The organism is Pseudomonas sp. Irchel 3H3, assembly GCF_900187635.1.
In the GTDB taxonomy this organism is placed as follows: Bacteria; Pseudomonadota; Gammaproteobacteria; order Pseudomonadales; family Pseudomonadaceae; genus Aquipseudomonas.
Genome location: NZ_FYEC01000006.1, coordinates 57,672 through 114,567, shown reverse-complemented (window position 1 = coordinate 114,567; position 56,896 = coordinate 57,672). Strand labels below are relative to the sequence as shown.

The 56,896-nt window shown below is 60.7% G+C and carries 50 protein-coding genes and 3 pseudogenes (2 of these 53 only partly in view); 27 read left to right on the top strand and 26 right to left on the bottom strand.

The genetic code is table 11. The features are described 5' to 3' along the window. From CKW24_RS09400 to CKW24_RS09375, 6 genes are all read left to right on the top strand, one after another. Positions 1-573 carry the 3' end of a glucan biosynthesis protein gene (locus CKW24_RS09400; protein ID WP_371917581.1) on the top strand. The gene continues 1,200 nt to the left of window position 1, outside the view, so 573 of the gene's 1,773 nt are visible here — the last part of the coding sequence; its start codon lies off the left edge, out of view; its stop codon occupies positions 571-573. After that, a complete protein-coding gene (mdoH, locus tag CKW24_RS09395; protein WP_095167309.1) occupies positions 566-3,136 on the top strand; it encodes a glucans biosynthesis glucosyltransferase MdoH in 2,571 nt (856 codons plus the stop codon). The genes CKW24_RS09400 and mdoH overlap by 8 nt, the downstream gene beginning before the upstream one ends. A 192-nt stretch (positions 3,137-3,328) precedes the next feature. After that, positions 3,329-4,126: a transporter substrate-binding domain-containing protein gene (locus tag CKW24_RS09390; RefSeq protein WP_095167516.1), complete on the top strand. Its 798-nt coding sequence runs from the start codon at positions 3,329-3,331 to the stop codon at positions 4,124-4,126. 155 nt (positions 4,127-4,281) lie between these two features. Next, on the top strand, positions 4,282-5,241 hold the full coding sequence (locus CKW24_RS09385) for an amino acid ABC transporter permease (protein WP_095167307.1): 960 nt from the start codon (positions 4,282-4,284) through the stop codon (positions 5,239-5,241). Continuing rightward, positions 5,234-5,968 carry an amino acid ABC transporter ATP-binding protein gene (locus tag CKW24_RS09380; RefSeq protein WP_095167305.1) on the top strand — a complete coding sequence of 245 codons (735 nt, stop codon included), beginning with the start codon at positions 5,234-5,236 and terminating at the stop codon, positions 5,966-5,968. Before CKW24_RS09385 ends, CKW24_RS09380 begins: the two co-directional genes overlap by 8 nt. Before the next feature lie 66 nt (positions 5,969-6,034). After that, positions 6,035-6,505 carry an HIT family protein gene (locus tag CKW24_RS09375; protein ID WP_095167303.1) on the top strand — a complete coding sequence of 157 codons (471 nt, stop codon included), beginning with the start codon at positions 6,035-6,037 and terminating at the stop codon, positions 6,503-6,505. A 37-nt stretch (positions 6,506-6,542) separates the two neighbouring features. On the opposite strand, the gene CKW24_RS28615 is transcribed toward CKW24_RS09375, so the two are convergent. From CKW24_RS28615 to ubiE, 11 genes and pseudogenes are all read right to left on the bottom strand, one after another. Next, positions 6,543-7,256 carry a methyl-accepting chemotaxis protein gene (locus tag CKW24_RS28615; RefSeq protein WP_371917580.1) on the bottom strand — a complete coding sequence of 238 codons (714 nt, stop codon included), beginning with the start codon at positions 7,254-7,256 and terminating at the stop codon, positions 6,543-6,545. Between the two features lie 144 nt (positions 7,257-7,400). Then, positions 7,401-8,342 (bottom strand): annotated as a pseudogene (locus tag CKW24_RS28610) (methyl-accepting chemotaxis protein); the annotation flags it as partial. Between the two features lie 202 nt (positions 8,343-8,544). Continuing rightward, entirely contained in the window at positions 8,545-9,252 is a 708-nt protein-coding gene (locus CKW24_RS09365) for a 16S rRNA (uracil(1498)-N(3))-methyltransferase (RefSeq protein ID WP_095167300.1), read from the bottom strand. Further along, positions 9,249-10,043, bottom strand: a complete 795-nt coding sequence (gene tatC, locus CKW24_RS09360; protein WP_095167298.1) for a twin-arginine translocase subunit TatC — start codon at positions 10,041-10,043, stop codon at positions 9,249-9,251. Before tatC ends, CKW24_RS09365 begins: the two co-directional genes overlap by 4 nt. Then, a complete protein-coding gene (tatB, locus tag CKW24_RS09355; protein ID WP_095167297.1) occupies positions 10,040-10,459 on the bottom strand; it encodes a Sec-independent protein translocase protein TatB in 420 nt (139 codons plus the stop codon). The genes tatC and tatB overlap by 4 nt, the downstream gene beginning before the upstream one ends. Before the next feature lie 10 nt (positions 10,460-10,469). Next, positions 10,470-10,748: a twin-arginine translocase TatA/TatE family subunit gene (locus CKW24_RS09350; protein ID WP_095167295.1), complete on the bottom strand. Its 279-nt coding sequence runs from the start codon at positions 10,746-10,748 to the stop codon at positions 10,470-10,472. 25 nt (positions 10,749-10,773) lie between these two features. Continuing rightward, complete coding sequence (locus CKW24_RS09345; RefSeq protein WP_095167293.1) at positions 10,774-11,106, bottom strand: phosphoribosyl-ATP diphosphatase; 333 nt, start codon at positions 11,104-11,106, stop codon at positions 10,774-10,776. Continuing rightward, positions 11,099-11,500 carry a phosphoribosyl-AMP cyclohydrolase gene (hisI, locus tag CKW24_RS09340; protein ID WP_095167291.1) on the bottom strand — a complete coding sequence of 134 codons (402 nt, stop codon included), beginning with the start codon at positions 11,498-11,500 and terminating at the stop codon, positions 11,099-11,101. Before hisI ends, CKW24_RS09345 begins: the two co-directional genes overlap by 8 nt. Positions 11,501-11,674: 174 nt before the next feature. Further along, a complete protein-coding gene (gene ubiB / locus CKW24_RS09335) occupies positions 11,675-13,279 on the bottom strand; it encodes a ubiquinone biosynthesis regulatory protein kinase UbiB (protein WP_095167289.1) in 1,605 nt (534 codons plus the stop codon). Further along, the gene (locus CKW24_RS09330) at positions 13,276-13,899 is read right to left on the bottom strand and encodes an SCP2 domain-containing protein (RefSeq protein WP_095167287.1); all 624 of its coding nucleotides are present in this window, start codon (positions 13,897-13,899) and stop codon (positions 13,276-13,278) included. Before CKW24_RS09330 ends, ubiB begins: the two co-directional genes overlap by 4 nt. After that, entirely contained in the window at positions 13,899-14,669 is a 771-nt protein-coding gene (gene ubiE, locus CKW24_RS09325; RefSeq protein ID WP_095167285.1) for a bifunctional demethylmenaquinone methyltransferase/2-methoxy-6-polyprenyl-1,4-benzoquinol methylase UbiE, read from the bottom strand. The genes CKW24_RS09330 and ubiE overlap by 1 nt, the downstream gene beginning before the upstream one ends. 155 nt (positions 14,670-14,824) lie before the next feature. On the opposite strand from ubiE, the gene CKW24_RS09320 reads away from it, so the two are divergent. From CKW24_RS09320 to CKW24_RS09310, 3 genes are all read left to right on the top strand, one after another. Then, a complete protein-coding gene (locus tag CKW24_RS09320; RefSeq protein WP_095167283.1) occupies positions 14,825-15,100 on the top strand; it encodes a polyhydroxyalkanoic acid system family protein in 276 nt (91 codons plus the stop codon). Between the two features lie 746 nt (positions 15,101-15,846). Beyond that, the gene (locus tag CKW24_RS09315) at positions 15,847-16,269 is read left to right on the top strand and encodes a phasin family protein (protein ID WP_095167281.1); all 423 of its coding nucleotides are present in this window, start codon (positions 15,847-15,849) and stop codon (positions 16,267-16,269) included. A 10-nt stretch (positions 16,270-16,279) separates the two neighbouring features. Beyond that, positions 16,280-17,131, top strand: coding sequence for a phasin family protein (locus CKW24_RS09310; RefSeq protein WP_095167279.1), 852 nt, complete (start codon positions 16,280-16,282; stop codon positions 17,129-17,131). 75 nt (positions 17,132-17,206) lie between these two features. On the opposite strand, the gene CKW24_RS09305 is transcribed toward CKW24_RS09310, so the two are convergent. From CKW24_RS09305 to CKW24_RS09260, 10 genes are all read right to left on the bottom strand, one after another. Then, a complete protein-coding gene (locus tag CKW24_RS09305) occupies positions 17,207-17,827 on the bottom strand; it encodes a TetR/AcrR family transcriptional regulator (protein WP_095167277.1) in 621 nt (206 codons plus the stop codon). Positions 17,828-17,892: 65 nt separating this feature from the next. After that, the gene (phaC, locus tag CKW24_RS09300) at positions 17,893-19,575 is read right to left on the bottom strand and encodes a class II poly(R)-hydroxyalkanoic acid synthase (RefSeq protein WP_095167275.1); all 1,683 of its coding nucleotides are present in this window, start codon (positions 19,573-19,575) and stop codon (positions 17,893-17,895) included. 56 nt (positions 19,576-19,631) lie between these two features. Next, positions 19,632-20,489, bottom strand: coding sequence for a poly(3-hydroxyalkanoate) depolymerase (phaZ, locus tag CKW24_RS09295; RefSeq protein WP_095167273.1), 858 nt, complete (start codon positions 20,487-20,489; stop codon positions 19,632-19,634). 155 nt (positions 20,490-20,644) lie between these two features. Continuing rightward, positions 20,645-22,324 (bottom strand): class II poly(R)-hydroxyalkanoic acid synthase, encoded by a 1,680-nt coding sequence (gene phaC, locus CKW24_RS09290; protein ID WP_095167271.1) that lies wholly within the window; start codon positions 22,322-22,324, stop codon positions 20,645-20,647. 259 nt (positions 22,325-22,583) lie between these two features. Next, positions 22,584-22,961, bottom strand: a complete 378-nt coding sequence (locus CKW24_RS09285; RefSeq protein WP_095167269.1) for a gamma-butyrobetaine hydroxylase-like domain-containing protein — start codon at positions 22,959-22,961, stop codon at positions 22,584-22,586. A 72-nt stretch (positions 22,962-23,033) separates the two neighbouring features. Further along, positions 23,034-24,371 carry an HslU--HslV peptidase ATPase subunit gene (hslU, locus tag CKW24_RS09280; protein ID WP_095167267.1) on the bottom strand — a complete coding sequence of 446 codons (1,338 nt, stop codon included), beginning with the start codon at positions 24,369-24,371 and terminating at the stop codon, positions 23,034-23,036. Between the two features lie 53 nt (positions 24,372-24,424). Beyond that, positions 24,425-24,955 carry an ATP-dependent protease subunit HslV gene (gene hslV / locus CKW24_RS09275; RefSeq protein WP_093425160.1) on the bottom strand — a complete coding sequence of 177 codons (531 nt, stop codon included), beginning with the start codon at positions 24,953-24,955 and terminating at the stop codon, positions 24,425-24,427. A gap of 247 nt (positions 24,956-25,202) precedes the next feature. Further along, positions 25,203-25,901, bottom strand: a complete 699-nt coding sequence (locus tag CKW24_RS09270) for an SPOR domain-containing protein (RefSeq protein WP_095167265.1) — start codon at positions 25,899-25,901, stop codon at positions 25,203-25,205. Between the two features lies 1 nt (position 25,902). Next, positions 25,903-27,639, bottom strand: a complete 1,737-nt coding sequence (gene argS / locus CKW24_RS09265) for an arginine--tRNA ligase (RefSeq protein ID WP_095167263.1) — start codon at positions 27,637-27,639, stop codon at positions 25,903-25,905. Positions 27,640-27,797: 158 nt separating this feature from the next. Continuing rightward, positions 27,798-30,017, bottom strand: a complete 2,220-nt coding sequence (locus tag CKW24_RS09260) for a primosomal protein N' (protein ID WP_095167260.1) — start codon at positions 30,015-30,017, stop codon at positions 27,798-27,800. A 169-nt stretch (positions 30,018-30,186) separates the two neighbouring features. Here CKW24_RS09260 and rpmE point away from each other — a divergent pair, with 169 nt between their 5' ends. Both rpmE and CKW24_RS09250 read left to right on the top strand, forming a co-directional pair. Further along, positions 30,187-30,405: a 50S ribosomal protein L31 gene (rpmE, locus tag CKW24_RS09255; protein WP_095167258.1), complete on the top strand. Its 219-nt coding sequence runs from the start codon at positions 30,187-30,189 to the stop codon at positions 30,403-30,405. A 332-nt stretch (positions 30,406-30,737) separates the two neighbouring features. Continuing rightward, the gene (locus CKW24_RS09250) at positions 30,738-32,006 is read left to right on the top strand and encodes a malic enzyme-like NAD(P)-binding protein (protein WP_095167256.1); all 1,269 of its coding nucleotides are present in this window, start codon (positions 30,738-30,740) and stop codon (positions 32,004-32,006) included. A 202-nt stretch (positions 32,007-32,208) separates the two neighbouring features. On the opposite strand, the gene CKW24_RS09245 is transcribed toward CKW24_RS09250, so the two are convergent. Then, entirely contained in the window at positions 32,209-34,647 is a 2,439-nt protein-coding gene (locus tag CKW24_RS09245) for a penicillin-binding protein 1A (protein ID WP_371917579.1), read from the bottom strand. 217 nt (positions 34,648-34,864) lie between these two features. Between CKW24_RS09245 and pilM the strand changes: the two genes are divergently transcribed. The 12 genes and pseudogenes from pilM (at position 34,865) to CKW24_RS09180 (ending at position 50,369) form a co-directional block, all read left to right on the top strand. Continuing rightward, positions 34,865-35,908: a type IV pilus assembly protein PilM gene (gene pilM / locus CKW24_RS09240; RefSeq protein WP_095167252.1), complete on the top strand. Its 1,044-nt coding sequence runs from the start codon at positions 34,865-34,867 to the stop codon at positions 35,906-35,908. Further along, positions 35,908-36,465: a PilN domain-containing protein gene (locus tag CKW24_RS09235; RefSeq protein WP_095167250.1), complete on the top strand. Its 558-nt coding sequence runs from the start codon at positions 35,908-35,910 to the stop codon at positions 36,463-36,465. The genes pilM and CKW24_RS09235 overlap by 1 nt, the downstream gene beginning before the upstream one ends. Continuing rightward, positions 36,462-37,067: a type 4a pilus biogenesis protein PilO gene (locus CKW24_RS09230; RefSeq protein ID WP_095167249.1), complete on the top strand. Its 606-nt coding sequence runs from the start codon at positions 36,462-36,464 to the stop codon at positions 37,065-37,067. Before CKW24_RS09235 ends, CKW24_RS09230 begins: the two co-directional genes overlap by 4 nt. Beyond that, a complete protein-coding gene (locus CKW24_RS09225; RefSeq protein WP_095167247.1) occupies positions 37,064-37,591 on the top strand; it encodes a pilus assembly protein PilP in 528 nt (175 codons plus the stop codon). Before CKW24_RS09230 ends, CKW24_RS09225 begins: the two co-directional genes overlap by 4 nt. Before the next feature lie 139 nt (positions 37,592-37,730). Next, a pseudogene (locus tag CKW24_RS09220) lies at positions 37,731-38,975 on the top strand (type IV pilus secretin PilQ); the annotation flags it as partial. Positions 38,976-38,979: 4 nt separating this feature from the next. Next, complete coding sequence (aroK, locus tag CKW24_RS09215; protein ID WP_095167243.1) at positions 38,980-39,498, top strand: shikimate kinase AroK; 519 nt, start codon at positions 38,980-38,982, stop codon at positions 39,496-39,498. A 147-nt stretch (positions 39,499-39,645) separates the two neighbouring features. Continuing rightward, positions 39,646-40,746, top strand: coding sequence for a 3-dehydroquinate synthase (gene aroB / locus CKW24_RS09210; RefSeq protein WP_095167241.1), 1,101 nt, complete (start codon positions 39,646-39,648; stop codon positions 40,744-40,746). Positions 40,747-40,756: 10 nt separating this feature from the next. Continuing rightward, positions 40,757-42,343, top strand: a complete 1,587-nt coding sequence (locus tag CKW24_RS09205; RefSeq protein ID WP_095167239.1) for an SPOR domain-containing protein — start codon at positions 40,757-40,759, stop codon at positions 42,341-42,343. A 348-nt stretch (positions 42,344-42,691) separates the two neighbouring features. Beyond that, a complete protein-coding gene (gene gltB, locus CKW24_RS09195) occupies positions 42,692-47,137 on the top strand; it encodes a glutamate synthase large subunit (RefSeq protein WP_095167237.1) in 4,446 nt (1,481 codons plus the stop codon). A 32-nt stretch (positions 47,138-47,169) separates the two neighbouring features. Next, complete coding sequence (locus CKW24_RS09190) at positions 47,170-48,588, top strand: FAD-dependent oxidoreductase (RefSeq protein ID WP_095167235.1); 1,419 nt, start codon at positions 47,170-47,172, stop codon at positions 48,586-48,588. A gap of 246 nt (positions 48,589-48,834) precedes the next feature. Further along, positions 48,835-49,902 carry a uroporphyrinogen decarboxylase gene (gene hemE, locus CKW24_RS09185; RefSeq protein ID WP_095167233.1) on the top strand — a complete coding sequence of 356 codons (1,068 nt, stop codon included), beginning with the start codon at positions 48,835-48,837 and terminating at the stop codon, positions 49,900-49,902. A 119-nt stretch (positions 49,903-50,021) separates the two neighbouring features. Beyond that, entirely contained in the window at positions 50,022-50,369 is a 348-nt protein-coding gene (locus CKW24_RS09180; RefSeq protein WP_095167231.1) for a YgiW/YdeI family stress tolerance OB fold protein, read from the top strand. Positions 50,370-50,413: 44 nt separating this feature from the next. Here the strand turns inward: CKW24_RS09180 and CKW24_RS09175 are convergent, their stop codons facing one another. Further along, complete coding sequence (locus tag CKW24_RS09175) at positions 50,414-51,691, bottom strand: MFS transporter (RefSeq protein WP_095167229.1); 1,278 nt, start codon at positions 51,689-51,691, stop codon at positions 50,414-50,416. 119 nt (positions 51,692-51,810) lie between these two features. Between CKW24_RS09175 and CKW24_RS09170 the strand changes: the two genes are divergently transcribed. Beyond that, positions 51,811-52,707 carry a LysR family transcriptional regulator gene (locus tag CKW24_RS09170; RefSeq protein WP_095167227.1) on the top strand — a complete coding sequence of 299 codons (897 nt, stop codon included), beginning with the start codon at positions 51,811-51,813 and terminating at the stop codon, positions 52,705-52,707. 110 nt (positions 52,708-52,817) lie between these two features. On the opposite strand, the gene CKW24_RS09165 is transcribed toward CKW24_RS09170, so the two are convergent. Together CKW24_RS09165 and CKW24_RS09160 are read right to left on the bottom strand one after the other, a co-directional pair. Next, the gene (locus tag CKW24_RS09165; RefSeq protein ID WP_095167225.1) at positions 52,818-53,072 is read right to left on the bottom strand and encodes a hypothetical protein; all 255 of its coding nucleotides are present in this window, start codon (positions 53,070-53,072) and stop codon (positions 52,818-52,820) included. Positions 53,073-53,102: 30 nt separating this feature from the next. Beyond that, a complete protein-coding gene (locus CKW24_RS09160) occupies positions 53,103-53,492 on the bottom strand; it encodes a DUF6124 family protein (RefSeq protein WP_095167223.1) in 390 nt (129 codons plus the stop codon). Between the two features lie 466 nt (positions 53,493-53,958). On the opposite strand from CKW24_RS09160, the gene CKW24_RS09155 reads away from it, so the two are divergent. Then, on the top strand, positions 53,959-54,555 hold the full coding sequence (locus CKW24_RS09155; protein ID WP_095167221.1) for a helix-turn-helix transcriptional regulator: 597 nt from the start codon (positions 53,959-53,961) through the stop codon (positions 54,553-54,555). Continuing rightward, entirely contained in the window at positions 54,548-55,420 is an 873-nt protein-coding gene (locus CKW24_RS09150; protein WP_095167220.1) for a queuosine precursor transporter, read from the top strand. Before CKW24_RS09155 ends, CKW24_RS09150 begins: the two co-directional genes overlap by 8 nt. Before the next feature lie 41 nt (positions 55,421-55,461). Here CKW24_RS09150 and queC read toward each other — a convergent pair. Continuing rightward, positions 55,462-55,899: pseudogene (queC, locus tag CKW24_RS09145) on the bottom strand (7-cyano-7-deazaguanine synthase QueC); the annotation flags it as partial. A 755-nt stretch (positions 55,900-56,654) separates the two neighbouring features. Between queC and CKW24_RS09140 the strand changes: the two are divergent. After that, positions 56,655-56,896: the beginning of an Hcp family type VI secretion system effector gene (locus CKW24_RS09140; RefSeq protein WP_095167216.1), read on the top strand. The gene runs 259 nt beyond the window's last position; only the first 242 of its 501 coding nucleotides appear in the window; it begins with the start codon at positions 56,655-56,657; its stop codon lies off the right edge, out of view.

Here is a 56,896-nt window from a genome sequence, read left to right as displayed (position 1 = left end):
ACCCTGCGTTCCACCGGCGACGTCAAGCAATCCAACCTGATTCGTCAGCCAGATGGCAGTGTTGCCTACCTGGTGGATTTCGAAGGTCCATCCCTGGCAGCCCTGCCGCCGGAGGCCGACGTTCGTAGCCAGGTCAGCGTGGGTGACAATGCCGAGCTGGTCGAGAACAGCGTGCGCTACAACCCTGAAACCAAGGGCTGGCGCCTGACCCTGCGGATGAAGATCAAGGACCCGAGCAAGTCGACCGAGATGCGTGCGGCCCTGGTGCAGCCCATCGTGCCGGCGGACCTGACCAAGACTTCGCTGCCAAGCTCCAATTCCTCGGTGGCCAAGGCCGACAAAGTGGCCGCCAAGCAGCAAGAGAAAGCGGACAAGGAAGCCAAGCAGGCAGAAGCCAAGCAAGCGGACGCCAAACAGGCTGACGCCAAGCCCGCTGCCGAGAGCAAGACCAAGGACAACAAAGACGCCAAGCAGCCAGTTGCTGCCGAAGCGGCCCCAGCCACACCGGAATCGGCGCCGACTGAAGAAGTCTTGACCGAGACCTGGAGCTATCAGTTGCCTGCCGATGAGTAATTCCCAAGCACAGCCAGAGTCGCTCAGCGAGTATCTGGCGCATTTGCCGATGACCGATGAGCAGCGCGCCGAGTTGGCGGGCTGCAAATCCTTCAGCGAACTGCATGAACGCCTGTCCTCGTCGACCTTCGACGCACCGAGCGAGGCCGCACAGGCCTCGGTCGGCCGTCGCCTGACCCTCAACTCCGCCGAGGAGCTGGAAGAGGCCGAGATGCTGGTGCTCGACGCCAGCGGCCGGGTGTGCCTGAAAGCCACCCCGCCGATCCGTCGGACCAAGGTCGTGCCCGAGCCGTGGCGTACCAATATCCTGGTGCGCGGCTGGCGTCGGCTGACCGGTCGCACCAATCCGCCGGCACCGCCCAAGGATGAACGTGTGCTGCCGGCCGCGCGCTGGCGCACCGTCGGTTCGATTCGCCGCTACATCCTGCTGGTGCTGATGCTCGGGCAGACCATCGTTGCCGGCTGGTACATGAAAGGCATCATGCCGTACCAGGGCTGGTCGTTCGTCGACCTGAACGAAGTCCTGCATCAACCGCTGATGCAGACCGCCACGCAAGTGCTGCCATACGCCTTGCAGACCAGCATCCTGATTCTGTTCGGGATTCTGTTCTGCTGGGTCTCGGCCGGTTTCTGGACCGCGCTGATGGGCTTTCTCGAGCTGCTGACCGGTCACGATAAATACCGCATCTCCGGTAAAAGTGCCGGCAACGAGCCGATTCCCAAAGACGCCCGCACCGCCTTGGTGATGCCGATCTGCAACGAAGACGTGCCCCGGGTATTTGCCGGTTTGCGCGCCACGTTCGAATCGGTGGCCGCCACTGGCGATCTCGATCGTTTCGATTTCTTCGTCCTCAGTGACAGTAACGACTCCGATATCTGTGTCGCCGAGCAACAAGCCTGGCTGGATGTCTGCCGCGAAGCCAAGGGCTTTGGCAAGATCTTCTATCGCCGCCGTCGCCGTCGGGTCAAACGCAAGAGCGGTAACCTCGACGACTTCTGCCGTCGCTGGGGGGGTGACTACAAGTACATGGTGGTCCTCGACGCCGACAGCGTGATGAGCGGTGAATGCCTGACCAGCCTGGTGCGCTTGATGGAAGCCACGCCGGACGCCGGGATCATCCAGACCGCGCCACGGGCGTCGGGCATGGACACCCTGTATGCGCGCATGCAGCAATTCGCCACCCGGGTCTACGGCCCGCTGTTCACCGCCGGCCTGCACTTCTGGCAGTTGGGCGAATCCCACTACTGGGGGCACAACGCGATCATCCGCATGAAGCCGTTCATCGAGCACTGCGCCTTGGCGCCGTTGCCCGGTAAAGGCGCGTTTGCCGGTGCCATTCTGTCCCACGACTTCGTTGAAGCCGCGCTGATGCGCCGTGCCGGCTGGGGCGTGTGGATTGCCTACGACCTGCCGGGCAGCTACGAAGAACTGCCGCCCAACCTGCTGGACGAACTCAAGCGTGACCGTCGCTGGTGCCACGGTAACCTGATGAACTTCCGCCTGTTCCTGGTCAAGGGCATGCACCCGGTGCACCGTGCGGTGTTCCTGACGGGCGTGATGTCCTACCTGTCGGCGCCGCTGTGGTTCTTCTTCCTGGTGCTGTCGACGGCGCTGCTGGCGGTCAACACGCTGATGGAGCCGCAGTACTTCCTGGAACCGCGCCAGTTGTATCCGCTGTGGCCACAATGGCACCCGGACAAGGCCATCGCGCTGTTCTCGACCACCATCGTGCTGCTGTTCCTGCCGAAGTTGTTGAGCATCATCCTGATCTGGGCCAAGGGCGCGAAAGAGTTCGGCGGCAAGTTCAAGGTCACCCTGTCGATGCTCCTGGAGATGCTGTTCTCCATGTTGCTGGCGCCGGTGCGGATGATTTTCCACACCCGGTTTGTGCTCGCCGCGTTCCTCGGCTGGGCCGCGACCTGGAACTCGCCACAGCGTGACGATGACTCCACGCCCTGGAGCGAGGCAGTCAAGCGTCACGGTCCGCAGACCCTGCTGGGCTTCTTCTGGGCCTTGCTGGTGATCTGGCTGAACCCGAGCTTCCTGTGGTGGCTGGTGCCGATCGTCGGTTCGTTGATGCTGTCGATCCCGGTGTCGGTGATCTCCAGCCGTGTGGGCCTGGGCCTGAAGTCCCGTGACGAGAGCCTGTTCCTGATTCCTGAGGAATACAATCCGCCACAGGCCTTGCTGGCGACCGACCAGTACACCCACGAGAACCGTTGGCACGCCCTGAACGACGGCTTCATCCGCGCCGTGGTCGACCCGCAGCAGAACGCCCTGGCGTGTGCGCTGGCGACTTCGCGTCACGGTCAGGCCGAGCCGATCGAGTGGTTGCGCACCGAGCGGGTACGCCATGCGTTGAAAGTCGGCCCGGCCGGCTTGAACAACCATGAGCGCCTGCAGTTGCTCAGCGACCCGGTAGCCCTGGCTCGCCTGCATGAGCAGGTCTGGAGCGAAGGCCACGCCGACTGGCTGGACGCCTGGCGGGCTTCGGTGAAAGCCGACCCCCATGCGCCGCTGTTGCCGCTCAAGCCCTTGAGCTTGCAGGCACAACCGGCCTGATGAAAAAGCCCCGCCGATCCGCGGGGCTTTTTTTTGCCTGAAACTTCGTAACCACTTGTGCAAACGGCCGAGTGCGTTAGCATCGCTCCCTTCTTTGGTGTGCCCGGACAACCTTTGTGTCCGTATCGGCCGTTTTCCACAAAAAAGCGTTCGATTGCGCGCCTTACTACAAAAAGATTGGGGACTTTGATGATGAAGAAGTATCTCTCGATGCTGATGCTCGGCGTCTCGGCACTGGTAGCAGTCAACGCGGCGCAGGCCGGCGCCATCGACGATGCAGTCAAGCGTGGCACGTTGAAAGTCGGCATGGATCCGACGTACATGCCGTTTGAAATGACCAACAAGCGCGGCGAAATCATCGGCTTCGAAGTCGATCTGCTCAAAGCCATGACCAAGGCCATGGGCGTCAAGCTGGAACTGGTATCCACCGGTTACGATGGCATCATCCCGGCCTTGCTGACCGACAAGTTCGACATGATCGGCAGCGGCATGACCCTGACCCAGGAACGCAACCTGCGCCTGAACTTCAGCGAACCCTTCATCGTGGTCGGCCAGACGCTGCTGATCCGCAAGGAGCTGGAAGGCACCATCAAGTCCTATAAAGACCTGAACAGCGCTGACTACCGCATCACCTCCAAGCTCGGCACCACGGGCGAAATGGTCGCCAGGAAGCTGATGTCCAAAGCCAAGTACCACGGCTACGACAACGAACAGGAAGGTGTGCTCGACGTGGTCAACGGCAAGGCTGACGCCTTTGTCTACGACGCACCGTACAACGTGGTGGCAGTGAACAAGGTCGGCAACGGCAAGCTGGTGTTCCTCGACAAGCCGTTCACCTACGAGCCACTGGCTTTCGGCCTGAAGAAGGGCGACTACGACAGCCTGAACTTCATCAACAACTTCCTGCACCAGATCCACGAAGACGGCACCTACGATCGTATTCATGACAAGTGGTTCAAAGACACCGCTTGGCAGAAAGACATGGAATAAGGCTTGGTCAGATAGACCGAGTCGCCTCAATCGCTGGCAAGCCAGCTCCCACAGGTTCAGCGTTGGACACAAAAATGCTGCTCACCTGGACCATTGTGGGAGCGGGCTTGCCCGCGATGACGGCCTGACAGGCAACAAACATCCCGGAACCCGCAATGAAACATAAAAAAGCCCAATGGCCCTGGCACGTCCTGACCGTGCTGGTGCTGGTCGGCATGGCCGGCGCGTTGTACTACGCCACCTCGCTGATGTCCTACGAATGGCGCTGGAACCGCGTGCCGCAGTACTTCGCCTATCACGCCGAAGACACCCAGCGTGCCGCCGACATCTCCACCGTCAGCGAACTGGTGCGCAAAGGTGACAAAGCTGAGGTGACCCTGCGCAACGACGCCGGCACCGAGCAAGTGCTGACGGTCGACGACAACAGCCTGCAAGTGGCCCGTGGCGACGATGTAGCCGAAGGCGATGTGATCGGTGTCACCCGACATTGGGCTGCAGGACCGCTGTTGTGGGGCCTGTGGACAACCTTGTGGCTGTCGCTGGTCTCGGGTGTGCTTGGGCTGTTGATCGGCCTGGCAACCGGCCTGTGCCGGCTGTCGAACAACCCGACCCTGCGCGATCTGTCGATCGTCTACATCGAGCTGGTGCGCGGTACGCCGCTGCTGGTGCAGATCTTCATTTTCTACTTCTTCATCGGCACGGTGCTCAACCTGTCCCGCGAGTTCGCCGGGATTGCCGCGCTGTCGCTGTTCACCGGGGCCTACGTGGCCGAGATCATTCGATCGGGCGTGCAGTCGATTGCCCGTGGGCAGAACGAAGCCGCGCGCTCCCTGGGCCTGAATGCCAGCCAGTCGATGCGCCATGTGGTGCTGCCGCAAGCATTCAAGCGGGTACTGCCGCCACTGGCCGGGCAATTCATCAGCCTGGTCAAGGACACCTCGCTGGTGTCGGTCATCGCCATCACCGAGCTGCTCAAGAGTGGCCGTGAAGTCATCACCACCTCGTTCTCGCCGTTCGAAATCCTGTTCTGCGTGGCCGGGCTGTACCTGTTGATCAACCTGCCGCTGTCGAAAATGGCCAGCCGGCTTGAGCGGAGGCTCGCGCAAAGTGATTGAAGTCCGCGATCTGATAAAAGTCTTCGACACCCGTGGCCAGGTGGTTCGCGCGGTGGACAACGTCACCACCCAGGTGGCCAAGGGCGAGGTGCTGGTGGTCATCGGTCCGTCCGGTTCCGGCAAATCGACTTTCTTGCGCTGCCTCAATGGCCTGGAAGAGTTCGATTCCGGCTCGGTGAGCATCGACGGCCTGCAACTGGCCGACCCGAAAACCGACGTGAATGCCTACCGGCGTGAAGTCGGCATGGTGTTCCAGCACTTCAACCTGTTCCCGCACATGACCGTGCTGGAGAACCTGTGCCTGGCGCAGAAGGTCGTGCGCAAGCGCGCCAAGAAGGAGCGCGAAGCCAAGGCCATGGCGCTGTTGGAGAAGGTCGGCATTGCGCAGAAGGCCCACGAGTTCCCGTCGCGCCTGTCCGGCGGCCAACAACAGCGGGTGGCAATCGCTCGGGCGCTGGCCATGGAGCCCAAGGTCATGCTGTTCGACGAACCGACCTCGGCACTCGACCCGGAAATGGTCGGCGAAGTGCTGGATGTGATGAAGACCCTCGCTGTGGAAGGCATGACCATGGTCTGCGTGACGCACGAAATGGGCTTTGCCCGCGAAGTGGCGGACCGGGTGCTGTTCTTCGATCACGGCAAGTTGCTGGAAGATGCTTCGCCAGCCGAGTTCTTTGATGCGCCGAAGGATCCACGGGCGCAGGCGTTCTTGCGTCAGGTCTTGTAAGGGCGCGACTAAATAACTGGTCGGCAGAAACGTTTATCAAGGACTCCACGGACGGGCTTGAACAACATGGACTGTATCTTTTGCAAAATGCTCGCCGGCCAGGCACCCATGCACCTGATCTGGGAGGACGAAGCCCACGTGGCATTCCTCTCCAGCCGTCCCAATACACCGGGCTTCTCGGTGGTCGTGCCCCGGCAGCACGTTGGCAGCTACGCGTTCGCCCAGTCTGACGAGGTATTGTCGGGGTTGATGATCGCCGCGAAAAAAGTCGCACTGCTGATCGACCGCGCGCTGCCGGACGTTGGCCGCACGGGCTTGATGCTGGAAGGCTATGGCATCGACCATTTGCACGCCAAGCTCTTCCCCATGCACGGGACGGGCGACTCCAGCGCCTTCAAACCCATCAGTTCCAACGTCGACAAGTTCTTCGAGCGCTACGAAGGCTATATCTCGTCCCATGACTTCAAGGGTGAGCTCAACCACGACCTCGCGGCCCTGGCGCAGCACATTCGCCAGGTTGGCGGGTGCGACGCCTGAACCGGGAGGCTGTTGCCAGCCTCGCGTGTGCCACCGATCAGACCCTGAATTTACCCACCAGCATCTGCAGATGAGTACCCAACCGCGCCAGCTCAACGCTGGAGGCGGCGGTCTCCTCACTGGCGGCCGAGGTCTGCTCGGACACATCACGCACATTCAGCACGCTGCGGTTGATCTCTTCGGCCACGGCGCTTTGTTGCTCGGCCGCGGCTGCGATCTGCTGGTTCATTGCCTGAATCGCTGAGACGGTGCGGGTGATGTTGTCCAGCGAACCGCCCGCGCGACGGGTGAGCTCGACGCTGCTGTCGGTCAGGCTGCGGCTGTTGTCCAGGATGGTGGCGACCTGCTGGGTGCCGCTCTGCAGGCCAACGATCAGTTCCTCGATCTCTTCGGTGGACTTCTGGGTGCGTTGCGCCAGGCTGCGCACTTCATCGGCGACCACGGCAAAACCCCGGCCGGCCTCACCGGCCCGCGCGGCCTCGATGGCGGCATTGAGGGCCAGCAGGTTGGTTTGCTGGGCCACGGACTTGATCACGTCCAGCACGCTGCCGATCTTGTCGCTCTCGCGCTTCAAATGGCCCATGGCTTCGGTGGAGTGGCCGACCTCGGTGGCCAGGCGCTCGATCTGGGCGATGGCTTCGCCGACCACTTTGTCGCCTTCACGGGCCTGCTGGTCGGCCGCGACGGCGGCCTCCGAGGCCTCTTCGGCGTTACGCGCGACTTCTTGCACGGTGGCGGCCATTTCGTTCATCGCGGTGGCGACCTGATCGGTCTCGACCTTCTGGCTGTTGACCCCGGCGCTGGTCTGCTCGGTTACCGCCGACAGTTCTTCGGCAGCGCTGGCGATTTGCGTGACGCCATCGCTGATCCCGCCAATCAGCTCGCGCAGGCCGACGATCATGCTCTGGATCGCGCGCTGCAGTTGGCCCAGTTCGTCGCGGCGCTGGGAGATCAGGTTGTGCGTCAGGTCGCCGGCTGCCACCCGTTCGGCGGCCTTGAGGGCCTGGTTCAGCGGGATGATGATTTGCCGGGTGATGGCCCAGGCAGCGATCAGGCCGAACACCAGGGCCAGCACCGTACTCAGCAATAGGGTGTTCTTGGCGTGGGCGGCGTCGGTGTCGCGGACGACGGTCTGCGACAGCGTGAGTTTTTTGCTCAGTTCCAGCAGGACGTCGCCTTGATGGGCCATGTCCTTGAGTGCGGTGGCGCTGGCCACCTGGGCATCGCGGTACTGGCTGACCGCCGCGCGGTAGCCGATCAGCGAGTCGCTGGCCTGTTGCAGGTTGCCGACGTGCTGCTCGGGCAGTTGCGCGGGCAGGGCCTTGAGGTAGTCGAGGGCTGCGTCGATGGCGGCCAGGGCCGGCTGTTCGGCCTCGGCCTTGCCGCTGTAGGTGTAGCCGCGGACCTGGAAGCGCGCCTGCTGGAGCAGTTTGCTGAGGTCGATGACGCTGTTGAACTGCGCCACGTTGTCGCCTTGCAGCAGGGCTTTCTCCACTTCGCTGACGCGGGCCACGGCAGCGTCAGCGGTCGCGCCCAGCTTGGTTCTGGCGGCTTCACGATGGGTGGTGGCCTGGGTCATGTCGGCGAAGGCGTGCCGGTACTCGCTGACGGCTTCCAGTTGCTCATTGAGTATGGCGGCGTCGGCGGGCTGCTCGATCATCGTCAGGGCGCTCTTGAGGCCCTGGTCGAGGTTGTTCAACACCTCGTTCACCGCCGCCGGCCCTTGCTCGCCGTGACGCATGTCATAGTCCAGGCGGGCAATGCGCAGGTCTTTGGTCAGTGCGGCGAGGCTGGAGATGAAGCCGAGCTTGTCGCCCCGGCTGATGATGCTGCTCATGCCCGACCAGCCGTTGACGGTGATCAGCAGGGTCATCAGCAAGACCAGGCCGAAGCCGATGCCCAGCTTGCGATTTACGCTCACATTGCCAAGGTTCTCGGCTAACCATCGGTACATGCTGCAGACTCCCCATTGATTCGAATTATGGAGAGTCTATCGGCCGACTAAAGAGAATCTGTAGGTGCTCCTACGATCCTGGGGATCAGAATAGGCGAGCGAGCAGTGCGGTGACTGCGGTTTCGACTCGCAGGATGCGCTCGCCGAGCTGTACCGGTTGCAGTCCGGCCTTGCCCAGCAGGTCGATTTCGTAGGGGATCCAGCCGCCTTCCGGGCCGATGGCCAGGGTCACGGGCTCGGTCAGCCCGCGAGGGCAGGGCGGGTGGTTGCCGGGGTGACCGACCAGCCCGAGGGTGCCCTCGACGATGGCCGGCAGGCGGTCTTCGACGAAGGGCTTGAAGCGTTTTTCGATGACGATTTCCGGCAGCACGCTGTCGCGGGCCTGCTCCAGGCCGAGGATCAATTGTTCGCGAATCGCCTCGGGCTCGAGGAAGGGGGTCTGCCAGAAGCTCTTTTCGACCCGGTAGCTGTTGACCAGCACCACCTTGGGCACGCCCATGGTGGCCACGGTCTGGAACACCCGGCGCAGCATCTTCGGCCGAGGCAGGGCGAGGATCAGGGTCAGGGGCAGCTTGGCCGGCGGTGGCTGGTCAAGGCTGACCTGCAACTCGGCTTCGCCGGGTTCCAGGCGCAGCACTTGGGCCGCACCCATCAGCCCGCCGATGCGTCCGACGCGCAAGCTGTCACCGACTTCGCAGCGGTGCACTTCCTGCATGTGGGTCAAGCGCCGATCGCGCAGCACGACCCGGTCGGGCGCAATGAAATCGGCCTCTTCGAGGAGCAGCAGGTTCACGGTTGGGTCGCTGGCGGCTGGTCGTTGTGATCGTCAGCCGGCTGGTCGTCCGGATGCTCGCCACGTTTGCTGATCAGGCTGCCGAACAGGATGCCGATCTCGAACAGCATCCACATCGGCACGGCCAGCAGGGTCTGGGAGAAGATGTCCGGCGGGGTGAGGATCATGCCCACCACGAAGCAACCGATGATCACGTACGGGCGGATCTTGCGCAGGTACTTGACGTCGACCACGCCGATCCATACCAGCAGGACCACGGCCACCGGGATCTCGAACGCCACGCCAAAGGCGAAGAACAGCGTCATGACGAAATCCAGGTAACTGGTGATGTCGGTCATCATCTCCACGCCGGCCGGGGTGGCAGCGGCGAAGAACTTGAAGATCAGCGGGAACACCAGGAAGTAGGCGAACGCCATGCCGGCATAGAACAGCACGATGCTCGACACCAGCAATGGCACGGCAATGCGTTTCTCGTGCTTGTACAGGCCCGGTGCGATGAAGCCCCAGATCTGATGCAGGATCACCGGGATCGCCAGGAACAGCGAGACCATCATGGTCAGCTTCAATGGCGTCAGGAAGGGCGACGAGACGTCGGTGGCGATCATCGTCGCACCCGCCGGCAAGTACGCCCGCAGCGGTGTCGAGACGAAGGTGTAGATCTGCTGGGTGAAGGCAAACAGCCCGGCGAAGATCAGGAAGATCGCCGCGACACAGCGCAGCAGGCGGGTACGCAACTCGGTGAGGTGCGAGACCAGCGGCATGTGTTGGTCGTTCTCTGGAATATCGCTCATGGGGCTCGCGGCGCCGGTGTTGGGTCGTGGGGAGCAGGCGCAGCGGTGGCCGCCGGCTCGGTGACAGGTGCGCTGACGGTGGCCGCTGCTGGCTCGACTGCCGCGGTGCTCACCGCTGGGGCAGGCGTGGCTGGGGAGATCGGCGTTTCAGTTGGCGTCGGCTGCTGCTGGAGCGGATTGAGGATTTTGCGCGCCTCCTGCTCCAGCGACAGAATGTGCTCGTTGTGCAATTGCCGACGGATTTCGTCGGCACCGATTTCACGCTCAACTTCCTGTTTGATCGCGTTGAAGCTGCGCTTCAGGCGCCCGACCCACAGGCCGGCGGTGCGCGCAGCGCCCGGCAGGCGCTCGGGGCCCAGCACCAGCAGGGCAACGAGGCCGACAAGCAGCAGTTCAGAGAAGCTGATACCAAACATTAGTCTGTGCTCACGAGTCTTTGCGGGTCGGCTCTTCGACTTTCTGGGCCTGCACGTCAATGGTGTGCGGCTCGTTCAGGGTCGAAGCCTGTGGCTGCACGGGCGGTGCTGGCTGTGCGGTCGGTGGCACCACCGGTTCGGCGGGTTTTTCGTCATCGTTCATGGCCTTGCGAAAGCCCTTGATCGATTCGCCAACGTCGGTGCCGAGGTTTTTCAGTTTCTTGGTGCCGAATACCAGCACTACCACCACCAGAATGACGACCCAGTGTTTCCAGTCAAAAATGCCCATCTTGCTGCTCCTCTCTAATCGTTATTCAGTTGGCTGGACGCGAGGCTTTCTCGTCGTGCCCGGACAGGCCGAAGCGGCGGTCCAGTTCGTCGAGTACCGCCTGCGGATGCTGCCCTAACTGGGCCAGCATGACCATGCTATGGAACCACAGGTCGGCGGTTTCGTAGATGACATCGCTGCAATCTCCGCTGACGGCGGCGTCTTTGGCGGCAATGATGGTCTCGACCGACTCTTCGCCGACTTTCTCCAGAATCTTGTTCAGGCCCTTGTGGTAAAGGCTGGCGACATAGGAGCTGTCGGCGGCGGCGCCTTTACGCTCTTCCAGCACCTGGGCCAGGCGGGTCAGGGTGTCACTCATGGCTGTGTCCTGCAGAGTAAATGGCGTGCGGGTCCTTGAGCACCGGGTCGACGGTTTTCCAGTCGCCGTTCTCGAATACGCGGTAGAAGCAGCTTTGGCGCCCGGTATGACAGGCGATGTCGCCGATCTGCTCGACCATCAGGATGATCACGTCGGCGTCGCAGTCCAGGCGCATCTCATGCAGGGTCTGCACGTGGCCGGACTCTTCGCCCTTGCGCCACAGCTTGCCACGCGAGCGTGACCAGTAGATGGCGCGGTTCTCGGCAGCGCTGAGCTCCAGTGCTTCGCGGTTCATCCAGGCCATCATCAGCACGCGCCCGGTCTTGTGGTCCTGGGCGATCGCCGGCACCAGGCCGTCACTGTCCCATTTGATCTCGTCCAGCCAGTTTTTCATCTTCGATTCCTGAAAGCAGCTACAAGCTTTGAGCTTCAAGCTGCAAGTAAAAGCCTGTGCCTTGTGCTTGCGTCATGTGTACACCACGAATTTGCTTGCAGCTTGCAGCTTGCAGCTTGCAGCTTGCAGCTTGCAGCTGTTCTGGCTCAGTGTGCCAGCCGACAACCCGGCTGGCTATCGGCGAACGACCAGATACAAACCCACCGCGAGCATAATTGCGCCCGGCCAGTGGCCCAGTTCGTTCAGCGGACCACCGGCCAGCAGGATCGCACCGCCGGCCAGGTGGGCGGCACCGAGCAGGCGCAGGAACCAGTCGTCCGAGCGCCGATGCCAGGCCACGGGCGGGTTGGCGGCGTGGGGTTGGGTCATGCGTTCGAGCAGGTCGCGGGTCATGTTGGCCAGGTGCGGCAGCTGCTCGACCTGGTTGTGCAGGTTGCCCAGCAGGGTTTTCGGGCTGACGCGTTCGCGCATCCAGCGTTCGAGGAACGGCTGGGCGGTGTTCCACAGGTCCAGGTCCGGGTACAGCTGGCGGCCCAGGCCTTCGATGTTGAGCAGGGTCTTTTGCAGCAGGACCAACTGCGGCTGGACTTCCATATTGAAGCGCCGAGCCGTCTGGAACAGGCGCATCAGCACCTGGCCGAAGGAAATATCTTTTAACGGTTTTTCGAAGATCGGTTCGCATACCGTGCGGATCGCCGCTTCGAATTCGTTGAGTTTGGTTTCCGCCGGTACCCAGCCCGAGTCGATGTGCAATTGGGCGACACGTCGGTAATCGCGCTTGAAGAAGGCGAACAGGTTGCGCGCCAGGTAGTCCTGGTCTTCCGGGGTCAGGCTGCCGACAATGCCGCAATCGATGGCAATGTACTGCGGGCTCCACGGGTTGACCGTGCTGACGAAGATGTTGCCCGGGTGCATGTCGGCATGGAAGAAGCTGTCACGGAACACCTGGGTGAAGAAGATCTCCACGCCGCGTTCGGCGAGCATCTTCATATCGGTGCGCTGGTCGGCCAGGGTTGCCAGGTCGGTGACCTGGACCCCGTAGATGCGCTCCATCACCAGTACTTTTGGCCGGCACCAGTCCCAGTAGACCTGGGGCACGTACAGCAGGGGCGAGCCGTCGAAGTTACGCTTGAGTTGGCTGGCGTTGGCCGCTTCACGCAGCAGGTCGAGTTCGTCGTAGATGGTTTTTTCGTAGTCCTGGACCACGTCCACCGGGTGCAGCAGGCGCGCATCGGCGGAGAGTTTTTCCGCGGTGCGGGCGAGGATGAACAGCCACGCCAGGTCTTGCGCGATGATCGGTTTGAGGCCTGGGCGAATGACCTTGACCACCACCTCTTCGCCGCTTTTCAGCTGCGCGGCATGCACCTGGGCTACCGAGGCCGAGGCCAGGGGCTCGATGTCGAAGCGGCTGAACACCTCGCTGATCTTTTTCCCCAGTTGCTCTTCGATCAGCTTGACGGCCAGTTGCGAGTCGAAGGGTGGTACTCGGTCCTGCAGCAGCATCAGCTCATCGGCGATGTCTTCGGGCAGCAGGTCGCGGCGAGTGGAGAGGATCTGCCCGAACTTGATGAAGATCGGCCCCAGGTCCTGCAGGGCCAAACGCAGGCGCGCGCCCCGGCTCAGTTCCAGGGTCTTGCGCGGGAACCAGCGCCACGGCAGGGCATAACGCAGCGCCAGGAGGAACCAGGGCAACGGCAGGGCGAACAGCAGGTCATCGAGGCGGTAGCGGATCACGACGCGCTGGATGCGCAACAGACGGCGGACGGCGAGCAGCTTCATGCGTTATCGCTTGAGTCGAGGGATCGGGAAAGACGCTCCAAGCGCGCCTCAAGACGTTCCAGATCGAGTTTGATCTGGTCCAGCTCACTGAACCGCGCTTCGGCTTCGCGTTGCCCGACCAGGGTACGCGACTCTTCGGCGAGGTATTCGGCCAGGTTCTGGTTCAGGCTGGTGAAGCCTTGTTGATACCAGCGCGCGCGGCTGCGCAGGTGGCCGCCGAGCAGTTGCGTGGCGACTGGGCCCAGCCAGCGTGCGAGTTCGTACTCCCAGTCCAGCTCCAGGTCCTGCAGCACGCCAGCCAGCTCCAGCAGCACGCCGCTGTCACCGTCCAGCTCTACTTGCGGGCTGTGCAGCACTGCGGTCTTGTCCTTGCTGATGGCCAGCTTGAGCAAGCTGGCCGCCGGTGCGCGCAGGGTGCAATCGGCTTCGGCTGCCCAGTGGGCCGCCAGCATCAGGCCCTCATCGCTGGGCAGGATGAACAGCTGCAACGCCGGGCTGCGGCACTCGACGGCAATGACCTTGCCGTTCAAATGGGCCAGGCGCGGCAGCGCCGTGCTGTCGAGCCGCAGGACCCGGTTCAGGCCGAGTTCGACGCTGGCGAGCAGGCCGGCGAGCAACATCAGGGCTTGATGCCGCGGTGCAGGGCAACGATGCCTGAGGTCATGTTGTGGTAGGTCACGCGGTCGAAACCGGCCTCGACCATCATCGACTTCAGGGTTTCCTGGTTCGGGTGCATGCGGATCGACTCGGCCAGGTAGCGATAGCTTTCCGGATCATTGAGGATCAGTTTGCCGACCATCGGCATGAAGGCGAACGAGTAGGCGTCGTAGACCTTGGACATCAGGGCGTTGGTCGGCTTGGAGAACTCCAGCACCAGCAGGCGGCCGCCAGGCTTGAGTACACGCAGCATCGAGCGCAGGGCGTCTTCCTTGTGGGTGACGTTGCGCAGGCCGAAGGCGATGGTCACGCAATCGAAGTGGTTGTCTGGGAACGGCAGCTTTTCCGCGTCGGCCTGGACGAACTCGATGTTGCCGGCCACGCCTTTGTCCAACAGGCGGTCACGACCGACCTTGAGCATGGATTCGTTGATGTCGGCCAGCACTACCTGGCCGGTCGGGCCGACCAGATGGGAGAACTTGGCAGCCAGGTCACCGGTACCGCCGGCGATGTCCAGGACCCGATTGCCTGCGCGCACACCCGACAGCTCAATGGTGAAGCGCTTCCACAGGCGGTGCATGCCGCCGGACAGCACGTCGTTCATCAGGTCGTACTTGGCCGCTACCGAGTGGAACACCTCAGCGACTTTTTCCGCTTTCTGGCTTTGCGGAACGTTTTTAAAGCCGAAGTGTGTGGTGGGTTCGGCATCGCTGCCTTTGCGCTGATCAGTCATATCGCCGTCACCAAAAGAGAATGCGCGACATTCTAATCCCCAGGGCCTGCTTTGTCTTGGCAAGGCTGAATGTAAGATAGGCAACCGCCGGGACCTTTTGACGCAGTCGGGGTCAAGATGTCTTGAGCAAGTCCCGATCAATCAGGAGTCAATCAATGGCCCGTATTAGTGTTGAACGTGCCCACGGCCTGGGCAAGGAAGCGGCGCGCGAGAAGGCCGATAAACTGGCCGAGAAGCTGGCTGCACAGTATGGCCTGGAGCCCAAATGGGCGGGCGATACCCTCAATCTCAAGCGCTCGGGGGTCAAGGGCGCAGTGCATGTGGGTGAGGATTCGATCCGGGTCGATGTCGAGCTCGGCCTGCTGATGTCGGCGATGAGCGGGACCATCAAGGCGGAAATCGAAAAAGCCCTGGATAAAGCCCTGGTCTGATTGTGAAGTATCCAGCATCGATGCGGCCTGACACGCCGCCATCGCGGGCAAGCCCGCTCCCACAAAGATTGTGGGTGTATGCAAAATCAGTGAGCACCCAAGGCGCACTGTGGGAGCGGGCTTGCCCGCGATGAGGCCGGTCCATTCAACATCGATAGTGCCTGACCCACCGCCATCGCGGGCAAGCCCGCTCCCACAAAGATTGTGGGTGTATGCAAAATCAGCGAGCACCCAAGGCGCACTGTGGGAGCGGGCTTGCCTGCGATGAGGCCGGTCCATTCAACATCGATAGTGCCTGACACGCCGCCATCGCGGGCAAGCCCGCTCCCACAAAGATTGTGGGTGTATGCAAAATCAGCGAGCACCCAAGGCGCACTGTGGGAGCGGGCTTGCCCGCGATGAGGCCGTTCCATTCAACATCGATAGTGCTTGATCCACCGTCATCGCGGGCAAGCCCGCTCCCACAAAGATTGTGGGTGTATGCAAAATCAGCGAGCACCCAAGGCGCACTGTGGGAGCGGGCTTGCCCGCGATGAGGCCGGTCCATTCAACATCGATAGTGCCTGACCCACCGCCATCGCGGGCAAGCCCGCTCCCACAAAGATTGTGGGTGTATGCAAAATCTGGTGTATCCATCGGTTTGTGTCGGTTCTTAGGGTGCCGTTTCTAATTTTTCTACCTACCTTGTGCCTGAGCCCGACTCTTTTGCGGGCAGTTCCTCAAACCTTCTGCGCGTGAGGTGCACCATGGCCAAAGTTACTTTGAAGAAAAAAACTGACGTTCAACCTGCCCCGGTGAACGAAGTGAAATCCTATGCCCGCAAGATCTGGCTGGCAGGCCTGGGTGCCTACGCCAAGGTCGGTCAAGAGGGCAGCGAATACGTTCAAGAGTTGATCAAGGCTGGTCAATCTGTTGAAAAGAAAGGCAAAAAAGTTGTTACGGAACAACTTGAAGCGGCCAACACTCAGATTGATAACGTCAAGGGTGATGTAGTCAGTCTCAAGGACCGCGTTGAAGTGCAGCTTGATAAAGTCGAGAAGGCTTTTGATACGCGTGTCGCCAGTGCCTTGAATCGTGTCGGCATTGCGTCTAAACATGACGTTGAGACACTCTCTGCTAAGCTCGATGAGCTAACGGCATTGCTCGAACGTGTCGCGCGTAAACATTAAGGAGAACGGGATGGCTGGTAAAAAGAATACTGAAAAAGAAGGCAGCTCGTGGATCGGGAAGGTCGAAGACTACTCCCGCAAAATCTGGCTTGCTGGTTTAGGCGTGTACTCGAAGATCGACACTGACGGTAGCAAGCTCTTCGATACACTGGTCAAGGATGGCGAGAAAGCCGAGAAGCTCACCAAGAGCGCTGTCGGTAAAAAAGTCGACGCCGCCAAGGACTCCGCTTCTTCGGCCAAGTCGCGCATCAGTGGGGTCAAGGATCGCGCGCTGGGCAAATGGGACGAACTGGAAGGGGCTTTCGACAAGCGCCTGAACAGTGCCATTTCGCGCCTCGGCGTGCCGAGCCGCAACGAAGTGAAAGCCCTGCACAGCAAGGTCGATACCCTGACCAAGCAAATCGAAAAACTCACCGGCGCCAAGGTTGCCCCCGTAGCGGCCAAAACCGCAGCGGCCAAACCGGCAGCCGCCAAGACTGCAGCCAAGCCATTGGCCAAGGCTGCAGCTAAACCGGCTGCCAAGCCAGCCGCCAAGCCCGCCGCGAAAACCGCAGCTGCCAAGCCTGCCGCGGCCAAGCCCGCCGCCAAACCGGTTGCCGCCAAAGCCGCTGCCAAGCCCGCCGCCAAACCTGCGGTGAAAGCTGCAGCAGCGAAACCTGCCGCCAAACCCGCAGCCGCGAAAAAGCCGGTAGCCAAGAAGCCTGCAGCCCCCAAAGCTGCCGCACCGAAAGCCCCAGCGGTCGCTGCCAAGCCGGCCACTGCGGCTGCTGCGGTCAGCCCGGCGAACTCCGCCGCCGCGCCAGCACCTGCTGCGACCCCGACTGCTACGCCAGCACCTTCGGCGCCAACCAGTCAGTCCTGATATTCCCGGGACAGACAAAAACGCCCGGCCTGCGAAGGTCGGGCGTTTTTGTTTGCGCGAATCGGCATCCAGCCCTTACGCCTGGCCTTCGAGGTATTGCAGCGCCAGGCGCTCGGTGGCGAGCTTGGCCGGCGGCAGCAGGTGGGGGGCGACCAGCATCATGATCTGGTAGACCACCACCCGCACTTCACCTTCACGGTCGAGAATTCGCTGGTAGTCCAGGGAGAACAGTAGGGTCATGGTGATCTGTTCGACCAGTTGGCCCAGGGCCTGGGTGTCGCTGACCAGTTGGCCTTCGGCCTTGAGCCGGGCGAGCAGCGAGGCCAGGGTGCGCTTGATGGCATTGAGCAGGTTGCGGATGCCCTTGGCCAGTTTCGGCAGGCGTCCGGCCAGGTTCGACAGGTCCTGGAACAGAAAGCGGTAGTGCGCCAGGCGCTCGATGATCAGGTGCAGGAACAGCCAGTAGTCTTCCGGCGCCAGCCGGGCGTCCGACGGCGGATCGAGCAGCGGCGTCAGTTCACTCTGGAAACGTTCGAACAACCCCAGGATCAACGGCTCCTTGCCGTGGAAGTGGTAGTAGAGGTTGCCGGGGCTGATCCCCATTTCGTTGGCAACTTCCATGGTCGAGACGTTGGGTTCGCCCTTCTGGTTGAACAACAACAGGGCACATTCGAGAATCCGGTCGCGGGTTTTCATCCAGTCTTCTTAGTTGTCGAGCCTTGATTGCCACGGCCTGTTCCCGGCCGTGGCGTCGAGAAAAATCAGCGCACCCGTACGTAGGTACCGGGCGCCGCCTCCATGGGTGGGTAGTGCTGATTGCCCAGGGCCATCAGGGTTTCCCGTTGGGCGCCGGAGCGCTCCTGGATCCAGGCAAGCCATTGGGTCCACCAACTGCCGTCGACATGGCTGGCGTCGTAGTACCAGGCCCGAGGGTCGCTGGTCAGCTTTTCACTTTCGACGTAGTTGGCCTTGGGGTTGCCCGGCGGGTTGAGGATGCTCTGCACGTGACCGCTGTTGGACAACACGAAGCGGCGGTTGCCGCCAAGTAGGAGCGTGGAGCGGTACACCGCATCCCAGGGCGTGATGTGATCGTTGATCCCGGCCACGCTGAAGCTGTCGACGTTGACCTTCTGCAGGTCGATCGGCGTACCGCACACTTCGAGGCCGCCCGGATGGGTCAGCGGGTTGTGTTTGAAGAAGTCCAGCAGGTCGCCGTGAAAGGCGGCCGGCAGGCGCGTGTTGTCGTTGTTCCAGTAGAGGATGTCGAACGCGGGCGGCTCCTTGCCCAGCAGGTAGTTGTTGACCCAGTAGTTCCAGATCAGGTCGTTGGGGCGCATCCAGGCAAACACCTTGGCCATGTCGCGGCCTTCGAGCACACCTTGCTGGTAGGAGCGTCGCTTGGCCGCTTCCAGGGTCTGCTCGTCGGCGAACAGAGTGGCGGGGCTGTCCAACTGGCTGTCGAGCAGGCTGACCAGGTAAGTGGCGCTGGAGATGCGCCGCAGTTGCCGCTTGGCTTGCAGGTGGCCCTGCAGCGCAGCGATGGTCAGGCCGCCGGCGCAGGCGCCCATCAGGTTGACTTCGCGGCTGCCGGTGATGGCCCGGCACACGTTCATGGCTTCTTCCACGGCCTCGACGTAGCTGGACAGGCCCCATTCGCGGTGGCGCACATCCGGGTTGCGCCAACTGATCATGTACACCTGCAGGCCGTTTTTCAGGGCGAACTGGACGAAGCTGTTGCTGGGGCTCAAGTCAAAGATGTAGTACTTGTTGATCTGCGGCGGAACCACCAGCAACGGCTTGGCGTACTGCTTTTCGCTCATGGGCTTGTATTGCATCAGCTCCAGCAGTTCATTGCGAAACACCACCGCGCCGGTGGTGGTGGCAACGGTCTTGCCGACCTCGAAGGCGTGCTTGGTGATCTGGCTGGGCAGCCCGTTGTTGTGCATCAGGTCATCGAACAGATGGCTCAGGCCGCGGACCAGGCTGTGGCCGCCGGAGTTGAACAGCTCCTTGATCGCCAGCGGGTTGAGCAGGGTGTTGGAGGGCGATACCGCATCGTTGAGCAAGGTGAAGGCAAAGTGCGCGCGGGCGCGATCGTCATCGGGCATGCCGCTTTCGTCGATCCAGCGTTTGACCTGTTTCTGCCAGCTCAGGTAGGCCTGCAGGCTGCGTCGGTAAAACGGATTGAGGGTCCAGCTGGGGTCGGCAAAACGAGTGTCGGCGGCGTTGGGTTGGTGCAGGGTCTCACCCAGCAACACGCGGCCCAGTTGGCCACCCAGTGCCAGGGCGTGCCGGGCACTGTGTACCGGGTGGCGCAAGCCGTGGGCGGCGACGTTGCGCAAGGTCGAGAGCAGGTCCCGGCCGCGCAGACCGGTGATCGCACTCTGGGCATTGATGAATGCAGCGGCTGTGGGCAAGGTGCCCGGCGCTGGTTTGTCTCGCATGAGTCAACACTCCTTCGTCAAGCCGTGAACAAGTCCCTCATTCCCGCCAGCGCACCTCAGGTGCCGCCATAGGGTGCCGGGTGCGGGTGCATCACCGCCCGCTGCCGTTCTTCCTGGAGGAACTTCATGATGATCGGGGCGACGGCCTCGGCCCGGGTGATCAGGAATAAATGACCGTCGTCGATTATGTGTAGCTGGGCGTTGGGAATACGCCAGGCGAGCAGGCGCATATTGACCAGTGGGATCAGCGGGTCGTCGTCACCGGCCAGCACCAGGGTCGGCTGGTGGATCTTGTGCAGCCAGTGGATGCTGGTCCAGCCCAGCCCCGCGAAGAGCTGCCAGTAGTAGCCCAGCTTGCCGGCGGAGCGGACTTTGCTGGCGTGGTCGGCGGCGAGGTTAGGGTCACGGCGAAATGAGCCACCGTAGATCATCGGCGCAATGCGAATCACGTGGGATGGTTGGATATAACGCCGTGGGCTGGCCATCATCCACAGCACTTTCGGCTTGCCCGGCACCATCACCGCGCCGGCCGCCGTGGCCGCCAATACCAGCTTCTTGCAGCGCTCGGGGTAGTCATGGGCGAACTGCTGCGCCAGGGCGCCGCCCCAGGACACGCCGATCACGTTGACTTGGCCGTAGTCGAGGTAATCGAGCATCCGTGCGGTCAGCTTGGCCAGCCCGGGAAAGCGATACGGCCGGCGCGGCGTCGATGAACCGCCGACACCGGGCACGTCGAAGGCAATCACTTCCAGGTCCGGGTCCAGCGCCTGGACGAACGGAAACACCAGCTCCAGGTTGGCGCCGATGCCGTTGAAAATCAGCAAGGGCGTCAAGTGAGGCTTGCCGGGGCGTACCGCAGTTCGGAGGGTCTGGCCATCCAGGTCGACGGTACGAAAGATGAACGGTTGCGGCATGCTTCAAGCCCTGTGGGTCACGTTCTCAAATTCATCCTCGGCACCTTGTAGGAGCGGGCTTGCCCGCGATAGCGGAGGATCAGTCAGCGCATTGGCTGAAGCTGCTGCCGTCATCGCGGGCAAGCCCGCTCCTACAAGGGGGCGAGGTGTGTCAGTTATCGTTCGTGTACGTAGGTCCCTGGTGCTGCTTCACCCGCGGTAAAGGTCTTGTTGCCGAGTGCGCCCGGGGCTTTTTTCAGCTTGCCGGCGCGCTCGGCCTGCCAGGCCTGCCAGTGCAGCCACCAGGAGTCGGTGTGCTTGGTCGAGTTTTCTTGCCACTGATCAGCGTTCGATGCCGTCTCGGTGCTGGTCATGTAGCGCGATTTCGGGTTGCCCGGCGGGTTCAGGATGCTCTGGATATGGCCGCTGCTGGACAGCACGAATTCGACCTTGCCACCAAACAGCTGGGCCGACTTGTAGCAGGACTTCCACGGGGTGATGTGGTCGTTGGTGCCGGCCAGGGAATAGACATCGGCCGTGACCTGCTTGAGGTCGATGGGCGTGCCGCACACTTCCAGTGCATTGGGGCGGATTAGTGGGTTGCTTTTGAACATTTCGATCAGGTCGCCGTGGAACGCGGCCGGCAGGCGGGTGGTGTCGTTGTTCCAGAACAGGATGTCGAATATCGGCGGTTCGTTGCCCAGCAGGTAGTTGTTGACCCAGTAGTTCCAGATCAGGTCGTTGGGGCGCATCCAGGCGAAGACCTTCGCCATGTCCCGACCCTCAAGCACCCCGGCCTGGTAGGAGTGGCGCTTGGCGGACTCCAGGGTCTGCTCGTCGACGAACAGCGCCACCTGGGAGTCCAGGGTGGTGTCCAGGACGCTGACCAGCAGGGTCAGGGAGTTGACCTTCTTCTCGCCGATCGCCGCGTAGTGGCCGAGCAGGGCGGTGCAGGTGATGCCGCCGGAGCAGGCGCCCAGCATGTTGATGTCTTTGCTGCCGGTGATCGCGGTGACCACGTCGACCGCTTCCTTGAGCGCCTCGATGTAGGTCGACAGGCCCCACTCGCGTTGCGCCTTGGTCGGGTTACGCCAACTGACGATGAAGGTCTGCAGGTTGTTGCGCAGGCAGAAGCGCGCCAGGCTTTTTTCCGGGCTCAGGTCGAATACGTAGAATTTGTTGATCTGCGGCGGTACCACCAGCAGGGGGCGCTCGTGAACCTGTTCGGTGATGGGCCGGTACTGGATCAGCTCCAGCACGTCGTTGCGAAAAATCACCGCACCTTCGGTGGTGCCCAGGCTCTTGCCGACTTCGAAGGCGCCCATGTTGACCTGGCTCGGCATGCCACCGTTGTGTACCAGGTCCTTGGCCAGGTGGGAGAGGCCGTCGAGCAGGCTCTTGCCGCCGGTCTCGAAGAAGCGTTTGACGGCAGCGGGGTTGGCCGCGCTGTTGGTCGGGGCCATGGCTTCGGTCATCAGGTTGATGACGAAGTGCCCGCGGTTGATGTCCTGCTCCGACAGGTTGCTGTCGCCGATCCAGTCGTGGAGCTCCTTGCGCCAGGCCAGGTAAGTTTGCAGGTAACGTTTGTAGAGCGGGTTCTGGCTCCAGGCCGGATCGTTGAAGCGACGGTCATCGCCTTCGGGTTGCAACTCGGATTTGCCGAACATCACGTTCTTCAGCTCGAGGCCGAAATGGGCCACGTGCTTGACGCTGTGAATGGGTTGTTTGATGGCCTGGGTCAGCACCATGCGGGCAGAGGTAAGCAGATCTTTGCGACGCAAGCCGATGACAGGATTGAGCCCCAAGGTGTTTTCCGAGGCTTGGCGTTTCAGGTCATCGTTATTCTTGTTACTCATCTACGACGCTCCATTGTCCTGAGACGAGTACCTGAGTCCTGCTGTGTAGTCACACAGCCAATGCCAGGTACTACTGCTCGGGTGACCGTTAATTGCACATCGCTGATTTTTTACATCAGGGAGCGCTGCACAGAACTTGCCAGCTCCATTGGTTACCCGAGTTTAATTTTTTTCGCAAGCGGGCCAATGGAGGGTCCTGGGCGGGAGCATTCAAGCAGATGAAATTAGAAAATGCCTTCTAATGAGCGTAAGCCCCGGTCTAGAGCATCAGCTTGACTACGGACTCACTCGGATCGCGGGACTTTCCGGCGGCTTTGAGTTCACCAAGATAATCTTCCCAGAGGGCGTCCTGGCGCTGTGCCAACTGGTAGAGGTAATCCCAGGTGAAGAGGCCGCTGTCGTGGCCGTCGTCGAAGGTCAGTTTCAGTGCGTACTGGCCGGCCGGTTCGACCTTGCTCAGTCCTACGCCGATCTTGCCAAATTGCAGGATGGGTTTGCCATGGCCCTGGACCTCGGCGGAGGGGGAGTGCACCCGAAGGAACTCGGCGCTCAGTTGATATTCCTCGCCGGAGGGATATTTGAGCGACAGGGTTTTCGAGGCTTTGTGCAGCTTGATATCGGTGGGAAGCTGAAGCATGGGAAGGACCTTGGGCGGCAAGCTACAAGCTGCAAGCTTAACTCGATCAGCTTGTAGCTTGTAGCTTGTGGCTTACAGAATATAGCGGGACAGGTCTTCGTTTTGCGCCAATTCGCCCAGGTGGCTGTTGACGTAGTCGGCGTCGATGCGGATCGGCTGGTCGCTGTGGGCGCTGGCCAGGTCGCCGGCACTGAACGAAACCTCTTCGAGCAGGCGCTCGAGCAGGGTGTGCAGGCGACGGGCACCGATGTTCTCGGTCTTCTCGTTGACCTGCCAGGCGATCTCGGCCAGGCGCTTGATGCCGTCCGGCTGGAACTCGATGGCCAGGCCTTCGGTTTTCAGCAGGGCGCAATACTGCTCGGTCAGGGATGCGTGCGGCTCGCTGAGGATACGCTCGAAGTCTTCCGGCGACAGGGCCTTGAGTTCAACGCGGATCGGCAGGCGGCCTTGCAGTTCAGGCACCAGGTCGCTCGGCTTGCTCAGGTGGAATGCACCGGAGGCGATAAACAGGATGTGGTCGGTCTTGACCATGCCCAGCTTGGTGTTGACTGTGCAGCCTTCGATCAGCGGCAGCAGGTCGCGCTGTACACCTTCGCGGGAGACGTCGACGCCACCGGAATTGCCGCGCTTGGCGACCTTGTCGATTTCGTCGATGAACACGATGCCGTGCTGCTCGACCGCTTCCAGGGCCTTGGCCTTGAGTTCCTCGTCATTGACCAGGCGGCCGGCTTCTTCGTCGCGGACCAGCTTGAGCGCTTCCTTGACCTTGAGCTTGCGGTTCTTGCGCTTGCCCTTGCCCATGTTGGCGAACAGGCTCTGCAGCTGGTTGGTCATTTCTTCCATGCCCGGTGGCGCGGAGATATCGACGCCCGCGGCTTCGGCGACTTCGATTTCGATCTCCTTGTCATCCAGCTGGCCTTCGCGCAGGCGCTTGCGGAACAGTTGGCGGGTGTTGGAGTCCTGGGCCGGGGCTTCTTCGTTGTTGAAGCCGGTGCGTGCCGGTGGCAACAGGGCATCGAGGATGCGCTCTTCGGCGGCGTCTTCGGCGCGGTGACGAACCTTGATCATTTCCTGTTCGCGCAGCAGCTTGATAGCGGCATCGGCCAGGTCACGAATGATCGACTCGACGTCGCGGCCAACGTAGCCGACTTCGGTGAACTTGGTGGCTTCGACCTTGATGAACGGTGCGTTGGCGAGCTTGGCCAGGCGCCGGGCGATTTCGGTTTTGCCGACACCGGTCGGGCCGATCATCAGGATGTTCTTGGGGGTGACTTCGACGCGCAGTTCTTCGGGCAGTTGCATCCGGCGCCAGCGGTTGCGCAGGGCGATGGCGACGGCGCGCTTGGCGTCGTCCTGGCCGATGATATGGCGATTGAGTTCGTGGACGATTTCACGGGGAGTCATGGACATAATAATTGGCGGACCTCAGGCAAGAGTGAGCGGTGGCGCGCAGCCACGCACGCTTACTCGGCGCAGTCCTGCTCCTCAATGGTCTGGGTGTGGTTGGTGAAGACACAGATGTCGCCGGCGATGCCGAGGGCGGTTTCGACGATTTCCCGGGCCGACAGGTCGGTTTTTTTCAGCAGGGCGCTGGCTGCCGCCTGGGCGTAACCACCGCCGGAACCCATGGCGATCAGGCCGTTCTCGGGTTCAACCACATCGCCATTGCCGGTGATAATCAGCGAGGCGTCTTTGTTGGCGACCGCGAGCATTGCTTCGAGGCGGCTCAGGGAGCGGTCGGTACGCCATTCTTTGGCGAGCTCGACCGCGGCACGGACCAGGTGGCCCTGATGTTTTTCCAGTTGGCCTTCAAAACGTTCGAAGAGGGTAAAGGCGTCGGCGGTGGCGCCAGCGAAACCGGCGATAACCTGGCCGTGGTACAGGCGACGAACTTTTTTCGCGTTGCCTTTCATCACGGTGTTGCCCAGGGAAACCTGGCCGTCGCCGCCCATGACGACTTTGCCGTGGCGGCGAACTGAAACGATGGTGGTCAAGGGAAGAGTCTCCACGCAGCGGGGCGAAAATGCCTTATGCCAACTCATATGGGGGTGCTGTGGCGTTTTTCAACTGCGCGGCGGTAGAGGGGACGAGTGGTGGTGGGTCGCAGGTCATCCTGGTGGGAGCGAGCCTGCTCGCGAAAGCGTTGTATCAGTCGCCATCAATGTTGACTGAATGTAGGCCTTCGCGAGCAGGCGGAGCGCCGTCCGACTTGCTCCCACAGGAGGGGGGTTGATCGTGCTGTCAGCGGCTCTGGCGTTGTTGTAACAACAGATTGCTGAAACCGCTGCCCGCCAATTGTTTCTGGGCGGTGGTCAATTGTTCGCGGTTGCTGAACGGGCCGACCAGCACGCGGTACCAGGTTTCGTCCTTGACCGTGCCGGACTCGACCGAAACCGCCTGGCCGAGCAGGATGATCTGTGCACGGACCCGGTCGGCGTCGGCTTCCTTGCGGAACGAGCCGGCCTGCAGGAAGAACTTGGTCACCGGGGCCGCCTTGGCCACCGGAGGCGCAGGCGGTGGGGTCAGGCCGCTCAAGGCTGCCTGGGCGCGCGCGGTGTCGATCTTCGCCGCTTCTGCCGGCGTAACCGGTGCCACGGGCGCGGTCTGCGGTGTTGGCAGGGTTTTTTCAGGCACGGCGTCCGGCGGCACAATCACTTCCGATTCCGGCAGCAGGGTGTAGAAGTCGTACTTGGGCTTCACCGGTTGCTGTGGGCTCGGCGGGGTCTTGTTGGCCTCGGCCATGCGCGTGGCTTTCTGTTCTTCCTGCTTGACCCGCTTGACGTCATCGCCCTTGCCCGGCTCCAGCTTCATCAGGAACACGATGAAGGCGCCCACGGTCAGGCCGATGGCCATCCATAGCCAACCCGGAATCGGCTGTTTTGCAGGAGCTTGGTAACGGCTGGCGCCACGCTTGGGTGCAGGTTTTTTCTTGGCAGCCAACTTACATACGCTCCAGTGTTTCCAGGCCCAAGAGTTCCAGGCCTTGCTTGAGGGTGCGACCGGTCAGCGCGGCGAGGCGCAAGCGGCTCTGCATCTGTGCCGGGGTTTCGGCGCTGAGGATCGGGCAGTTCTCGTAGAAGCTGGAGAACAGCCCGGCAACGTCGTACAGGTAAGTGCAAAGGATGTGCGGCGTGCCTTTCTCGGCGACGTTGTTCAGCACTTCACCGAACTGCGCCAGCTTGGCTGCCAGTTCGTGTTCGTGCGCGGCCTCGAGGACGATCTGCCCTTGGACTTCGCTGAAATCCTTGCCCAGTTTGCGGAACACGCCAGCCACGCGGGTGTAGGCGTACAGCAGGTAAGGCGCGGTATTGCCTTCGAAATTGAGCATCAGGTCGAAGTTGAAGCTGTAGTCGCTGGTGCGGTGCTTGGACAGGTCGGCGTATTTCACCGCACCGATGCCCACCACCTTGGCGATGTTGCGCAGGTCGGCCTCGGCCAGCTCCGGGTTCTTTTCCTTGACCAGGGTGTAGGCGCGCTCCTTGGCTTCGTTGAGCAGGTCGATCAGCTTCACGGTGCCGCCATCACGGGTCTTGAACGGACGGCCATCAGCGCCGTTCATGGTGCCGAAGCCCATGTGTTCCATTTCCATTGGATGGGTCACGAAGCCGGCCATGCGTGCCACGGCGAATACTTGCTGGAAGTGCAGGGCCTGGCGCTGGTCGACGAAGTACAGGGCGCGGTCGGCCTTGAGCACGCCGCTGCGGTAGCGCACGGCGGCCAGGTCAGTGGTGGCGTACAGGTAGCCGCCATCGGCCTTGACGATAATCACCGGCAGCGGGTCGCCGTCGGCATTCTTGAATTCGTCGAGGAACACGCACTGGGCGCCGTTGCTCTCGACCAGCATGCCTTTGGCCTTGAGGTCGTTGACCACATTGATCAAGTCGTCGTTGTAGGCGCTTTCGCCCATGACGTCGGCCATGGTCAGCTTGACGTTCAGTTGTTCGTAGATTTTCTGGCAGTGCGACAGCGAGATGTCCTTGAACTTGGTCCACAGGGCCAGGCATTCCGGGTCGCCGGCTTGCAGCTTGACCACCAGGCCACGGGCGCGGTCGGCGAACTCTGCGGATTCGTCGAAACGTTGCTTGGCGGCGCGGTAGAAGTTCTCCAGGTCCGACAGCTCGTCGCTGGTGATCGGGTTTTCCTGCAGGTAGGCCATCAGCATGCCGAACTGAGTGCCCCAGTCGCCCACGTGGTTCTGGCGGATCACGGTGTCGCCGAGGAACTCCAGCACGCGGGCCACGCCGTCGCCGATGATGGTCGAGCGCAAGTGGCCAACGTGCATCTCTTTGGCCAGGTTCGGGGCCGACAGGTCAACCACGGTGCGCTGCACGGGACCGGCCTTGCGCACGCCGACTTTGGCGTCGGCCAGGGCCGCATCCAGGCGCGATGCCAGGGCCTGGGTGTTCTGGAAGAAATTGAGGAACCCCGGGCCGGCGATTTCTGTCTTGCTGACGTTTTCGTCGGCCGGCAGGGCGGCAATGATTTTTTCCGCCAGGTCGCGGGGTTTCATGCCGGCCGGCTTGGCCAGCATCATGGCGATGTTGCTGGCGAAGTCACCGTGGGTCTTGTCACGGGAGTTCTCCACCTGAATCGCCGGCGTCAGGCCTTCAGGCAACACACCGTCGGTAACGAGTTGGGTGAGGGCTTGCTGGATCAACTGGCGAATGGTGTCTTTCATGGTCTTCTCTTTCAACCGCAAAGCGGCGGCGCGTCAATGCGCAGGTGGAAAAACTGGACATTATCCGTTGCGAAGTCGGGCTTGCCAACCTTAGCAGGCCGGTTACGGATATGTGGTGACAAATCGGCTGCCATGGCGGGCAGACGACTTGTAGGCGGTCAATACAAATCGACGGGGTCGACATCCAGCGACCAGCGCACCGCGCGTGCGCTGGGCATCTGCTCCAGCACCAGTAGCCAGCTGCTTAACAGTCGATGCAGGGGCGCTCGGGCCGTGGCTTGCAGCAGCAGTTGCGCGCGATAGCGTCCGGCGCGGCGTTCCATCGGTGCGGGCACCGGGCCCAGCAGCTCGATGCCGCCGAGGTTCTGCTCGGCCAGCAACCGCTCCGCCTCGCTGCAGGCCTCGTCGAGGAAACCTTCGGCCTGCCCGGGCTTGTGCGCTTCGGCGCGCAGCAATGCCAGGTGGGCAAAAGGCGGCAGCCCCGCGGCGCGGCGTTCGCTCAGGGCCTGTTCGGCAAAGGCGAAGTAGCCCTGCTCGGTCAGTTGCACCAGCAACGGATGGTCCGCCAGGTGGGTCTGGATGATCACCTTGCCCGGTTCTTCGGCCCGCCCGGCGCGTCCGGCAACCTGGACAATCAACTGGGCCATGCGCTCGCTGGCGCGGAAGTCACCGGAAAACAGGCCGCCGTCGGCATCGAGAATCGACACCAGGGTGACGCGGGGAAAGTGGTGTCCCTTGGCGAGCATCTGGGTGCCGACCAGAATGCACGGCTGGCCTTTCTGGATGGTGGCGAACAGTTGGTTCATCGCGTCCTTGCGCGACGTACTGTCGCGGTCGACCCGCAGCACCGGAAAGTCGGGGAATAGGATGCCCAGGCGTTCCTCGGCGCGTTCGGTGCCGGCACCCACTGGGCGCAAGTCGACTTTGCCGCACTTGGGGCAATGCCGCGGGACGCGTTCGACATAACCACAATGGTGGCAGCGCAGCTCGCCGGAGCGTTGGTGCACGGTCATCCGTGCATCGCAGCGCTGGCATTCGGACATCCAGCCACAATCGTGGCACAGCAGGGTTGGGGCAAAGCCGCGGCGATTGAGAAACACCAACACTTGCTGGCCGGCGGCGAGGGTCTGGCCAATGGCTTGTTGCATCGGCCCGGAAATGCCGCTGTCCAGCGGACGGCTTTTCACATCCAGGCGCAGGAAGCGCGGCTGTTTTGCGCCGCCGGCACGCTCGTTCAGGCGCAGCAGGCCGTAACGACCGGTGTAGGCGTTGTGCAGGCTTTCCAGGGACGGCGTCGCGGAGCCAAGGACGATCGGAATGTTTTCCTGGCGGGCTCGCACCAGTGCCAGGTCGCGGGCGTGGTAGCGCAAGCCTTCCTGCTGTTTATAGGAGCCGTCGTGCTCTTCATCGATGATGATCAGGCCAGGGTTCTTCATGGGCGTGAACAATGCCGAGCGAGTGCCGATAATAATGTCGGCATCGCCGTCGCGGGCGGCCAGCCAGGCCTCCAGGCGCTCGCGGTCGTTGACTGCCGAGTGCACCAGGGCGATTCGCGCATTAAAACGCTGCTCGAAGCGCGCCAGGGTCTGCGGTCCGAGGTTGATCTCCGGGATCAGGACCAGCGCCTGTTTACCGGCCTCCAGGGTTTTGCGGATCAGTTGCAAATACACTTCGGTCTTGCCGCTGCCCGTCACGCCGGCCAGGAGAAAGGCATGGAAACTGTCCAGGCCAGCGCTGACGGCTTCGTAGGCGGCGCGCTGCTCCGGATTCAAAGGCAGTTCCGGCTGGGCCAGCCAGTGTTCGTGACGCTCGCCGGGGGCGTGCTTGCGGATCTCCACCTGCACCAGTTCCTTGGCCAGCAGCAGGTCGAGGCTGTCCTTGCTCAGCATCAGCTTGCTCAACAACTGATGGGCCACGCCGTGGGGATGCTGGGCCAGGGTCGCCAGGGCTTCGCGCTGGCGCGGGGCGCGAGCGATGCGCGGGTCGTCGAGCCTGGCCCCGGGGCTGATCGACCAGAAGCGCTCCTGGCGCGCCTCGGCCAGTTCGCCCTGGCGCAGCAGGACCGGCAAGGCCCAGCTCAGGGTGTCGCCGAGGCTGTGCTGGTAGTACTGGGAGGTCCACAGGCACAGCTTGAACAATGACGCCGGCAGCGGTGGCGTGGCATCCAGCAGCGCGAGGGCCGGCTTGAGCTTTTCTGCCGGGACTTCGCTGTGGTCGGTGACCTCCACCAGGATGCCGATCATCTCGCGCCGGCCGAACGGTACCCGCAGGCGCATCCCAGGGTGCAACTGCGCCCGCAGCACGCCCGCCGGGGCGCGGTAATCGAACAGGCGGCGCAAGGGCGAAGGCAGGGCGAGGCGCAGGATGGCGTCGGGCACGCGGGGGATTCTCTATAGGGCGGGCGGTGAAGAAGGGCCGGAGCCTAGCAGACGGTCGGCATCAGGGACAGCTTGCGTGATTTGGAAGGTCTGGTAGAATCCGCGGCCTAATTACGTGCGGTATTCAACAATGGTGTTGAGTGGCGGCACGCTAGCCTGAGGAATCACCATGAAAGCCGATATCCATCCAACATACGAAATCACCGCAGTTACCTGCAGCTGTGGCAACAAGTTCGAAACTCGTTCGAACCTGGCCAAGCCTCTGGCGATCGACGTATGCAACGAGTGCCACCCGTTCTACACCGGTAAGCAGAAGACTCTGGATACTGGCGGCCGTGTACAGCGCTTCGCAGATCGCTTCGGTGCTTTCGGCGCGAAAAAGGCCTAAGGCCAATCAGCCTGGAAGGCCATTGCGGCTTTTGCAGATTGATGAAAAAGGCGTCCCTGGTGGACGCCTTTTTTTATGCCCGGGATTTGTCGCGGGGCCTGAAGAGAGCCTGTTGTGGTGCTGCCCAGTCACTTGCGGGGAGGGTTGGATAAATAATTGTAGACATTTTTTATGGCGATTGTGAACAGTTGAGCCCTTGTGTTCCGTGGCTCTTGGCCCAAAGTCGTAGGGCAGGGCGCTTGACAGGGGTGACTGGTCAGTCTTGTGGGGACTTTGCCAGGCGCGTATCCTCGCTGACCAGTCTGTCCAACAGTAAAAAGCGGAATGCCCCCATGTCTGATCTGAAAACTGCCGCTCTCGAATATCATGCCCATCCTCGTCCAGGGAAGCTGAGTGTCGAGCTCACCAAGGCCACCGCTACCGCTCGCGACCTGTCGCTGGCCTACAGCCCCGGCGTAGCCGAACCAGTTCGCGAAATCGCCCGCGATCCTGAACTGGCCTACAAGTACACCGGTAAAGGCAACCTGGTTGCAGTGATTTCCGATGGCACCGCGATTCTCGGCCTGGGTAACCTCGGTCCATTGGCTTCCAAGCCAGTCATGGAAGGCAAGGGTGTACTGTTCAAGCGTTTCGCTGGTATCGACGTGTTCGACATCGAAGTCGACTCCGAGAGCCCGCAAGCCTTCATCGACACTGTCAGGCGCATCTCCATCACTTTCGGTGGCATCAACCTGGAAGACATCAAGGCCCCTGAGTGCTTTGAGATCGAACGTGCTCTGATCGAGCAGTGCGATATTCCGGTGTTCCACGATGACCAGCACGGTACCGCGATCGTAACCGCGGCCGGCATGATCAATGCCCTGGAAATCGCTGGCAAGACCCTTGCCGATGCCAAGATCGTTTGCCTGGGTGCAGGCGCTGCGGCCATCTCCTGCATGAAATTGCTGGTGAGCATGGGCGCCAACATCGAAAACATCTACATGGTCGACCGTACCGGCGTGATCCACTCCGGCCGTGACGACCTGAACCAGTACAAGGCAGTCTTCGCTCACGCGACCGACAAGCGCACCCTGGCTGACGCCCTGCAAGGCGCAGACGTGTTCGTTGGCCTGTCCGGCCCGAACCTGTTGAGCGCTGAAGGCCTGAAGTCCATGGCGGCCAACCCGATCGTGTTCGCCTGCTCCAACCCTGATCCAGAGATCGCCCCGGAACTGGCGCACGCCACCCGTGACGACGTGATCATGGCCACTGGTCGTTCGGACTACCCGAACCAGGTCAACAACGTACTGGGCTTCCCGTTCATCTTCCGTGGTGCCCTGGACGTTCGCGCCAAGCGCATCAACGAAGAAATGAAAGTAGCCGCTGCCAACGCCCTGCGTGAACTGGCCAAGCTGCCTGTGCCACAGGAAGTGTGCGACGCCTACGGCGGCATCAAGCTGGAATTCGGTCGTGAGTACATCATCCCGAAACCAATGGATGCCCGCCTGATCACCGTGATCTCCGATGCCGTGGCCAAGGCCGCCATCGAGACCGGCGTAGCGACCCTGCCGTATCCGAAGAACTACCCGCTCAAGAGCGTGGATGATGTGTTCAACGGCTGAGTAGCAGTCCCATAAAAAACCCTGGCTGAAGAGCCAGGGTTTTTTTATGGGTAAGCTTCAAGCTTCAAGCTTCAAGCTTCAAGCTTCAAGCTTCAAGCTGCAAGTCAGGAGCGGCGCATCACTGCTTTTCTCTTGTAGCTCGTAGCTCGTAGCTCGTAGCTCGTAGCTCGTAGCTCGTAGCTCGCAGCTTGCACCTGCACCTCTAGAACAAATCGATCGGCGCCACTTCGTCTGCCGGCAGTGGGCTGCCCGGGGCGCTGCCGTTGCCCAGCTCGCTGCCGGTCGGAGGCGTGTCTTCGGCCTTGAACAGTTCGAAGTAGGCGCCTGGCGTGCCTGGGGAGGCGGCGCGACCGCTGACCGGGTCTACCCGCAGGCTGAGGATGCCCTCGGGCTCTGGCTGGGTGTGTGGCGGCTTGTCCTTGAGGGCGGCGCCCATGTAGCTCATCCAGATCGGCAGCGCGACGGTGCCACCGAACTCGCGCCGGCCGAGACTTTCCGGCTGGTCGAAACCGGTCCAGACAGTGGTCACGTAGTCGGCGTTGTAACCGGAGAACCAGGCGTCCTTGGACTCGTTGGTGGTGCCGGTCTTGCCCGCGAGGTCGCTACGACCCAGGGCCAGGGCGCGACGGCCGGTGCCGCGCTTGATCACGTCTTCCAGCATGCTGTTGAGGATGTAGGTGGTGCGCGGGTCGACGATACGCTCCGCGATCGCCGGTGCCTGCTCGAGTGCTGGTGCGGCCGGGGCTTCGCCTGGCGTGGCGTCGACAGTAAAGGTCTCGGCGGTCGGCGCGGCGATACCGTTGCTGGCGATATCGCCCTTGGGCACGCTCGGCGGGTTGGCGACGAACAGCGTGTCGCCATTACGGCTTTCGATCTTGTCGATGATGTACGGGGTGATCTTGTAGCCGCCGTTGGCGAACGTGCTCCAGCCGGTGGCGATCTCCATGGGCGTCAGGGTTGCGGTGCCCAGGGCCAGCGACAGGTTCGGCGGCAGGTCCTGCTTGTTGAAGCCGAAGCGGCTGATGTAATCGATGGTCTTGCTGACGCCCATCGCTTGCAGCAGGCGGATCGAGACCAGGTTGCGCGACTTGTACAGAGCTTCGCGCATGCGGATCGGGCCGAGGAAGGTGTTGGTGTCGTTCTTCGGGCGCCAGACCTTGTCCAGGTACTCGTCGACGAACACGATCGGCGCATCATTGACCAGGGTCGCTGCGGTGTAGCCGCTATCCAGCGCCGCACTGTAGACGAATGGCTTGAAGCTCGAGCCTGGCTGGCGCTTGGCCTGCATGGCGCGGTTGTAGTTGCTCTGCTCGAAAGCGAAGCCGCCGACCAGGGCGCGGATCGCACCGTTTTGCGGGTCCAGGGACACCAGTGCGCCTTGGGCGACCGGAATTTGTTTGAAATGCAGGCTGTTGTCGGGCTGGCGCTGGACGCGGATCAGGTCGCCGACCTGGGCCACATCGGACGGTTGGCGCGGATTAGGCCCCATGCTGTTGGTGTTGAGGAATGGCCGGGCCCATTTCATGCTGTCCCAGGCCACGTGCTCTGCGCCGGTGCGGGTCAGCACCTGCAAGCCATTCTTGTCGACCTCGGTGACGATGGCCGGCTCAAGGCTGCTGATGGTGCGCTGCTTGGTCAGCTCGCTGGCCCAGGCGTCGGGCGTCTTGCCTGGAAGGCGGGATTCGGGGCCGCGGTAGCCGTGACGCTGGTCGTAGGTGATGAGGCCTTCATGCACGGCAGTGTTGGCCATTTCCTGAAGGTTGCTCGGCACGGTCGTGGTGACCCGGAAACCTTCGGTGTAGGCGTCGCTGCCGTAGCGTCCGACCATTTCGGCGCGGGCCATTTCGGCGATGTAGGGGGCGTTCACTTCCGGAGTCGGCACGTGGTAGCTGGCATTGAGCGGCTCATTGACCGCAGCTTGGTACGCCGCCTCGTCGATTTTGCCGAGCTTGTACATGCGCCCCAGGATCCAGTCGCGACGTTCCTTGCTGCGCGCCGGGTTGGCCAGCGGGTTGAAGCGCGAAGGGGCCTTGGGCAGGCCGGCAATCATCGCCATCTGCGCCAGGCTGACGTCGCGGATCGACTTGCCGTAATACACCTGCGCCGCCGCCTCGATGCCGTAGGCGCGGTTACCCAGGTAGATCTTGTTGACGTAGAGCTCGAGGATCTCGTCCTTGGTCAGCTGACGCTCGATTTGCAGGGCCAGGAGGATCTCGGTGGTCTTGCGCGAGAAGCTGCGTTCGCTGGTCAGGAAGAAGTTCTTCGCCACCTGCATGGTGATGGTGCTGCCGCCGGACTGGATGTGTCCGCTTTTTACCAACTGCGTGGCGGCACGCATCAGGCTGCTCGGGTCGACGCCGTAGTGATTGGCGAAGTTGTCGTCTTCAGCACTTAGTAACGCATTAATGAAATTGGGTGGAATGTCGGCGAAACGTATGGGATTGCGGCGCATCTCGCCGAATTCTGCGATCAGTTTGCCGTCGCTGCTGTAGACCCGCAATGGAATCTGCAACTGGATACTTCGCAGTGCCTCCACTGACGGCAGTCCGGGACTAAGGTAAAGAAACGCCCCGCTCAGACCCAGCAGCAGTCCGCAGAAAACAGCGACGATGGACCACCCGAAAAATTTCAGCAGACGAATCAAGGCTTTTGGATATCCAGGGCAAAGAATGAATTTGGCGTCAGGGCATTCAGGGAAAACAAGGAGCGGCCTGCGCTTGAAGAAAGCGGAAAAAAACGCTGGGCATTATAAGCATTTTTCCGCTTAAAGCGCATTTGGCCACGCTGTCAAGACGTTGCGATTGCCTGCAAGGCCGGCAAAGCACGCGTAACTCACGGAAAGTCATAGGGAATTGACTGTGCCACGACTCTTCAGGAAAAAACCTAGAACCCTCTTGGGTATCGACATCGACGCCGCCTCGGTCAGGCTGGTCGAATTAAGCCGCTCAGGCGCGTGTTATCGGCTCGAGACCTACGCAATAGAGCCGTTGCCGGCGAATGCAGTGGTGGAGGCCGCCATTGTTCAAGTGGAGGTCGTGGGGCAGGCATTGGCCCGCGCATGGCTGAAAGCCGGGACCCGGGTGCGCAATGTAGCAGTGGCGGTTTCCGGATCGGCGGTCATCACCAAGACCCTGGAAATGCCAGCGGGAATGACGAACGACGACCTGGAAAGCCAGTTGAAGCTGGACGCGGACCAGTACATTCCCTATCCCCTCGATGACATGGCCCTGGATTTCCAGGTCCAGGGAATCTCGCGGCACAATCCGGGGCAGGTCGAGGTGTTGCTGGCGGCCTGTCGCAAGGATCATGTCGAGTTGCTTGAGGCCGCGCTGGAACTGGCTGGGCTGACGGCGCGGGTGGTGGATATCCAGGCGCATGCGCTGGCGCGTTGCGTGGATCTGCTGGCAACGCCGCCGGACGGTGCCCAGGCGCAGTCGCTAGTGGCGCTGGTCGAGATTGGCAACGGTCTGTCGACTTTAAGTGTGATAAGCGCTGGCCAGATCCTGTATGCCCGCGAACAACTGCTGGGTGCGCACCAACTGAACCAGGCCAGTGAGCCGAGCTACGGGTTTGCTCTCGAACCGGCAGGAGTGGCGACGCAGCCGGGTGGGCTGGACCTGTCTCGCGATGCTGAGGTATTGGCGCAACAGCTATCGCGCTCATTGCAGGAGTTTTTCGCCTTGGGCCAGCACGGCGCAGTCGAGCATATCCTGCTGGCCGCAGGGGCCTGCGCGGTGGCCGGGCTGGATCGCCTGCTCGAACAGCATCTGGGCATCCCGACCCGGGTGGCCAATCCTTTTGCCGGCATGGCCTTGGGCAGTGCGGTCGATGCTGCGGCACTCGCCCACAATGCGCCCGGGTTGATGGTCGCCTGCGGTCTGGCGTTAAGGAGCTTTGACTGATGGCCAGGATCAATCTTCTGCCATGGCGTGAAAAGCAGCGCGAGGTGCGGCACCAACATTTCTTGTGGCAGTTGGTCGGTATCGCCGTAGTTGCGACCGGCCTCATCGTGCTGGGCGAGCGCATCCTTGACCGCGCCATCGAGCAGCAAGCTTCGCGCAACGCCTACCTTGGTGCCCGCATTGCCAGCCTGGATGAGCGGATCAGCCAGATCAGCGATCTACAAGCCCGGCGCGAGCAGTTGCTGGCGCGGTTGCAGATCATTCAGGGTCTGCAAGGTAATCGGCCGGCCAGTGTCAGGCTCTTCGATCAATTGACCCGCGCACTGCCCGATGGTGTGTATTTCACCGAGTTGGGGAGGGTCGGCAAGACGCTGTCGATCGGCGGTGTGGCCGAGTCCAATGCCCAGGTTTCGCAGCTCCTGCGTAGCCTTGCGGCCGCGGGTGGCCTGGCTGTTCCTGTGCTGGAGGAGGTTAAAACAGCAAGCGCTGGCGACGAGGACTCGACCAGTGTTTTTCGCTTGACCGTGGCTCAGGCGCAAGCCGGCGTGGAGGCATGAGGCGGTTCCCATGGTTGACCCTCGATGGCCTGAACATGCACAACATGGCGACCTGGCCGGCGCTGGGCAAAGCCCTGCTGGGCGTGCTGGTTATGGTGGTGCTGCTGGTCCTGGGCTATAGCTTTTATTTGCGCGAACTGCAGGCGCGGCTGGTACTTGCCTGCGCCGGGGAGGCCGAACTCAAGCAGGTATTTGTGAGCAAGGCGCACCAAGCGGCCCATTTACAGCCTCACCTCGAGCAGATGAGGGCTATGCAAAGCGCCTTCGCCACGCTGTTGCGGCAACTGCCCGGCGACACTGAGATGCCAGGGTTGCTGGAGGACATCAGTCGTGCAGGCTCGGGCAGTGGTCTGGAGCTGGAAGAGATCAAGTTGTTGCCCGAGGTCAACCAGCCGTTCTACGTCGAGCTGCCAATCCAGATCAGCGCGACGGGTGCCTACCATGACCTGGCGGCGTTCGTCAGCGCTGTCTCGGCCTTACCGCGGATCGTCACGCTGCACGACTTCAGCATTCGCCCGCTGGATTCCAGCGAGGGTCCGACGCTGCGCATGAACATCCTGGCAAGAACCTATCGCTCCGCCGACAGCGGGCAGCAACCATGAACACGGTGCGTTGCGGGTGGTTGGCGTTGTTGCTCGGTGGTCTGGCTGGCTGTGGTGGTGAGCGCGATTTCAGTGATCTGGACACCTACATGGATGAAGCGCGCCTTGAATTGCCCGGCCCTCTCGAAGCCGTGCCGACGTGGGCGTCGTACCCGGTGTTCAGTTACGGCGCGGCGTCGCTGCGCAGTCCGTTCTCGCCGCAGGTCACGACGGGCGAGGAGGGGCTGCTGCGGGGCGAGCCAAGGGGTGAGCCGGATCGACTGCGGCCCCGCCAGCACCTCGAGCGCTTCGGTATCGAGCAGTTCGAAATGGTCGGCACCATGGTCGGTACCTCGGGGGCGTATGCCCTGCTGCGCGGTGCGGGTGCGGTGCATCGGCTCAAGGTGGGTGACTACCTCGGGCGCAATGAAGGCCGAGTGGTATCGGTCAGCGAGACCCGGGTCGAGGTGGTCGAGCTGGTGCCCGACGGCCAGGGCGCCTGGCTGGAACGACCACGCAGCCTTTCCTTGAACACGCACTCCTAGTGGAGCTCTAACCATGTACAGGATTTTTTCGACCCTCGGTGTGGCGCTATGGATTGCGCTGCTGTCACCGGGGTTGTTGGCCAGTTCCAGGGCGCTGGATATTGTCGCGCCACCCGGTGATCAGCGCGCCGAACGTCATGCCTTCAGTGGCGAGAGGTTGTCGTTGAATTTCCAGGACATCGAAGTGCGTTCGGTGCTGCAACTGATCGCCGACTTCACTGGCCTCAACCTGGTGGCCAGCGACTCGGTGCAGGGCAGCATCACGCTGCGCCTGGATAACGTGCCCTGGGACCAGGCGCTGGACCTGGTACTCAAGACCAAGGGCCTGGACCAGCGTCGGGCTGGCAACGTCCTGCTGGTCGCCCCGGCACAGGAAATTGCCGCCCGTGAGCGGCAGACGCTGGAGTCGCAGCGGCAACTGGCCGAACTCGCCCCGCTGCGGCGTGAGCTGTTGCAGGTCAATTACGCCAAGGCCACTGAAATAGCCCGGCTGTTCCAGTCAGTGACCAATGCCCAGGACCGACTCGACGAGCGAGGCACGCTGACGGTGGATGAGCGAACCAACAACATCATCGCCTTCCAGACCCAGGATCGAATGGACGAGCTACGACGGATCGTCACGCAACTGGATGTGCCGGTACGCCAGGTGATGATCGAGGCGCGGATAGTCGAGGCCAATGTCGATTACGACAAGAGTCTGGGCGTGCGCTGGGGTGGTGCGATGGGCCGGGGCAACTGGAGTGCCTCCGGGGTTGGCGGCGATGGAGCGGCTCTGCTCAGCTCGGGCAGCGCGCCATTTGTCGATATGGGGGCAGCGGGTGCTACCTCGGGGCTGGGCATTGCATTCATTACCGATAACCTGCTGCTCGACCTTGAACTGTCGGCCATGGAGAAAACCGGCAACGGCGAAGTCGTCTCGCAACCCAAGGTGGTGACTGCCGACAAGGAAACCGCGAAGATCCTCAAGGGCACTGAAATTCCTTATCAGGAGAGCAGCTCCAGCGGCGCCACCTCGGTGTCGTTCAAGGAGGCTTCGCTGTCGCTGGAGGTGACGCCGCAGATCACCCCGGACAATCGCATCATCATGGAGGTCAAGGTCACCAAGGACGAGCCCGATTACCTGAACAAGGTGCAGGATGTGCCGCCGATCAAGAAAAACGAGGTCAATGCCAAGGTGCTGGTGGTCGATGGGGAAACCATCGTCATAGGCGGGGTTTTCTCAAATACTCAAAGCAAGGTTGTAGATAAGGTGCCATTTCTTGGTGATGTGCCGTATCTTGGCCGCCTTTTCCGGCGTGACGTGGTGTCGGAGAGAAAATCCGAGCTGCTGGTATTTCTCACTCCGCGTATCATGAATAACCAGGCGATTGCTGTGAGTCATTGATTCTGTGCGAAATTTGATTCTTGTTGGGCCAATGGGTGCGGGTAAAAGCACCATCGGCCGCTTGCTGGCCAAAGAGCTGCGTCTGCCGTTCAAGGATTCCGATAAGGAAATTGAATTGCGCACAGGCGCCAATATCCCGTGGATCTTCGATAAGGAAGGCGAACCCGGCTTTCGTGATCGCGAGCAGGCGATGATCGCCGAGCTCTGTGAGCTCGATGGCGTGGTGCTGGCGACCGGCGGTGGTGCGGTCATGCGCGAAGCCAATCGTCGGGCGCTGCACGCCGGCGGTCGCGTGGTCTACTTGCACGCCTCGGTCGAGCAGCAGGTCGGGCGCACTGCGCGCGACCGCAATCGTCCCTTGCTGCGTACCGCTGATCCGGCAAAAACCCTGCGTGACTTGCTGGCCCTGCGCGATCCGCTGTATCGGGAAATCGCCGACCTGGTGGTGCAAACCGATGAGCGGCCGCCGCGGATGGTGGTGCTGGATATTCTGGAACGCTTGCAGCAGCTACCTCCCCGTTAATCCGCAGGGCGAAATGCGCTATCCTCGGCGTCGCGCCATGGCGGCCGTCGGGTGTGGCGCATGGCTAGCACGCCACGTCACACAGGCAGACGTGGCCAGTCGATAACATAAGGCAGGACGCCTGATTCCAACTTACTGTGGGGACACATGCAGACACTTAAGGTTGATCTAGGCGAGCGTAGCTACCCGATCCATATTGGCGAAGGGTTGCTGGATCAGCCCGAGTTGCTGGCGCCACACATCGCCGGACGGCAGGTGGCAATCATCTCCAACGAGACCGTTGCCCCGCTGTATCTGGAGCGCTTGACCCGCAGCCTGGCGCAGTTCTCGGTCATTTCCGTGGTACTGCCCGACGGCGAAGCCTTCAAGAACTGGGAAACCCTGCAAAGCATATTCGACGGCCTGCTGACCGCGCGCCATGACCGCCGCACCACCGTGATCGCCCTGGGCGGCGGAGTGATTGGCGACATGGCCGGGTTCGCTGCCGCCTGTTACCAGCGGGGCGTGGACTTCGTCCAGGTACCGACCACCCTGTTGTCGCAAGTCGACTCCTCGGTGGGCGGCAAGACCGGTATCAACCATCCGCTGGGCAAGAACATGGTCGGCGCCTTCTATCAGCCCAACGTGGTGCTGATCGATACCGCCACCCTCAATACGCTGCCGGAGCGCGAGCTGTCCGCGGGCCTGGCCGAAGTCATCAAGTACGGTTTGATCTGCGACGAGCCGTTCCTCACCTGGCTCGAAGAAAATGTTGATCGCCTGCGGGCCCTGGACCAGGACGCCCTGACCTATGCGATCGCGCGCTCCTGTGCAGCCAAGGCCGCGGTGGTCGGCGCCGACGAGCGTGAGACCGGCGTGCGCGCCACTCTCAATCTGGGGCATACCTTCGGTCACGCCATCGAAACCCACATGGGCTATGGTGTGTGGCTACATGGTGAGGCGGTCGCTGCTGGCACCGTAATGGCCCTGGAGATGTCCTCGCGCCTGGGCTGGATCACTCCCAAGGAGCGTGACCGGGGCATTGCCCTGTTCCTGCGCGCCGGGTTGCCGGTGATCCCGCCGCCAGAGATGAGCGAAGCCGATTTTCTCGAACACATGGCAATCGACAAGAAAGTAATCGACGGACGTCTGCGCCTGGTGCTGCTGCGCCGCATGGGCGAGGCAGTCGTGACCGACGATTATCCGAAAGAGATTTTACAGGCAACGCTGGGAGCGGATTACCGTGCCCTGGCTCAGCTGAAAGGTTAATAAGATCACAATGACCAGTTTGCATGCCGACGAGGCGTTCCTAGGCCACTACCAGTTGAACCACGACCCCTTTGCTCCGCGGGTGCCTGGCTTCAAGTTTTTCCCTGCCCAGCGCAAACCGGTGCTGGGGCAACTGCATCACCTGGCCCGCTACAGCCAGTTGTTGCTGGTGGTCACTGGCCCGCTGGGCAGTGGCAAGACCCTGTTGCGTCAGGCGCTGGTGGCCAGCACCAACAAACAGTCGGTGCAGAGCGTGGTGGTTTCCGCCCGTGGTGCCGGCGACGCAGCGGGTGTGCTGCGTCAGGTAGCCCAGTCCCTGGATGTCGCCCAGGCGGAAGTCGGTGCGATCCTCAAGCAAGTGGTGCAACTGGCGCTGACCGGCCAGGAAGTCTATCTGCTGGTGGATGATGCCGAGCAGCTCGACGAATCGGCGCTTGAGGCCTTGCTGGCCTTGGCTGCTGGCGCCCCGGAAGGCCGCCCGCATGTGTTCCTGTTTGGCGAGCCTTCGCTGATCGCCGGGCTTGAGCAGTTGAGCACCGAGGAAGAGCGCTTCCACGTGATCGAGTTGCAGCCCTACGCGGAAGAAGAAACCCGCGAATACCTGGCCCAGCGTCTTGAGGGTGCGGGCAGGGGAATCGAACTTTTTACCGCTAATCAGATCTCTGAGATTCACGAAAGCTCCGACGGCTGGCCTGGAAACATCAACCAGGTTGCCCGCGATGCGATGATCGAAGCCATGATTGCTAGCCGCTCCGCGGTCAAGCGTCCAAGTATGGGGTTCAACATGCCGAAGAAACACGTATTGGCGATATCCGCCGTAGTCGTGGTCGCGGTGGCTGCCGCCTGGTTGCTGCCAGGTCGCAACAAGACACCAACCACCGGGGCTCCAGCCAACGAGCAGGCGCAGTTACCCCTGGGTCAGGGTGCCAACGGCGGTGCGCCGTCGGTCGAATTCGCCGGCAATACCCAGCCAATGCCCTTGCCGTTGGTCGGCCAGTCGCAGCCGGTGATGCGCGGTCCTTTGGCTGAAGCTGCCGGTGGCATCACCGAGGGCGATGATGGCGTGCCGCTCGAAGGCTCCAGCAGTGTTCCGCCGACCGTGACCACCATTGCTCCGCCAAGCGGCGTGCCTGCCGGTCCTGCGCCGACGCCCGCGGCCAAGCCGGTGCCTGCGCCTACCCAGGTCGCGACGGCCAAGCCTGCCCCGGCCCCAGTGGCCAAGCCGGCACCCGCGCCTGTGGTCAAGCCAGCGCCGGTGACCAAGCCAGTAGAGAAGCCAGCCACTGTCGCCAAGGCAGCGCCGGCAGCCGGTGGCACCTGGTATGCCGGTCAGAAGCCGGGTAACTACGTGGTACAAATCCTCGGCACCAGCTCGGAAGCCTCGGCCCAGAGCTTCGTCAAGGAGCAGGGCGGCGAGTACCGTTATTTCAAGAAAGTCCTCAACGGCAAGCCGCTTTACGTCATCACCTACGGTAACTTCGCCAACCGCGATGCCGCTGTATCCGCCATCAAGGCCTTGCCAGCGAAGGTTCAGGCTGGTAAACCTTGGCCTCGCTCTGTCGCCAGCGTCCAACAAGAACTGGCAACAGCTCGCTGAAGATTCGGCGGCCTTACCCAGGCCGCCTCTCCCGGCACCTCAAAATTTCTGCAAGGCATGCTGCCCCCAGGCCGCGTGCCTTGTGGTGTCTGCGTCACAGTAGTCTTTGAGTCGTTGCGGTCAGAATTAAAAAAAGTTTTGACTAGCACAGTAGATCGCTTTAAACCTTTCATAAATGCGACATAGATTTGCGACATTTCGTCGTCAAATTTGTGAGCCTCTGTGTCGGTGTGTACAATGACCTCCCTTTTGCCCCCGCAAAGCTGGCGTACGTTCGGCGCGGAAGGTAAGTGGTTGAATTGAAAAGAAATTTGTCTCGATAAGAGGCAGCCTGGTGAGAAAGTGTCTATGAAAGCAGGTCTGTACCAACCAGATGAATTCAAGGATAACTGCGGTTTCGGCCTGATAGCCCATATGCAGGGCGAACCCAGTCATACCCTTTTGCAAACGGCCATCGAGGCCCTGACCTGCATGACCCACCGCGGTGGGATCAACGCCGACGGCAAGACCGGTGACGGTTGCGGTCTGCTTATTCAGAAACCGGACGTGTTCCTGCGGGCAATCGCCCAGGAAACCTTCGGCGTAGCATTGCCCAAGCAATATGCAGTGGGCATGGTGTTCTTCAATCAGGACCCGGTTAAAGCCGAGGCCGCGCGCGAGAACATGAACCGCGAGATCCTCGCCGAAGGCCTGCAGTTGGTCGGCTGGCGCAAAGTGCCGATCGATACCAGCGTCCTTGGTCGCCTGGCCCTGGAGCGTCTGCCGCAGATCGAACAGGTGTTCATCGCCGGCGATGGCCTGAGCGATCAGGACATGGCAATCAAGCTGTTCAGCTCCCGTCGTCGTTCGTCCGTGGCCAACGCCGCCGACACCGACCACTACATCTGCAGCTTTTCCCACAAGACCATCATTTACAAAGGCCTGATGATGCCGGCGGACCTCACCGCCTTCTATCCGGACCTGAGTGACCAGCGCCTGCAAACCGCGATCTGCGTGTTCCACCAGCGCTTCTCCACCAACACCCTGCCGAAATGGCCGTTGGCCCAACCGTTCCGCTTCCTGGCGCACAACGGCGAGATCAACACCATCACCGGCAACCGCAACTGGGCCGTGGCCCGTCGCACCAAGTTCAGCAACGACCTGATGGACCTGGAAGAGCTCGGCCCGCTGGTCAACCGCGTGGGTTCGGACTCCTCGAGCATGGACAACATGCTGGAGCTGATGGTCACCGGTGGCATCGACCTGTTCCGTGGCGTGCGGATGATCATTCCGCCAGCGTGGCAGAACGTCGAGACCATGGACCCGGACCTGCGTGCGTTCTACGAGTACAACTCGATGCACATGGAGCCGTGGGACGGTCCGGCCGGCGTGGTCATGACCGACGGTCGCTACGCGGTGTGCCTGCTTGACCGTAACGGTCTGCGTCCGGCGCGCTGGGTCACTACCAAGAACGGCTTCATCACCCTGGCCTCGGAAATCGGCGTCTGGAACTACCAGCCGCAAGATGTGATCGCCAAGGGCCGCGTGGGTCCGGGCCAGATCTTTGCCGTGGACACCGAGACCGGGCAGATCCTCGACACCGACGCCATCGACAACCGCTTGAAGTCCCGTCATCCGTACAAGCAATGGCTGCGCAAGAATGCCCTGCGCATCCAGGCGACCATGGAAGACAACGACCACGGTTCGGCTTTCTACGACGTCGACCAGCTCAAGCAGTACATGAAGATGTACCAGGTGACGTTCGAAGAGCGTGACCAGGTACTGCGTCCACTGGGTGAGCAGGGCTACGAAGCTGTTGGTTCGATGGGCGACGATACGCCGATGGCCGTGCTGTCCCAGCGCGTGCGCACGCCGTACGACTATTTCCGCCAGCAGTTCGCCCAGGTTACCAACCCGCCGATCGACCCGCTGCGTGAAGCCATCGTCATGTCGCTGGAGATCTGCCTCGGTGCCGAGCGCAACATCTTCCAGGAGTCGCCGGAACACGCTTCACGCGTGATCCTCAGCTCGCCGGTGATTTCCCCGGCCAAGTGGCGCTCGCTGATGAACCTCGATCGCCCGGGCTTCGAACGCCAGATCATCGACCTCAACTACGACGAGAGCCTTGGCCTCGAAGCCGCAGTGCGCAATGTCGCTGACCAGGCTGAAGAAGCCGTGCGCGCCGGTCGCACCCAGATCGTGCTGAGCGACCGTCATATTGCCCCGGGCAAGTTGCCGATCCACGCTTCGCTGGCTACCGGCGCGGTGCACCACCGCCTGACCGAAAAAGGTCTGCGCTGCGACTCCAACATCCTGGTCGAGACCGCCACTGCGCGCGACCCGCACCACTTCGCGGTACTGATCGGGTTCGGCGCTTCGGCGGTCTATCCGTTCCTGGCCTATGAAGTGCTGGGCGACCTGATCCGCACCGGCGAAGTGCTGGGCGACCTCTATGAGGTGTTCAAGAACTACCGCAAAGGCATCACCAAGGGCCTGCTGAAGATCCTGTCGAAGATGGGCATCTCCACCATTGCGTCCTACCGTGGTGCGCAGTTGTTCGAAGCCATCGGCCTGTCCCAGGAAGTCTGCGACTTGAGCTTTCGTGGCGTACCGAGCCGGATCAAGGGCGCGCGTTTCGTCGACATCGAAGCCGAGCAGAAGGCCCTGGCTGCCGAAGCCTGGAGCCCGCGCAAGCCGATCCAGCAGGGCGGCCTGCTGAAGTTCGTCCACGGTGGCGAATATCACGCCTACAACCCGGACGTGGTCAACACCCTGCAAGCCGCTGTGCAGCAGGGTGACTACGCCAAGTTCAAGGAATACACGGCGCTGGTGGATAACCGCCCGGTGTCGATGATCCGCGACCTGTTCAAGGTCAAGACCCTCGAGACGCCGCTGGACATCAGCGAGATCGAACCGCTGGAATCGGTGCTCAAACGCTTCGACTCCGCCGGTATCTCGCTCGGCGCGCTGTCGCCGGAAGCCCACGAAGCCCTGGCCGAAGCCATGAACCGCCTGGGTGCGCGTTCCAACTCCGGCGAAGGCGGCGAAGACCCGGCACGCTACGGCACCATCAAGAGCTCGAAAATCAAGCAAGTCGCCACTGGCCGTTTTGGTGTGACCCCGGAATACCTGGTCAACGCCGAAGTGCTGCAGATCAAGGTGGCCCAGGGCGCCAAGCCAGGCGAAGGCGGGCAACTGCCAGGCGGCAAGGTCAACGGCCTGATCGCCAAGCTGCGTTACGCAGTGCCAGGCGTGACCCTGATCTCGCCTCCGCCGCACCACGACATCTACTCGATCGAAGATTTGTCGCAGCTGATTTTCGACCTCAAGCAAGTCAACCCCAAGGCCCTGGTCTCGGTGAAACTGGTGGCAGAAGCTGGCGTCGGCACCATTGCCGCCGGTGTAGCCAAGGCCTATGCCGACCTGATCACCATCTCCGGCTACGACGGCGGCACCGGTGCTTCGCCGCTGACCTCGATCAAGTACGCCGGCGCTCCATGGGAACTGGGACTGGCGGAAACCCACCAGACCCTGCGCGGCAACGACCTGCGCGGCAAGGTTCGGGTGCAGACCGACGGTGGCCTGAAAACCGGCCTCGACGTGATCAAGGCGGCCATCCTCGGCGCTGAAAGCTTCGGCTTCGGCACCGCGCCAATGATCGCCCTGGGCTGCAAATACCTGCGCATCTGCCACCTGAACAACTGCGCCACCGGCGTGGCGACCCAGAACGAGAAGCTGCGCAAGGATCACTACATCGGTACCGTCGACATGGTGGTGAACTTCTTCACCTACGTCGCCGAAGAAACCCGTGAGTGGCTGGCCAAGCTGGGCGTGCGCTCCCTCGAAGAGCTGATCGGGCGGACCGACCTGCTGGACATCCTCGAAGGCCAGACCGCCAAGCAGCAACACCTGGACCTGACACCGTTGCTGGGCAGCGATCACATCCCGGCAGACAAACCACAGTTCTGCCAGGTCGAGCGCAACCCTCCGTTCGACAAGGGCCTGCTGGCCGAGAAAATGGTCGACCTGGCCACCTCGGCCATCAACGACCTGAGCGGCGCCGAATTTAACCTGGACATCTGCAACTGCGACCGTTCGATCGGTGCGCGGATCTCCGGTGAAATCGCGCGCAAGCACGGTAACCAGGGCATGGCCAATGCGCCGATCACCTTCCGCTTCAAAGGTACTGCCGGGCAGAGCTTTGGCGTATGGAACGCCGGCGGCCTGAACATGTACCTGGAAGGCGATGCCAACGACTACGTGGGCAAGGGCATGACCGGCGGCAAGCTGGTTATCGTTCCGCCCAAGGGCAGCCTCTACAGGACGCAGGACAGCGCCATTATCGGCAACACCTGCCTGTACGGCGCCACGGGCGGCAAGCTGTTTGCCGCCGGTACCGCGGGCGAGCGTTTTGCGGTGCGTAACTCCGGTGCCCACACCGTGGTCGAAGGCACTGGCGATCACTGTTGCGAATACATGACCGGTGGTTTTGTCTGCGTCCTGGGCAAGACCGGTTACAACTTCGGCTCAGGCATGACCGGTGGTTTCGCCTATGTGCTCGACCAGGACAACACCTTCGTTGACCGGGTCAACCATGAACTGGTGGAAATCCAGCGGATCAGCGGCGAGGCGATGGAAGCCTACCGTAGCCATTTGCAGCGCGTGCTGAACGAGTACGTCGAGGAAACCGACAGCGAGTGGGGTCGTGAGCTCGCCGAGAACCTCGATGATTACCTGCGCCGTTTCTGGTTGGTCAAGCCTAAGGCTGCCAGCTTGAAAACGTTGCTTTCCAGCACTCGTGCCAACCCGCAGTGATATGCGCCTGAAGAGTTTGATGAGGTTTTAACATGGCTGAACGTCTGAATAATGACTTCCAGTTCATCGAGGTCGGGCGCAAGGATCCGAAGAAGAAACTGTTGCGTCAACGCAAGAAAGAGTTCGTGGAAATCTACGAACCCTTCAAACCCCAGCAGTCGGCCGACCAGGCTCACCGCTGCCTGGGTTGCGGTAACCCGTATTGCGAATGGAAGTGCCCGGTGCACAACTTCATTCCCAACTGGCTCAAGCTGGTGGCCGAGGGCAACATCCTCGCCGCCGCCGAACTGTCGCACCAGACCAACACCTTGCCGGAAGTCTGCGGCCGGGTGTGCCCGCAAGACCGTCTGTGCGAGGGTGCCTGCACCCTCAATGACGGCTTCGGCGCGGTCACCATCGGCTCGGTGGAGAAGTACATCACCGACACCGCGTTCGCCATGGGCTGGCGCCCGGACATGTCCAAGGTCAAGCCGACCGGCAAACGTGTCGCGGTGATCGGTGCGGGCCCGGCGGGCCTGGGTTGTGCCGACGTGCTGGTGCGCGGCGGGGTGACTCCGGTGGTGTTCGACAAGAACCCGGAAATCGGCGGTCTGCTGACCTTCGGCATCCCCGAGTTCAAGCTGGAAAAGACCGTACTGAGCAATCGCCGCGAAGTCTTCACCGGCATGGGCATCGAGTTCCGCCTCAACACCGAGGTGGGCAAGGACGTGACCATCGAGCAGTTGCTCGAAGAATACGATGCGGTGTTCATGGGCATGGGCACCTACACCTACATGAAGGGCGGCTTTGCTGGTGAGGACCTGCCGGGCGTCTACGACGCACTGGACTTCCTGATCGCCAACGTCAACCGTAACCTGGGCTTTGAAAAGTCGCCGGAAGATTTCGTCGACATGAAAGGCAAGAAGGTCGTGGTTCTCGGCGGCGGTGATACGGCGATGGACTGCAACCGCACCTCGATTCGCCAGGGCGCCAAGTCGGTGACCTGTGCCTATCGTCGTGATGAGGCGAACATGCCAGGCTCGCGCAAAGAGGTGAAGAACGCCAAGGAAGAAGGGGTGAAATTCCTCTACAACCGCCAGCCGATCGCCATTGTCGGCGAAGACCGGGTCGAAGGCGTGAAGGTAGTCGAGACCCGTCTCGGCGAGCCGGACGCCCGTGGCCGCCGCAGCCCCGAGCCGATTCCGGGCTCCGAAGAGATCATCCCGGCCGACGCCGTGGTCATCGCCTTTGGTTTCCGTCCAAGCCCGGCCAGCTGGTTCGAGCAGTTCGACATCCAGACCGACAGCCAGGGCCGCGTCGTGGCCCCGGAGCAAGGCAAGTTCAAGCACCAGACCAGCAACCCGAAAATCTTCGCCGGTGGCGACATGGTGCGCGGTTCCGACCTGGTAGTGACGGCGATCTTCGAAGGCCGCAATGCCGCCGAAGGGATCCTGGATTACCTGGGCGTGTAAACCCCGTTCGAAACTGCAACGCAATACCTGTGGGAGCTGGCTTGCCAGCGATAGCATCACCTCGGTCTACCTGACACACCGAGGTGTCTGCATCGCTGGCAAGCCAGCTCCCACAGTGTTTTGTGGTGCTGCAAAAACTGCATTCCATTGCGACAAATTGACCCGATAGACAAAAGGCTGACCTGCAACCGTGCCTTTTGCGTCCGGCTCTGAGAAAATGCCCGCACTTTTTTTCCGGATGCCGACATGACTGCCCTGAAGAACGACCGTTTCCTTCGTGCCCTGCTCAAGCAACCCGTAGACGTCACGCCCGTGTGGATGATGCGTCAGGCCGGTCGCTACCTGCCTGAATACCGTGCCAGCCGCGCCAAGGCCGGCGACTTCATGAGCCTGTGCATGAACCCGGAGTTCGCGTGCGAAGTCACCATGCAGCCGCTCGATCGCTATCCGCAACTGGATGCGGCGATCCTGTTCTCCGACATCCTGACCATCCCCGATGCCATGGGCCAAGGCCTGTACTTCGAAACCGGCGAAGGTCCGCGCTTCAAGAAAGTCGTCAGCACCCTGGCCGACATCGAAGCCCTGCCGATTCCTGATCCGCACAAAGACCTCGGCTACGTGATGGATGCAGTCAGCACCATCCGCCGCGAGCTCAACGGCCGCGTGCCGCTGATCGGCTTTGCCGGCAGCCCCTGGACCCTGGCCACCTACATGGTTGAAGGCGGCTCGTCGAAAGACTACCGCAAGACCAAAACCATGCTCTATGACAACCCGCAAGCCTTGCACCTGCTGCTGGACAAGCTCGCGCAGACGGTCACCAGCTACCTCAACGGCCAGATCATGGCCGGCGCACAAGCAGTGCAGATCTTCGACAGCTGGGGCGGCGCCCTGTCGGCGGCGGCGTATCAGGAATTCTCCCTGGCCTATATGCGCAAGATCGTCAACGGCCTGATCCGTGAGCACGAAGGCCGTAAAGTGCCAGTGATCCTGTTCACCAAGAGCGGCGGCCTGTGGCTGGAAAGCATCGCCGACACTGGCGCTGATGCATTGGGCCTGGACTGGACCTGCGATATCGGCAGCGCCCGTGACCGCGTCGGCAGCAAGGTAGCCCTGCAAGGCAACATGGACCCGACGGTGCTGTACGCCAAGCCAGAAGCAATCCGCAGCGAAGTCGGGCGAATCCTCGCCAGCTACGGCAAAGGCAGCGGCCACGTGTTCAACCTCGGCCACGGCATCACCCCGGAAGTCGATCCGGAACACGCCGGTGCCTTCCTGCGCGCGGTACACGAGTTGTCGGCGCAGTATCACGAGTGATCGTGACCCGATAAAAAACGCCCGGCGCTTGCCGGGCATTTTTTTTGCGCGCAGATTAAGTTTCAATTCAGCGAGCCTGTTTACCCTGGGTCCATCGAAATCCAGATGGAATCATCGCCATGAAAGCACGCTACCTCGCTCTGCTTGTTGCCCCCCTGTTCAGCACCGCGGTCCTGGCTGCCGGTTACACCGGGCCGGGTGCCGAGCCCATCACCACGGTGGCCGCGGCCAACGAAGCAGCTGACGACACGCCAGTCGTCCTGCAGGGTTTTGTGGTGAAGAAGCTGAACAACGACGACAAATACGAGTTCAAGGATTCCAGCGGTACGGTCACCGTTGAGATCGATGATGAGGATCTACCTGCGGTCGCCTTCAACGACAAAACCCGGGTCAAGCTGACCGGTGAAGTGGAAAAGGGCTTGCTCAAGCGTGAGATCGATGTCGATCGGGTGGAAATCCTCAATTAAGACCGAGTTTTTCCCCAAGGGCCGCCATGCGGCCCTTTTTTGCGTCAGGGCTTGGCGCTCTCCGCCAGGGTCGGCAACTTCGCCAGCTTCAACGCGACCAGCAGCGCAATCACCAGCAGCGTGCCGATGAACAACCCGATCCCGTTCCAGCCGCCCTGGTGCCAGAACACGCCGCCCACCGTACCGGCGATGCTTCCCCCGGCGTAGTAGCTGAACAGGTACAGCGACGATGCCTGGCCCTTGGCCTTGGTGGCGCGGCGGCCGATCCAGCTGCTGGCCACCGAGTGTGCGCCGAAGAAGCCGAAGGTGAAGATCAGCATGCCGACGATCACCAGTGGCAACGGGCTGAGCATGGTCACGGCCAACCCGCCAAGCATCAGCACGATGGTGCCCCAGAGCACCTTGCGCCGACCCAGGCGATCGGCCAGGGAGCCGATCTTCGCCGAACTGTAGATGCCCGACAGGTACACCACCGACAGCAGGCCGACCAAGGCCTGGTCCATGTGGTACGGCGCGGCCAGCAGGCGATAGCCGATGTAGTTGAACAGCGTGACGAAGGCGCCCATCAGCACAAAGGCTTCGAGGAACAGCAGCGGCAGGCCGGCGTCGCGAAAATGCATGGTGAAGCCATCGAGCAAGCTGCGTGGGTGCAGCGAGCGCGCGCGGAAGTTGCGCGATTCGGGGAGGATCTTCCAGAACACCGCCGCGGCGATCAGCGCCAACCCGCCAATCACCAGCATCGCCGTGTGCCAGCTGACGAAGTCGATCAGCACCCCGACTATCAGTCGGCCGCACATGCCGCCAATGGCGTTGCCGCCGATGTACAGGCCCATTGCCAGGCCGATGTGCTGGGGATGGATCTCTTCACTGAGGTAGGTCATCGCCACCGCCGCCAGGCCGCTCAGGGCCAGGCCGGTCAGCGCGCGCATCAGCAGGATGCCCTCCCAGGTCGGCATCAGGGCGCTGCCCAGGGTGCACAGCGCGGCGGCGAACAACGCTGCGACCATCACCGGTTTGCGGCCGATGCGGTCGGACAGGGGGCCGGTGATCAACAGGCCGATGGCGAGCATGCCGGTGGACACCGAGAGAATCAGGCTGCTCTGCGCGGCATTGATCGAGAACTCATGGGAAAACAGCGGCATCATCGGCTGCACGCAGTACAGCAAGGCAAAGGTGGCGAAGCCGCCGCTGAACAGCGCGAGCACCGTGCGCAGGAACATCGGCGTACCTTTTTCGATGTACACCTCATGCAGTTGGGCGACCCCGGGGGCCTGTGCGGCAGGCGGAAGATCATGGGCGAGTGGCGCAACAGCAGTTTTCACGGGGGACCTCAGGAGTGCACGGCCGGGCAGGCAATGAAAAAAGCATATAGCTGGCTAATGTTTCTATCCAATATATTGTTCGACCTGTTTAAGAGGTTTTACGACCTAATGGAGTTTTCATGGAATTGCGCCATCTGCGCTACTTCATCGCCGTCGCCGAAGAACTGCATTTCGGCCGCGCGGCACAGGTGTTGGGCATCTCCCAACCGCCATTGAGCCAGCAGATCCAGGTACTGGAACAAGAGGTCGGGGCGCGTCTGTTCGAGCGTACCAATCGTCGGGTCGAACTCAGCGAAGCTGGCCGGCTATTCCTCGAAGAGGCGCGGCTGGTACTGGCCCAGGTCGACAAAGCCGCCGATGTGGCCCGCCGCGCTCAACTGGGCGAGCTGGGGGAGTTGAAGATTGGCTTCACCTCATCGGCGCCGTTCAACTCAACCATCCCCCAAGCCATCTTTGCCTTTCGCCAGCGCTTCCCGGCCGTGCACCTGAACCTGCGGGAAATGAGCAGCACCCAGGTCGCCGATGCACTGGTGGACGAGTCGATCCAGGTCGGCATCATGCGGCCGTTGCCGCTGCCGGACTCGCTGGAGGTGGTCGAGCTGACCCGCGAGCCGCTGGTGGCGGTACTCAGTGCCAAGGACCCGTTATCGGTGGGCAGTGAGGAGGGCCTGTTTCTGTCGGCGCTGGCCCATGAACCGTTCGTGTTCTTTCCGCGCAGCTACGGCAGCGGCCTCTACGCGCAACTGCTGAGCCTGGCACGCGACGCTGGCTTCAGCCCGCACTTTGCCCAGGAAGCCGGCGAGGCCATGACCATCATTGGCCTGGTGGCGGCGGGGCTGGGAGTCTCGGTACTGCCGGCGTCCTACCAACGGATGCGCATCGACGGCGTGGTCTACCGACCGCTACTCGATCCCCTGGCCATGTCGGCGGTGTGGCTGGTACAGCGCAAGGACCAGAAGTCACCGATGGCCAAGGCGTTTGTCGAGCTACTGACGCGCAAGGTCGATGAGGCTTAGGCGGCGATATCGCAGGGAGCGGCAATCTCACATCAGCTCGCGGAAGCCGAAGTCGGCGCCGCGAAAGTTGAGGCAGTGGGCGATCTCCGTGAGCCCGCCCTTGCTCTGTACTAAGCCGAAACCTGCAACTGTAATCGTCGCCCGATGACATCCAACAAATCACATCCATCGCGCAATGAAGTCACTAGTACTCGCGCCAGTTCACTGTAAACGCCCTCGCTAGACGCGAAACTTTCCAACAGCTGAGTTGCAGTGCGGATGCGGTAGGCGGCTATTTCGTGCAAAACGTCTAGTGGTGCTTCAGTGTCGATCAGCAGCGATGCAATGGTGCACTCGATGCCGGTGACAGGCATATATCGATCCATGACAAAACCTCCATTGGGTAAAGAAGCCGATCACTTGTAACTGGAATTTTTAGGCACAGCCTCAGGTATTCCATCGGACCGTTCCAAGTTGTCCAGAACCCGATTTACCAGTAACTCACCCAACACGGCCAGTTGATTTATGGCCAACGCTACATTGCGGCGCGAGCCTTCCAGTTCGTAGGCCAGGTCGCTGCTCATGGCATCCAGGGAAGCGAGGGTTTCACTGGCGTGACAGAGCAGAGATTCGGTGTCGACATTGGGGATGATGGTGAAAACATGGCTGACAGGGTCAATGCGGCCAGGGTGGCGCAGGTGCGCGCTGACGGTGCGCCCGCTGAACTCGCAGATCTTTGACAGATCGACCGTATCGACAGAGGTGGCTCCTGGTGATGTCGATACATGGGGGGTGTTTGTTTTCATACCGGAGCTCCTTGCAAGGCTTATGAAAGCATTAGTCCCATGCTGGCAAACAGGATGGGTTAGTGGCTTCTAGATCTGATGTGCAAGAAGTAATACCAGAAAATTCAATTAAATTAATCAATTAAATTAACATCTGTGTAATTGAATGATTCAAATCTAGCTGTTAGTACGGCTATGCCGGTAGGCGCGGCTTTTCATCAGCTTGTTTGCGCTGAGCGTGCGTGTATCGACGTCTCCTATTTAGGTAGGAAGATTCCTTTTTGGTGTGTAGTTATAATTCGTTGAGTGGGGTGCTGTTGGAAAGTGGAAGTTGGGAGCATCATTTGACGACAGGGCGATGTGTTTGTAATAGTGGTTTTTGATCAGGGGGCTGAGAGGTGGGCGTGGTCTCACACAGAATAGCCTTCGGCGTCATTTGGAAAGGCCGTGCGGCTTGTTGAAACAATAAGTAATTGGTGGCTATTTGATGTATAAGAAAGAAAAAACCGAAAACTTAAAAAATAATATTAAATATCTCATAAAGAGCCGTGGAGAAACTCGGCTGTCTTTGTGCAATTCCAGCGGTTTAACCAGGACAACCATCTACAATATTCTGGAGGGGCGGGTAGTCAATGTACAACAGTCGACTATTCGCAAAATATCAGATTTTTTTGGGGTGTCTTACAAGGAGTTAGAAACTGTTGACTTTGAGGAAAAAGAAATAATAGAAAGCAGTGTGTCGTTGCGTGGGAATATGAATCCCGCGGCAGTGCCAATAATAAAAGAAAGCTTGCTGATTAAAAGTTTTGATAAAAGAATCGGTGAATTGATCATCTCTCATCCGTTGACATATTACTTTGGAGTGGCAAGTAATCTAATTGGTGTGCTTCTGGAGAGTGATATGGGAGAGGCAAACGAATCAGGAGATCTATTGATAGTGAAGAAAGGCGTGTCGAGTAGCAATGGCGAGAAACTAGTATACGACATAAAAACAGAGAGAATATCTGTCGTCAGAGGGTCAGATTTTGACTCGGATATTTTTTGTATTATAGGAGATATAGTAGAGGAGAGGTTTAATGGTTAGTGATTCGGAAGGTGGAAAGTACAAACTTTTGGGGTTTGAGAACAGTAAAGGGCTTGCTGTGATTATGGTCCTTTCTACGGGGAAAATTTTTAAGATAGAATTGGGTAATTTGTTGAAAAGTGATGTGTTGGATGATTTGAATAAGCGTGAAATAAAAGATGTTTATCGGAAATTTTATTCTGGAGGGACAGTATTGACGGCCTATGAAATAAGTGATCGCCATGAGCGGTCGTGGATGACTTATGTTGCGCTCAATCTAGCGCTGTTTGCGCTTTATATCTTTACTAATGTCGCCTCGGCAAAGCTTGTGTATTTAGAATATTTTGATGTCGTTGTTACTCCTGGTGTTTTCCTTTACCCTTTGACGTTTTTAATAGTTGATCTGTTGAATGAGTCTTATGGGCTTCGGCTGGCAAGGAGGGCAATATTGTTTGCTTTTGCAAGTAATGCCTTTATTCTTTTTCTGCTTGCTGCCACTAGCTATCTCCCAGGACTAGCTGGTTGGAAGCTTGATGTGCCCTATGGTGAAGTTATTGGTCATGTCTCGTCTGCATTAGTAGCGTCATCTGTTTCTTTCCTTTTTTCTGAATATGTAAATTCCTATCTGCTGTGTAAGATAAAGGAACTTACAAATTCCAGATTTTTGTTTTTACGTGTGTTTTTCAGTACTTTTTTTGCAGTGATAATAGATAGCTTCATTTTTTGCTTTATCGCATTTTACGGCTCTATGGATAATGGAGATATCTTAAAGATAATTTATATGCAGATAGCTATCAAAATGTGTTTTGCTGTTTTTAATGTATTGCCTGCCTATGGAGCAAGGTCATTGTTTAAAAGGTATGTCGCAGGTAGTCAGGTTACATAAAGAAGTGAGAGGAGTATTCCACTCCCGTAGTTCTTTTTTATCTATTGTAATTTTATTTTCAGACTGTTTTTGGTGTCCGTAGAGTTTTCCAAGAAAACCTTCAGTCCTGCTGCGCGAAGATTGCAGGCGTCGCAGTTGGCGCATTCACTCCCCTTGAGTCCGTTGTAGCAAGTCAGTGTGTGATGGCGAATCAAGTTTAACTGATTGTAATGATCGGCCAGTGCCCAGGTTTCTGCCTTGTTCAGCCACATAAGCGGGGTTTCAATGCGCAACTTATAGTCCATTCCAAGTTGGATGGGTTGATTTAGGGTCTTGACAAACTTGTCCCGGCAGTCTGGATAGCCAGAGAAGTCTGTTTCACAAATCCCTGTAATAACAGCTTCGGCATACACTTGATACGCATAGATAGATGCTAGGGTTAAGAATAAAATATTGCGTCCTGGGATGACGGTTTCTTCTCGGCTAGAAACACCTGAGTTTTACGCCATCAAGGTCGCGGTGCGTAAGGCGCTGGGTTTATGATGCGGTCGAATCTGGCGCAGGCAGGCGAGTTGCCATCTATTGTCCGAGACGCCATTCCGGGCAATACTGCACAGGTTCCCGCAAGGGGCTTGTGAGACTCTGAGGATCCTGGTCAACCAGCCATCGCAGAGCCAGGCAGGTAAAGGGCGATGACAAGCCGACCTGTTTATTAAGGAGCGCCGAAAGGCGCTCTTTGGCGTTTCTGGCCTTACATTCAGCGCTTGCAAATCAGTTTCGGGCGGAGAGTGTACTGGCCGTCAGCATTGCTGCCGAGTCCGACGAACTCGGCTTGGATACGGGCGCCTGCACCCATGCGTGTTCCAGTTCTTCGAACACCGGAATGCCGCCACCTTACCGATCACCAGACCGCCGCGCCCTTAATCGTAGGGGTGCAGGTATTTTGTATAAACTCTATCTAAGTGGTGTATAGGTAAATTTCTTACGTGGCAGTTGATTTTTATTAGTGATGGAGTTGTTTGTCTGTGCAGTTAAATGAACTTATGAGCTTGCTGTAGGAATGTTATCTTAATGGTGTGGGGGCTGTCTGAAAGTTATAGGGTTGCACTGGCTATAGGCAGGATTTGTTTGACTGCTGATCCCTATGCCGGCAATGATTAGAGCTTGGATATGTGACATATTTTTATGTTTTTTAGGAGTGGCTGCTTTAAATTCTTGTAAGAGGATGTGCGGCTGACTCAAAGGAGTGAAGGGCATGGCAAATCTCAGCTACATGACTATTTCCGGGAAAAAACAAGGTTTGATTTCTGCTGGCTGTTCCAGTCAGGACTCTATTGGGAATAAATGTCAGGCCAGCCATGAAGACGAAATTATGGTGCTGGCTTACTCTCATAATATGGCAGCCGGTAATGATGGAAGCACTTTTGGTGGCCGTGGGAAACATATGCCGGTCATCCTTACAAAAAACATTGATAAATCTACGCCGTTATTAGCTAG

What these genes read in the sequence shown, in the direction of transcription:
- mdoH (WP_095167309.1), top strand. Translation starts at nt 566, where the DNA reads ATGAGTAATTCCCAAGCACAGCCAGAGTCGCTCAGCGAGTATCTGGCG.
- CKW24_RS09375 (WP_095167303.1), top strand. Translation starts at nt 6,035, where the DNA reads ATGGACTGTATCTTTTGCAAAATGCTCGCCGGCCAGGCACCCATGCAC.
- CKW24_RS09330 (WP_095167287.1), bottom strand. Translation starts at nt 13,899, where the DNA reads ATGTTGCTCGCCGGCCTGCTCGCCAGCGTCGAACTCGGCCTGAACCGG.
- phaC (WP_095167275.1), bottom strand. Translation starts at nt 19,575, where the DNA reads ATGCGAGACAAACCAGCGCCGGGCACCTTGCCCACAGCCGCTGCATTC.
- CKW24_RS09345 (WP_095167293.1), bottom strand. Translation starts at nt 11,106, where the DNA reads ATGAGTGACACCCTGACCCGCCTGGCCCAGGTGCTGGAAGAGCGTAAA.
- argS (WP_095167263.1), bottom strand. Translation starts at nt 27,639, where the DNA reads ATGAAAGACACCATTCGCCAGTTGATCCAGCAAGCCCTCACCCAACTC.
- tatC (WP_095167298.1), bottom strand. Translation starts at nt 10,043, where the DNA reads ATGAGCGATATTCCAGAGAACGACCAACACATGCCGCTGGTCTCGCAC.
- CKW24_RS09285 (WP_095167269.1), bottom strand. Translation starts at nt 22,961, where the DNA reads ATGCTTCAGCTTCCCACCGATATCAAGCTGCACAAAGCCTCGAAAACC.
- CKW24_RS09305 (WP_095167277.1), bottom strand. Translation starts at nt 17,827, where the DNA reads ATGAAAACCCGCGACCGGATTCTCGAATGTGCCCTGTTGTTGTTCAAC.
- CKW24_RS09190 (WP_095167235.1), top strand. Translation starts at nt 47,170, where the DNA reads ATGGCTGAACGTCTGAATAATGACTTCCAGTTCATCGAGGTCGGGCGC.
- CKW24_RS09230 (WP_095167249.1), top strand. Translation starts at nt 36,462, where the DNA reads ATGAGGCGGTTCCCATGGTTGACCCTCGATGGCCTGAACATGCACAAC.
- CKW24_RS09155 (WP_095167221.1), top strand. Translation starts at nt 53,959, where the DNA reads ATGTATAAGAAAGAAAAAACCGAAAACTTAAAAAATAATATTAAATAT.
- phaZ (WP_095167273.1), bottom strand. Translation starts at nt 20,489, where the DNA reads ATGCCGCAACCGTTCATCTTTCGTACCGTCGACCTGGATGGCCAGACC.
- ubiE (WP_095167285.1), bottom strand. Translation starts at nt 14,669, where the DNA reads ATGACTGATCAGCGCAAAGGCAGCGATGCCGAACCCACCACACACTTC.
- tatB (WP_095167297.1), bottom strand. Translation starts at nt 10,459, where the DNA reads ATGTTTGGTATCAGCTTCTCTGAACTGCTGCTTGTCGGCCTCGTTGCC.
- rpmE (WP_095167258.1), top strand. Translation starts at nt 30,187, where the DNA reads ATGAAAGCCGATATCCATCCAACATACGAAATCACCGCAGTTACCTGC.
- CKW24_RS28615 (WP_371917580.1), bottom strand. Translation starts at nt 7,256, where the DNA reads ATGAACGAAATGGCCGCCACCGTGCAAGAAGTCGCGCGTAACGCCGAA.
- CKW24_RS09180 (WP_095167231.1), top strand. Translation starts at nt 50,022, where the DNA reads ATGAAAGCACGCTACCTCGCTCTGCTTGTTGCCCCCCTGTTCAGCACC.
- CKW24_RS09205 (WP_095167239.1), top strand. Translation starts at nt 40,757, where the DNA reads ATGACCAGTTTGCATGCCGACGAGGCGTTCCTAGGCCACTACCAGTTG.
- CKW24_RS09350 (WP_095167295.1), bottom strand. Translation starts at nt 10,748, where the DNA reads ATGGGCATTTTTGACTGGAAACACTGGGTCGTCATTCTGGTGGTGGTA.
- aroB (WP_095167241.1), top strand. Translation starts at nt 39,646, where the DNA reads ATGCAGACACTTAAGGTTGATCTAGGCGAGCGTAGCTACCCGATCCAT.
- CKW24_RS09390 (WP_095167516.1), top strand. Translation starts at nt 3,329, where the DNA reads ATGAAGAAGTATCTCTCGATGCTGATGCTCGGCGTCTCGGCACTGGTA.
- CKW24_RS09315 (WP_095167281.1), top strand. Translation starts at nt 15,847, where the DNA reads ATGGCCAAAGTTACTTTGAAGAAAAAAACTGACGTTCAACCTGCCCCG.
- hslU (WP_095167267.1), bottom strand. Translation starts at nt 24,371, where the DNA reads ATGTCCATGACTCCCCGTGAAATCGTCCACGAACTCAATCGCCATATC.
- phaC (WP_095167271.1), bottom strand. Translation starts at nt 22,324, where the DNA reads ATGAGTAACAAGAATAACGATGACCTGAAACGCCAAGCCTCGGAAAAC.
- CKW24_RS09165 (WP_095167225.1), bottom strand. Translation starts at nt 53,072, where the DNA reads ATGGATCGATATATGCCTGTCACCGGCATCGAGTGCACCATTGCATCG.
- CKW24_RS09385 (WP_095167307.1), top strand. Translation starts at nt 4,282, where the DNA reads ATGAAACATAAAAAAGCCCAATGGCCCTGGCACGTCCTGACCGTGCTG.
- hisI (WP_095167291.1), bottom strand. Translation starts at nt 11,500, where the DNA reads ATGAAAAACTGGCTGGACGAGATCAAATGGGACAGTGACGGCCTGGTG.
- CKW24_RS09225 (WP_095167247.1), top strand. Translation starts at nt 37,064, where the DNA reads ATGAACACGGTGCGTTGCGGGTGGTTGGCGTTGTTGCTCGGTGGTCTG.
- ubiB (WP_095167289.1), bottom strand. Translation starts at nt 13,279, where the DNA reads ATGAAGCTGCTCGCCGTCCGCCGTCTGTTGCGCATCCAGCGCGTCGTG.
- CKW24_RS09160 (WP_095167223.1), bottom strand. Translation starts at nt 53,492, where the DNA reads ATGAAAACAAACACCCCCCATGTATCGACATCACCAGGAGCCACCTCT.
- CKW24_RS09150 (WP_095167220.1), top strand. Translation starts at nt 54,548, where the DNA reads ATGGTTAGTGATTCGGAAGGTGGAAAGTACAAACTTTTGGGGTTTGAG.
- CKW24_RS09320 (WP_095167283.1), top strand. Translation starts at nt 14,825, where the DNA reads ATGGCCCGTATTAGTGTTGAACGTGCCCACGGCCTGGGCAAGGAAGCG.
- CKW24_RS09310 (WP_095167279.1), top strand. Translation starts at nt 16,280, where the DNA reads ATGGCTGGTAAAAAGAATACTGAAAAAGAAGGCAGCTCGTGGATCGGG.
- hemE (WP_095167233.1), top strand. Translation starts at nt 48,835, where the DNA reads ATGACTGCCCTGAAGAACGACCGTTTCCTTCGTGCCCTGCTCAAGCAA.
- CKW24_RS09250 (WP_095167256.1), top strand. Translation starts at nt 30,738, where the DNA reads ATGTCTGATCTGAAAACTGCCGCTCTCGAATATCATGCCCATCCTCGT.
- CKW24_RS09235 (WP_095167250.1), top strand. Translation starts at nt 35,908, where the DNA reads ATGGCCAGGATCAATCTTCTGCCATGGCGTGAAAAGCAGCGCGAGGTG.
- CKW24_RS09170 (WP_095167227.1), top strand. Translation starts at nt 51,811, where the DNA reads ATGGAATTGCGCCATCTGCGCTACTTCATCGCCGTCGCCGAAGAACTG.
- gltB (WP_095167237.1), top strand. Translation starts at nt 42,692, where the DNA reads ATGAAAGCAGGTCTGTACCAACCAGATGAATTCAAGGATAACTGCGGT.